At 45.4% G+C, this 57,671-nt stretch carries 49 protein-coding genes and 1 other annotated feature (1 of these 50 only partly in view); of the genes, 37 read left to right on the forward strand and 12 right to left on the reverse strand.

From position 1 onward, the window contains the following. Positions 1–88: 88 nt before the first annotated feature. The 4 genes from alkA to asmA all read left to right on the forward strand — a co-directional run bounded on the left by alkA (position 89) and on the right by asmA (position 4,240). Entirely contained in the window at positions 89–937 is an 849-nt protein-coding gene (gene alkA, locus EGY08_RS25380; RefSeq protein WP_004122539.1) for a DNA-3-methyladenine glycosylase 2, read from the forward strand. A gap of 114 nt (positions 938–1,051) precedes the next feature. Continuing rightward, entirely contained in the window at positions 1,052–1,693 is a 642-nt protein-coding gene (gene udk / locus EGY08_RS25385) for a uridine kinase (protein ID WP_004122537.1), read from the forward strand. 90 nt (positions 1,694–1,783) lie between these two features. Then, a complete protein-coding gene (dcd, locus tag EGY08_RS25390; protein ID WP_004122535.1) occupies positions 1,784–2,365 on the forward strand; it encodes a dCTP deaminase in 582 nt (193 codons plus the stop codon). 27 nt (positions 2,366–2,392) lie between these two features. Continuing rightward, the gene (gene asmA / locus EGY08_RS25395; protein WP_064362738.1) at positions 2,393–4,240 is read left to right on the forward strand and encodes an outer membrane assembly protein AsmA; all 1,848 of its coding nucleotides are present in this window, start codon (positions 2,393–2,395) and stop codon (positions 4,238–4,240) included. Between the two features lie 243 nt (positions 4,241–4,483). Here the strand turns inward: asmA and EGY08_RS25400 are convergent, their stop codons facing one another. Then, entirely contained in the window at positions 4,484–6,070 is a 1,587-nt protein-coding gene (locus tag EGY08_RS25400) for a TerC family protein (RefSeq protein ID WP_004122529.1), read from the reverse strand. Positions 6,071–7,028: 958 nt separating this feature from the next. Between EGY08_RS25400 and galF the strand changes: the two genes are divergently transcribed. The 22 genes from galF (at position 7,029) to EGY08_RS25520 (ending at position 34,551) form a co-directional block, all read left to right on the forward strand. Further along, entirely contained in the window at positions 7,029–7,925 is an 897-nt protein-coding gene (gene galF / locus EGY08_RS25415) for a UTP--glucose-1-phosphate uridylyltransferase GalF (protein WP_024360046.1), read from the forward strand. A gap of 460 nt (positions 7,926–8,385) precedes the next feature. Continuing rightward, the gene (locus EGY08_RS25420; protein ID WP_112167125.1) at positions 8,386–9,015 is read left to right on the forward strand and encodes a phosphatase PAP2 family protein; all 630 of its coding nucleotides are present in this window, start codon (positions 8,386–8,388) and stop codon (positions 9,013–9,015) included. A gap of 997 nt (positions 9,016–10,012) precedes the next feature. Further along, complete coding sequence (locus EGY08_RS25425; RefSeq protein ID WP_123829112.1) at positions 10,013–11,446, forward strand: capsule assembly Wzi family protein; 1,434 nt, start codon at positions 10,013–10,015, stop codon at positions 11,444–11,446. A 129-nt stretch (positions 11,447–11,575) separates the two neighbouring features. Next, positions 11,576–12,715 (forward strand): polysaccharide export protein, encoded by a 1,140-nt coding sequence (locus EGY08_RS25430; RefSeq protein WP_123829113.1) that lies wholly within the window; start codon positions 11,576–11,578, stop codon positions 12,713–12,715. After that, the gene (locus tag EGY08_RS25435) at positions 12,715–13,149 is read left to right on the forward strand and encodes a protein-tyrosine-phosphatase (protein WP_049080040.1); all 435 of its coding nucleotides are present in this window, start codon (positions 12,715–12,717) and stop codon (positions 13,147–13,149) included. Before EGY08_RS25430 ends, EGY08_RS25435 begins: the two co-directional genes overlap by 1 nt. 15 nt (positions 13,150–13,164) lie before the next feature. Next, positions 13,165–15,330: a polysaccharide biosynthesis tyrosine autokinase gene (locus tag EGY08_RS25440; protein WP_112167131.1), complete on the forward strand. Its 2,166-nt coding sequence runs from the start codon at positions 13,165–13,167 to the stop codon at positions 15,328–15,330. Between the two features lie 111 nt (positions 15,331–15,441). Further along, positions 15,442–16,869, forward strand: a complete 1,428-nt coding sequence (gene wbaP, locus EGY08_RS25445) for an undecaprenyl-phosphate galactose phosphotransferase WbaP (RefSeq protein WP_112167133.1) — start codon at positions 15,442–15,444, stop codon at positions 16,867–16,869. 35 nt (positions 16,870–16,904) lie between these two features. Continuing rightward, on the forward strand, positions 16,905–17,816 hold the full coding sequence (locus EGY08_RS25450; protein WP_112167135.1) for a glycosyltransferase family 2 protein: 912 nt from the start codon (positions 16,905–16,907) through the stop codon (positions 17,814–17,816). A gap of 51 nt (positions 17,817–17,867) precedes the next feature. Next, positions 17,868–18,932 (forward strand): dTDP-glucose 4,6-dehydratase, encoded by a 1,065-nt coding sequence (rffG, locus tag EGY08_RS25455; RefSeq protein ID WP_112167198.1) that lies wholly within the window; start codon positions 17,868–17,870, stop codon positions 18,930–18,932. Positions 18,933–18,952: 20 nt separating this feature from the next. Then, entirely contained in the window at positions 18,953–19,822 is an 870-nt protein-coding gene (gene rfbA, locus EGY08_RS25460) for a glucose-1-phosphate thymidylyltransferase RfbA (protein WP_112167138.1), read from the forward strand. Between the two features lie 2 nt (positions 19,823–19,824). Continuing rightward, a complete protein-coding gene (gene rfbC / locus EGY08_RS25465; RefSeq protein WP_112167140.1) occupies positions 19,825–20,361 on the forward strand; it encodes a dTDP-4-dehydrorhamnose 3,5-epimerase in 537 nt (178 codons plus the stop codon). Then, positions 20,358–21,221: a dTDP-4-dehydrorhamnose reductase gene (gene rfbD, locus EGY08_RS25470; RefSeq protein WP_112167142.1), complete on the forward strand. Its 864-nt coding sequence runs from the start codon at positions 20,358–20,360 to the stop codon at positions 21,219–21,221. Before rfbC ends, rfbD begins: the two co-directional genes overlap by 4 nt. A 25-nt stretch (positions 21,222–21,246) precedes the next feature. After that, a complete protein-coding gene (locus EGY08_RS25475) occupies positions 21,247–22,122 on the forward strand; it encodes a glycosyltransferase (RefSeq protein WP_112167144.1) in 876 nt (291 codons plus the stop codon). Then, positions 22,064–22,978 (forward strand): glycosyltransferase, encoded by a 915-nt coding sequence (locus tag EGY08_RS25480; protein ID WP_227635292.1) that lies wholly within the window; start codon positions 22,064–22,066, stop codon positions 22,976–22,978. Before EGY08_RS25475 ends, EGY08_RS25480 begins: the two co-directional genes overlap by 59 nt. Positions 22,979–22,989: 11 nt before the next feature. Then, positions 22,990–24,150, forward strand: coding sequence for an EpsG family protein (locus EGY08_RS25485; protein ID WP_112167149.1), 1,161 nt, complete (start codon positions 22,990–22,992; stop codon positions 24,148–24,150). Positions 24,151–24,180: 30 nt separating this feature from the next. Beyond that, positions 24,181–25,422 (forward strand): hypothetical protein, encoded by a 1,242-nt coding sequence (locus EGY08_RS25490; RefSeq protein ID WP_112167151.1) that lies wholly within the window; start codon positions 24,181–24,183, stop codon positions 25,420–25,422. Between the two features lie 31 nt (positions 25,423–25,453). Further along, positions 25,454–26,725, forward strand: a complete 1,272-nt coding sequence (wcaK, locus tag EGY08_RS25495) for a colanic acid biosynthesis pyruvyl transferase WcaK (RefSeq protein WP_112167153.1) — start codon at positions 25,454–25,456, stop codon at positions 26,723–26,725. Continuing rightward, positions 26,722–27,948, forward strand: coding sequence for a glycosyltransferase (locus EGY08_RS25500; RefSeq protein WP_112167155.1), 1,227 nt, complete (start codon positions 26,722–26,724; stop codon positions 27,946–27,948). Before wcaK ends, EGY08_RS25500 begins: the two co-directional genes overlap by 4 nt. Next, positions 27,945–29,270, forward strand: a complete 1,326-nt coding sequence (locus EGY08_RS25505) for an oligosaccharide flippase family protein (protein ID WP_123829114.1) — start codon at positions 27,945–27,947, stop codon at positions 29,268–29,270. The genes EGY08_RS25500 and EGY08_RS25505 overlap by 4 nt, the downstream gene beginning before the upstream one ends. 164 nt (positions 29,271–29,434) lie before the next feature. Beyond that, complete coding sequence (gene gndA / locus EGY08_RS25510; RefSeq protein ID WP_112167159.1) at positions 29,435–30,841, forward strand: NADP-dependent phosphogluconate dehydrogenase; 1,407 nt, start codon at positions 29,435–29,437, stop codon at positions 30,839–30,841. 246 nt (positions 30,842–31,087) lie between these two features. Next, positions 31,088–32,254, forward strand: a complete 1,167-nt coding sequence (gene ugd, locus EGY08_RS25515; RefSeq protein WP_112167161.1) for a UDP-glucose 6-dehydrogenase — start codon at positions 31,088–31,090, stop codon at positions 32,252–32,254. A gap of 431 nt (positions 32,255–32,685) precedes the next feature. Continuing rightward, positions 32,686–34,551 (forward strand): acyltransferase family protein, encoded by a 1,866-nt coding sequence (locus tag EGY08_RS25520; protein WP_123829115.1) that lies wholly within the window; start codon positions 32,686–32,688, stop codon positions 34,549–34,551. A 1,299-nt stretch (positions 34,552–35,850) separates the two neighbouring features. Here the strand turns inward: EGY08_RS25520 and EGY08_RS30660 are convergent. Next, positions 35,851–35,973, reverse strand: a complete 123-nt coding sequence (locus EGY08_RS30660; RefSeq protein ID WP_004138729.1) for a small membrane protein — start codon at positions 35,971–35,973, stop codon at positions 35,851–35,853. A 478-nt stretch (positions 35,974–36,451) separates the two neighbouring features. Beyond that, entirely contained in the window at positions 36,452–37,456 is a 1,005-nt protein-coding gene (locus tag EGY08_RS25525) for an NAD-dependent epimerase (protein ID WP_004122469.1), read from the reverse strand. Between the two features lie 1,298 nt (positions 37,457–38,754). Here EGY08_RS25525 and EGY08_RS25530 point away from each other — a divergent pair. From EGY08_RS25530 to EGY08_RS25560, 7 genes are all read left to right on the forward strand, one after another. Then, entirely contained in the window at positions 38,755–39,522 is a 768-nt protein-coding gene (locus tag EGY08_RS25530; RefSeq protein WP_004122466.1) for an ABC transporter permease, read from the forward strand. Continuing rightward, positions 39,522–40,262, forward strand: a complete 741-nt coding sequence (locus EGY08_RS25535; RefSeq protein ID WP_004122464.1) for an ABC transporter ATP-binding protein — start codon at positions 39,522–39,524, stop codon at positions 40,260–40,262. Before EGY08_RS25530 ends, EGY08_RS25535 begins: the two co-directional genes overlap by 1 nt. Before the next feature lie 13 nt (positions 40,263–40,275). Continuing rightward, on the forward strand, positions 40,276–42,168 hold the full coding sequence (locus EGY08_RS25540; protein ID WP_123829116.1) for a DUF4422 domain-containing protein: 1,893 nt from the start codon (positions 40,276–40,278) through the stop codon (positions 42,166–42,168). 18 nt (positions 42,169–42,186) lie between these two features. Next, on the forward strand, positions 42,187–43,341 hold the full coding sequence (gene glf, locus EGY08_RS25545) for a UDP-galactopyranose mutase (RefSeq protein ID WP_004122458.1): 1,155 nt from the start codon (positions 42,187–42,189) through the stop codon (positions 43,339–43,341). Beyond that, on the forward strand, positions 43,338–44,231 hold the full coding sequence (locus tag EGY08_RS25550; RefSeq protein WP_123829117.1) for a glycosyltransferase: 894 nt from the start codon (positions 43,338–43,340) through the stop codon (positions 44,229–44,231). Before glf ends, EGY08_RS25550 begins: the two co-directional genes overlap by 4 nt. Then, positions 44,232–45,377 carry a glycosyltransferase family 4 protein gene (locus tag EGY08_RS25555; protein ID WP_177447643.1) on the forward strand — a complete coding sequence of 382 codons (1,146 nt, stop codon included), beginning with the start codon at positions 44,232–44,234 and terminating at the stop codon, positions 45,375–45,377. Positions 45,378–45,508: 131 nt separating this feature from the next. Then, positions 45,509–46,828: a glycosyltransferase family 2 protein gene (locus tag EGY08_RS25560; RefSeq protein WP_123829119.1), complete on the forward strand. Its 1,320-nt coding sequence runs from the start codon at positions 45,509–45,511 to the stop codon at positions 46,826–46,828. Positions 46,829–46,911: 83 nt separating this feature from the next. Here the strand turns inward: EGY08_RS25560 and hisIE are convergent, their stop codons facing one another. The 9 genes from hisIE to hisL form a co-directional block, all read right to left on the reverse strand. Further along, positions 46,912–47,511: a bifunctional phosphoribosyl-AMP cyclohydrolase/phosphoribosyl-ATP diphosphatase HisIE gene (hisIE, locus tag EGY08_RS25565; protein ID WP_004122447.1), complete on the reverse strand. Its 600-nt coding sequence runs from the start codon at positions 47,509–47,511 to the stop codon at positions 46,912–46,914. Further along, complete coding sequence (hisF, locus tag EGY08_RS25570) at positions 47,505–48,281, reverse strand: imidazole glycerol phosphate synthase subunit HisF (protein WP_004122444.1); 777 nt, start codon at positions 48,279–48,281, stop codon at positions 47,505–47,507. Before hisF ends, hisIE begins: the two co-directional genes overlap by 7 nt. Further along, a complete protein-coding gene (gene hisA / locus EGY08_RS25575; RefSeq protein WP_123829120.1) occupies positions 48,263–49,000 on the reverse strand; it encodes a 1-(5-phosphoribosyl)-5-[(5-phosphoribosylamino)methylideneamino]imidazole-4-carboxamide isomerase in 738 nt (245 codons plus the stop codon). The genes hisF and hisA overlap by 19 nt, the downstream gene beginning before the upstream one ends. Continuing rightward, positions 49,000–49,590: an imidazole glycerol phosphate synthase subunit HisH gene (gene hisH / locus EGY08_RS25580; RefSeq protein ID WP_004122439.1), complete on the reverse strand. Its 591-nt coding sequence runs from the start codon at positions 49,588–49,590 to the stop codon at positions 49,000–49,002. Before hisH ends, hisA begins: the two co-directional genes overlap by 1 nt. Next, positions 49,590–50,657: a bifunctional histidinol-phosphatase/imidazoleglycerol-phosphate dehydratase HisB gene (hisB, locus tag EGY08_RS25585; protein ID WP_004122437.1), complete on the reverse strand. Its 1,068-nt coding sequence runs from the start codon at positions 50,655–50,657 to the stop codon at positions 49,590–49,592. Before hisB ends, hisH begins: the two co-directional genes overlap by 1 nt. After that, a complete protein-coding gene (hisC, locus tag EGY08_RS25590) occupies positions 50,654–51,715 on the reverse strand; it encodes a histidinol-phosphate transaminase (RefSeq protein WP_004122434.1) in 1,062 nt (353 codons plus the stop codon). The genes hisB and hisC overlap by 4 nt, the downstream gene beginning before the upstream one ends. Continuing rightward, positions 51,712–53,016, reverse strand: coding sequence for a histidinol dehydrogenase (gene hisD / locus EGY08_RS25595; RefSeq protein ID WP_004122432.1), 1,305 nt, complete (start codon positions 53,014–53,016; stop codon positions 51,712–51,714). Before hisD ends, hisC begins: the two co-directional genes overlap by 4 nt. Before the next feature lie 39 nt (positions 53,017–53,055). Beyond that, positions 53,056–53,955, reverse strand: coding sequence for an ATP phosphoribosyltransferase (gene hisG, locus EGY08_RS25600; RefSeq protein WP_004122431.1), 900 nt, complete (start codon positions 53,953–53,955; stop codon positions 53,056–53,058). Positions 53,956–54,002: 47 nt separating this feature from the next. Beyond that, positions 54,003–54,125, reverse strand: a sequence feature (His leader region). After that, the gene (hisL, locus tag EGY08_RS25605) at positions 54,101–54,151 is read right to left on the reverse strand and encodes a his operon leader peptide (protein ID WP_009654477.1); all 51 of its coding nucleotides are present in this window, start codon (positions 54,149–54,151) and stop codon (positions 54,101–54,103) included. (Overlaps the previous feature by 25 nt.) Before the next feature lie 175 nt (positions 54,152–54,326). On the opposite strand from hisL, the gene EGY08_RS25610 reads away from it, so the two are divergent. The 4 genes from EGY08_RS25610 to EGY08_RS25625 form a co-directional block, all read left to right on the forward strand. After that, positions 54,327–55,151: an SDR family oxidoreductase gene (locus EGY08_RS25610; protein WP_004122430.1), complete on the forward strand. Its 825-nt coding sequence runs from the start codon at positions 54,327–54,329 to the stop codon at positions 55,149–55,151. A 37-nt stretch (positions 55,152–55,188) separates the two neighbouring features. Further along, entirely contained in the window at positions 55,189–56,079 is an 891-nt protein-coding gene (locus tag EGY08_RS25615) for a LysR family transcriptional regulator (protein ID WP_123829121.1), read from the forward strand. A gap of 235 nt (positions 56,080–56,314) precedes the next feature. After that, complete coding sequence (gene yoeI, locus EGY08_RS31455) at positions 56,315–56,377, forward strand: membrane protein YoeI (RefSeq protein ID WP_096335043.1); 63 nt, start codon at positions 56,315–56,317, stop codon at positions 56,375–56,377. After that, on the forward strand, positions 56,367–57,671 hold the 5' portion of the coding sequence (locus tag EGY08_RS25625) for an APC family permease (protein WP_004122426.1). Its footprint extends 54 nt past the window's final position; only the first 1,305 of its 1,359 coding nucleotides appear in the window; it begins with the start codon at positions 56,367–56,369; its stop codon lies beyond the right edge, outside the window. The genes yoeI and EGY08_RS25625 overlap by 11 nt, the downstream gene beginning before the upstream one ends.

The raw sequence follows: 57,671 nt of genomic DNA on the forward strand, positions 1-57,671 counted from the left end.
ATTGACGGGACTGCGACAACTGGAATTTAAAAACAAAGCGCCCGCGGCGCAGAGCCGCTATGATTGAAGCGCTAAAAAAGGAGAAAAGATGACGCTGCTACCCTGGCATCCCCCCTACGACTGGCAATGGATGTTTCATTTTCTTGAGGCGCGTACGGTGCAAGGGATTGAAACCTTTGTCGACAACAGCTACTGCCGCAGCTTTGCCCTCAATGGCCACGCCGGGCTGATCGCGGTGACGCCGGATGACGCCGCGCAGGGCATGCGGGTGACGCTTTCCGCCGGGCTACAGCCGGTCGCGGAAGAGTGCCTGGCGCGGGTTGCGCGCTTATTTGATTTGTCCTGCGACCCGCAGCAGATCGGCCTGACGCTGGGAAATCTCGCGCTGCCAAGGCCGGGGCTGCGCCTGCCGGGATCCCTGGATGCGTTTGAACAAGCGGTACGCGCGGTGCTCGGGCAACTGGTGAGCGTGGCCATGGCGGCAAAGCTCACCGGGAAAGTGGTGGCCGCCTTCGGGGAACCGTTGACCGACGCGCCGGGCTTTTATCTCTTCCCGAGCGCGCAGCGGCTGGCGCAGGCCGATCCGCTGGCGCTAAAGGCGCTGGGCATGCCCCTGCGGCGCGCGGAGGCGCTGATCCATCTGGCGCAGGCGGCTATCCGCGGCGATCTCCCCCTCTCCGCGCCGGAGAATATCGACGCCGGAATAAAGCAGCTGCAGACGCTGCCCGGCATAGGCCGCTGGACGGCGAACTATTTCGCGCTGCGCGGCTGGCAGGCGCCGGATATCTTTCTGGCGGATGATTATCTGATTAAACAGCGTTTTCCCGGCATGACGCCGGCGCGGATTGCGCGCTACGCCAGCCGCTGGCACCCCTGGCGCTCGTACGCTTTATTGCATATCTGGTATACGCAAGGCTGGTCGCCGGAGGAGGAATAGACCCGAGAGGCGCTTAGCACTGGTATCGACGCGCTGAAATCCCTATAATTGCGGCGTTTGGCGGTCAACCGCCACCCTTCCTACATTCCCAGGTTAATCAGGTCGCAAAAATTTATGACTGATACGTCTCATCAGTGCGTCATTATAGGCATCGCCGGCGCATCGGCTTCGGGCAAAAGCCTTATCGCCAGTACGCTATATCGTGAATTACGTGAACAGGTCGGCGATGAACATATCGGCGTTATTCCGGAAGACAGCTATTACAAGGATCAAGGTCATCTGTCGATGGAAGAGCGTGTAAAAACCAACTATGACCATCCGAGCTCCATGGATCATAGTCTGCTGTTTCAGCATCTGCAGATGCTGAGAAGCGGCCAGCCGATAGAGTTGCCGGTATATAGCTACGTTGAGCATACCCGTATGCCGGAAACTATCCATATCGAACCAAAGAAAGTCATCATTCTTGAAGGGATTCTGCTGCTGACCGACGCCCGCCTGCGCAATGAACTCAGCTTTTCCATTTTTGTCGACACCCCGCTGGATATCTGCCTGATGCGACGCATCAAGCGAGACGTTAACGAGCGCGGACGTTCAATGGATTCGGTGATGGCGCAGTACCAGAAAACGGTGCGCCCGATGTTCCTGCAGTTTATCGACCCTTCCAAACAGTATGCCGATATTATTGTGCCTCGCGGCGGTAAGAACCGTATCGCCATCGATATTCTGAAGGCCAAGATCAGTCAGTTCTTTGAATAACACGAACGAATTGTGTAACGTGCAAAGAGAAGCCAATTTGCCCTTATCCCCGGAAGGCGTAGGGGCGCAATGCCTTAAAGGAGAACGTTCATGCGTCTGTGCGACCGAGATATAGAAGCCTGGTTGGATGAGGGGCGTCTGGCCATTAATCCGCGCCCGCCCGTTGAGCGCATTAACGGCGCGACGGTCGATGTTCGGCTGGGGAATAAGTTTCGGACTTTCCGCGGGCACACGGCGGGCTTTATTGACCTGAGTGGGCCGAAGGCGGAAGTCAGCGCGGCGCTGGATCGCGTGATGAGCGAAGAGATTGTTCTGCCGGATGGTGAAGCGTTCTTCCTGCATCCGGGCGAGCTGGCGCTGGCGGTGACCTTTGAATCGGTTACCCTGCCGCCGGACCTCGTCGGCTGGCTTGATGGCCGTTCTTCGCTGGCGCGTCTGGGCCTGATGGTGCACGTCACCGCACACCGTATCGATCCGGGTTGGTCCGGCTGTATCGTACTGGAATTCTATAATTCGGGTAAGCTGCCGCTGGCGCTGCGTCCAGGGATGCTGATCGGCGCGTTAAGTTTTGAACCTTTATCCGGCCCGGCGGTGCGCCCTTATAACCGCCGCGAAGATGCGAAATATCGCGACCAGCAGGGCGCGGTAGCGAGTCGAATCGACAAGGATTGATAATTTTAGCGGTTTGCTGAGGATGCCATGAGACGAATTCTGACCACGCTGATGATCTTACTGGCGGTAGTTGTCGCCGGTCTTACCGCGCTGGTATTGCTGGTCAACCCCAACGATTTTCGCGCCTATATGGTTAAAGAGGTGGCGGATCGTAGCGGCTATCAGCTTGAACTCAATGGGCCGCTGCGCTGGCACGTCTGGCCGCAGCTCAGCATTCTCTCAGGCCGCATGACCCTGACCGCCCCGGGCGCTGAAGAACCTGTTATTCGTGCGGATAATATGCGCCTTGACGTCGGGCTGCTTCCACTGCTTTCCCATCAGCTGCAGGTTAAGCAGGTGATGTTGAAGGGGGCGGTGATTCAGCTGACCCCCAAAACCGAAGCCGTGCGAAGCAAGGGAGCTCCGGTCGTCCCGCATGATAACACGCTGCCTCAGGTCCCCGAGGATCGCGGCTGGTCGTACGATGTCCAGAAGCTGCAGATTGCCGATAGCGTGCTCTTTTTTCAGCATGAAGATGGCGAGCAGGTGACGGTGCGCGATATCCGCCTGCAGATGGAGCAGGACAGCAGCCATCGCGCAACGGTCGATTTCTCTGGCCGGGTGAACCGCGATCAGCGCGATCTGGCGCTTTCCTTTTCCGCCGAGGTGCAGGGCGGTGATTATCCTCATTCTCTGAAGGCGGATATTTCACAACTGAACTGGCAGCTTCGCGGCGCGGAGCTTCCCCCTGAAGGGATTAGCGGCCAGGCCAGCATGCAGGCCAGCTGGCTCGAGGATGCGAAAAAGCTCAGCTTTGATAAGCTGAACTTAACGGCTAACGGCAGTACCCTTGCCGGCAACGGCAGCGTGGTGCTGGGCCAACAGCCTGACTGGACGCTGAATCTTCAGGCGGGCACGCTCAACCTCGATAGCCTGCTGTCTCATACCTCTGCATCTGACAATAATGGCGTTAACCAGCAAGGGCAAAGCCAGGCCAGGCAGCTACGCCCGGTGATTGCGGATAACGGTATTCAGCAGGATTACAACTCGCTGCGCGGTTTTAACGCCCGGCTGAGCCTGACGGCTGAGCAACTGCAGTGGCGGGGCATGCATTTTACCCAAGTGAAAAGCGATATCAGCAACCTGCAAGGGCTGCTGACGATTCATCAGATGCAGGGGAACCTGGACGGTGGGCGACTCTCGCTTCCCGGCTCGCTGGACGCGCAAGGTGAAACGCCGCGAGCCTCCTTCGAGCCACAGCTCGACAACGTTGAGATCGGCTCGATTCTGAAAGCGTTCAATTATTCGATAAACCTGACCGGCAAGCTCTCGCTGACTGGTGAGTTCTCCGGCGGCAAGATTGATGCCGACGAGTTCCGCCGCAGCTGGCAGGGGCAGGCGCAAATTCAGATGACGGATACGCGCACTGAAGGTCTCAACTTCCAGCAGCTGGTCCAGCAGGCCGTCGAGCGCAGCACCAACGTTCAGGCGCAGGAAAACTATGACAATGCGACCCGGCTGGATTCCGTCAGCACCGAGTTTACGCTGGATAATGGACAGGTGACCTTAAAGGATATGCAGGGGAAATCTGAACTGATGGCGTTAACCGGTCAGGGAGAGCTTAACCTGCTGAAAGAGGACTGCGATATGCGCTTCAACGTCCGGGTTCTGGGTGGCTGGAAGGGCGAAAGTAAACTCATCGACAGGCTCAAGCAGACGGCGATCCCTTTGCGAATTTATGGTAACTGGCAGACGCTGAGCTATAGCCTGCAGGTTGACCAGATACTCCGTAAGCAGCTGCAGGATGAAGCGAAAAAACGGCTTAGCGAATGGGCTGAACGCAATAAAAACACCCAGGATGGCAAGGATGTGAAGAAGCTACTGGATAAGCTGTAAGTCTGGCGGTTGTTGTCGGCGGATGATAATCCAGGGTCGGCGTCTTTGCTGACAAAGTGCGACATGTGGCATTGCCCGGCGGCGCTTCGCTTGCGCGGCCTACGGGTAAGGCGTGATGTGTTGCGAGGGTGGGTTTGTAGGCCGGGTTAGGCGTTAGCCGCCACCCGGCAATAATGTCAGCGGCTCCTCAAAAATCGGTTTGCCATTGTTCGTGCGGCTTTAGAAAATTCATTGAAGAGATCATTACACTTCATAGTCCAGTTCATCTTCATCATGCGCCGGCGGCACTATTTGTACTTTTTGCACCCGATGGCTCTCCACCTGCAGCGTGCGCAGAACGTAGCCGTCAAGGTTCACTTCTTCACCTTCCTGGGGCACATGCTGTAGGTACTCCATCAGCAGACCGGCGACCGTATGGTATTCACGTTTCTCATCCAGCGGTAGGGGAACATACTGAACCAGGTCTTCCAGCGGCATATGCCCGTTAACCGTCCAGCTACCGTCGCCGTTTTTATGAATATCGTGGCGAGCGTCAATCTCTTCCACTTCATTAGGCAGATTACCGGCGATGGTTTCCATAACGTCACTGAGCGTAACAATGCCCTCAACGGATCCAAACTCATCGACCACAAAGGCAAAGTGGGTTCTGGCTTTGCGGAACTGCTCCAGCGCCGGAAGCAGCGGCAGCATCTCCGGGAACACCAGCGGCTGACGAATCAGGGCCTGCAGGTTGAGCGGTTCATGACGTAATGATTGCTGCAGCAGATCGATCACGTGCACGACGCCAAGCATATCTTCGTCATCATCGCCGCCGGTAACCACCAGGCGGGTATGCTGATTTTTGTCGAGTAAGGCGCGGATCTCCTCTTCCGGCGCGCTGAGATCAATATGTTCAATGTCATGACGCGAGGTCATGATGCTGCTGACGGTACGCTGATTGAGATTCAGTACCCGCTCAATCATCCGCCGCTCTTGCGGATTAAACAGCGGGTTATCGTCGCGATCGGCAACCAGCGAGGCGGTCTCGCTATCCAGCTCGCTACTGTCTTTGCGCCCGCTCAACAGATTCATCACCGCTTCAGTGGTTCGCTGGCGTAGCGTCAGGTTGGCCGACAGAAAGCGATGGCGGTTAAAAATCGCCAGCTGGTTGAAGGATTCAATCATGACCGAGAAGCCGATAGCCGCGTACAGGTAGCCTTTGGGTATGGGGAAGCCAAAGCCTTCGGCAATCAGGCTAAAGCCGATCATCAGCAGGAAGCTCAGACAGAGAATAACGATGGTCGGATGGCTGTTAACAAAGCGGGTGAGGGCCTTGCTGGCCATCAGCATCAGGCTAATAGCAATAATCACCGCGGCCATCATGACCGCCAGGTGGTCAACCATGCCGACCGCGGTTATCACCGAGTCGAGAGAGAAGATGGCATCAAGCACCACGATTTGCGCTACCACCCCCCAGAATCTGGCGCCTTTACGCTGGGTCGGGTTATCGCTATCTTTGCCTTCCAGCCGTTCGTTGAGCTCAACGGTGGCTTTAAAGAGGAGGAACAACCCGCCAAACAGCATAATCAGATCGCGGGCGCTAAAGCTTAGATCGTGCCACGTAATCAGCGGCCTGGTGAGAGTAACCAGCCATGAGATCGACGCCAGCAGCAGCAGGCGCATCACCATTGCGAGTAGCAGACCGGTCACGCGCGCCCGGTCACGCTGCGCGGGAGGGAGTTTTTCCGCGAGAATGGCGATAAAGACCAGATTATCAATACCGAGTACCAGCTCAATAACGACAAGCGTGATGAGCCCGGCCCAGATCGAGGGGTCGGCAATCCATTCCATATTCAGTTAAAACCTTTACAACCTAAGAGTGCCATGTACCGATCATGGATAAGCCATAGATAAAATGCAATATTTTCTGCTGCTAATTACCTCAGGTACAAAATCGGGCCTCGTAATACCCGTAAATAAAATAGCCACTTGCGCAGGATATAACCATATTCAACCATCAGAACATCGGTTGATTGTTATTTGTCATCGTGCGAATTTCCATCGATATAGACTGAGAGGGTCCACATGATTTTAAGCTGGATCCTACGGAGGCGGTGAGTTGCTATACCAGGAAGCGGCCCCGCAACGGTAAAGTTTATCAATAGATTTGATGTATATAACAACGATTTTCCGGAATTTAGATATTTATACTACTTAATGTTGTGGCTTGTCGGAGATCAATTTTTGCCGGAGGATGTGCTGCGCGTTACCGGGGAGGCAGAGCGACAAAACGGTGCTGGGTATAATTTGCAGCAAGGAGAATGCGCCCGATTTTAACGGAAGAGCCCTCGGTGCCGCTGAAGCCAATAGTGACGAGTAATTTGCTGTAGTTCAGACGGTTTTGTACGTTAAATAATTTTATTATCACTATAATCGATTATATGGTCTGGATTTTTATTTTTTTGCAGTCACTTGTTCTGTGTCAACTCTTGGTGGAAGATAACAAGGTATTAAAAGAGGAATGATGGAGAAACGATAAACTCCATTACTCTATCTTATGAATTGAATGGGGTAGGTTTTCTGCATAACCTATTGTAAATATTAGGTATTTTCGTCTAAAAAATGCGCATAAGAATTTTCTTAAAACTGTCTATTGGTATGTAGACTTTGCGTGTATTCTTAAATTCTGCGTGTAATTTCAGAATTTGACGGACAGTATGGCAGAGATCAACCGTGTATCATCACTGATAAATGCCAGTGATACATACAAACTGACAGGATCAAAAGGTTTATAACCATACGGGTGGATATGAAAATGGTGAGTTTGAAAGCAGTTATACCGGTAGCAGGATTAGGGATGCATATGTTGCCCGCCACCAAGGCCATTCCGAAAGAGATGTTGCCGATCGTCGACAAGCCTATGGTGCAGTATATTGTTGATGAAATTGTAGCTGCGGGAATCAAGGAAATCGTGCTGGTGACGCATTCATCCAAGAATGCGGTAGAAAACCATTTCGACACCTCCTACGAACTGGAAGCATTGCTCGAACAGCGCGTAAAACGTCAGCTTCTGGCGGAGGTACAGGCTATCTGTCCGCCTGGCGTAACGATCATGAACGTGCGTCAGGGCCAGCAGCTGGGGTTAGGCCACTCCATTCTTTGCGCCCGCCCGCTGATTGGCGATAACCCGTTTGTGGTGGTGCTCCCGGATATCATTCTGGACGACGCCAGCGCCGATCCTCTGCGCTATAACCTTGCCGCGATGGTAGCGCGTTTCAATGAAACGGGCCGTAGCCAGGTTCTGGCCAAACGGATGGAAGGCGACCTCTCCGAGTACTCTGTTATTCAGACTAAAGATCCGCTGGAATCGGCTGGGCAGGTGGCCCGAATCGTTGAATTCATCGAAAAACCTGATGAACCGCAAACCCTGGATTCCGACCTGATGGCGGTGGGGCGTTATGTGCTCTCTGCCGATGTATGGTCCGAGTTGGAGCGCACCGAACCGGGCGCCTGGGGACGTATCCAGTTAACCGATGCCATCGCCGAGCTGGCGAAAAAGCAGTCGGTTGATGCAATGTTAATGACTGGCGATAGCTATGACTGCGGTAAAAAAATGGGTTATATGCAGGCTTTTGTAAGCTACGGTCTGCGTAACCATAAAGAAGGGGCAAAATTCCGCGAGAGCATTAAGAAGCTGCTGGCGTAGTTTCAGCGCTATGGCTTTTTAGCGGATGAGAGTGAACGGCCCGAGCTTTTTGATGAAGAACAGACAATTCGTGGCCGTTCACAACGTTAAGTTCAGCAGATATCGCTGATTAATATCCATTTTAATACAATGGGTTAGCATTTTTCTTGTTATATTGTAGCATTTGCGAACATGAGGCAATGTTCGGAGACTTCTGGTAGTAGTAGAAGACGTAACATGCTGAAATGGTCGGACTAGCTAAATTTACTCTTTGCTGATAATTACTTACTAAGACTTTTCTTAAGTAAGTGGCCCTTAGTCAAGGCGTGAGACGAAAATAAAACTTGACTGAGATCATGTTTGCGCATTAAACAACGGTAACGCATGCATAATAATGTGAAGTTACTGATTGTGTATGCCCACACCAATGTCGCGGAAAAGACGTTACGGACTGGAGAGATCGTCAAAGGATGAAAAAGAAATGAACTGGCAAGTTGTCACTTTTTTTGGCGATAGCACCGTACTGTTACCCAGTGCGGCCGTACTGTTTATCGTTCTTTTTCTGCGAAAAGATTCAAAGCAGCTGGCCTGGCACTGGGCTCTGCTGTTCGGCATAACTGGCGCCATTGTCTGCGCATCAAAACTGGCATTTATGGGTTGGGGTATCGGGATTCGCGAGCTGGACTTCACTGGCTTTAGCGGGCACACCGCACTCTCTTCCGCTTTCTGGCCAATCCTCTTATGGCTACTGTGCGCGCGCGCCACACCAGCTCTTCGTTTTACTGCCGTCTTATTAGGGTATGCACTGGCCGGGCTGGTAGGGTATTCCCGTTTGATGGTTCATGCACATTCAACTTCGGAAGTGATTGCCGGCTTACTGCTGGGTGCCGCAGGGAGCGCAGCCTTTCTGCTACTCCAGTTGCGTGTTCGCGATACTCATACAGCGCAACTATCGTTTGGCGGCCTGGCGAGCATGATCATTATCCCGGCGCTTCTGCTGAATACCGGGGCGAAAGCGCCAACCCAATCGCTGCTGGGCGAGATAGCGGTAAAGCTTGGCCCACTGGAAAAACCTTTTACCCGAGTTGATCTGCACAAGGGGTTTTACTGACTCAGGGTAGCATGGAAGAGATGAAGGATTCAGAGCGACTCATGTTCTGTTCACAATGTATGCAATATGAAATTTAAAGTGAAATGGTCTGCAGTTGCGATATTTCATATCCATGAAATAAATCTGTGATGGGTCATTCTGCACAATAATTAGCATAATGATAATCAGCCAGGATGTTTCCTAAATAAGTTTTCTGGCTAAATATCGAATTTATTAATGATAACAGCATGCTGGCATAATTCTTTTCACTATTAATTTTTGTAGTTGACTAACTATAATTAATTTGAAACTAAGTCAATACACTTTCTGTGGTGAAAAAGTAATAAAATCATAAGGTTGAAATTATCTGGTTGTTCGATACTGTTGGCATTTGATAGTGATAGCCGGAAAACAATAACCTTATCGGCGGGTCGTTCATAGTGCTGCCAGCGTATCTGATAATTCAAGATTACGCTCCCAATTGAGGGCAGAATCTCGTAAACTTATGGCCGCGAAATTGTTGTTTTGATGGATTAATCGCCGATTTATCGAAATCAGCGATTGAATTTAAAGGGAAAGAAGTACAGTGCATTGGTAGCTGTTAAGCCAAGGGCGGTAGCGTACCTGCGGACGAACGTTTTCTCCATATCACATCTCATTTCATGCGACTGAAATTCCTAAAGTGAACGCTATACAGGTGATTATCTTTACAACCTGTATATACTTGCATGTTGTCGCCAGCTCAGAACGTGTTCGTTTGACGGCGGGCAGGAGAAGCTGCGGGTATGAAGCGTAAGGAATGGCCTTCAATAACAATTTCGCATACATTGTGTACTGCAGGTAGCCTGTGAACCGAAAGCGAGCATTGGCATGAGATTCCGATAACATGCTTTCGTTTTCTTTGATCAAACCTGTAGACCAAAAATAGCAAAGGTTGGCGTCAGAGGGCGCTGCATCTATCAGTGTTCCCCTTGTCGCGCCAGCTTGCGGAAACGGGGCTTTAAATGGATCTTGTACAATGATAAAAATTGCGCGAATCGCACTCGCATTAGGGCTGCTAACTTCTGCCAGCTCACTTGCCTATGCCTCCGGGTTAGTGATGAATGACAACGAACTGCGCAACGATCTGGCGTGGCTTTCCGATCGCGGCGTTATTCATCTCAGCCTGTCGACCTGGCCTCTGAGCCAGGAAGAGATTAATCGGGCACTTAAGAAAGCAAAACCCTCTTACTCTTCTGAACAGGTTGTTCTCGCTCGAATCAACCAACGCCTCGATTCCTTAAAAGCTGATTTCCGGGTGAGTGGCTATACCTCAACGGATAAACCCGGAACGCCGCAGGGGTTTGGGCAGAATCAGCCTGCGGATAGCTCTTTATCATTAGCCTTTAATAACAGCGGCGAATGGTGGGATGTGCACCTGCAGGGCAACGTTGAAGGTGACGAACGCATCAGCAACGGTTCACGTTTTAATGCTAACGGCGCCTACGGCGCGGTTAAATTCTGGAACCAATGGCTCTCCTTCGGCCAGATGCCGCAGTGGTGGGGACCGGGTTATGAAGGAAGTCTAATCCGCGGTGATGCGATGCGCCCGATGACCGGCGTTTTAATGCAGCGTGCTGAACAGGCTGCACCGGAAACCTGGTGGCTGCGCTGGATTGGACCTTGGCAGTATCAGATTTCCGCCAGCCAGATGAATCAATATACCGCCGTACCGCATACCAAAATTATCGGTGGCCGTCTGACGTTTTCTCCTTTCCAGTCCCTTGAGCTTGGTGCATCGCGCATTATGCAGTGGGGCGGGGAGGGGAGACCGGAGTCGTTTAGCAGCTTCTGGGATGGTTTTACGGGTAAAGATAACACCGGTACAGCCAATGAACCGGGTAACCAGCTAGCCGGTTTTGATTTTAAATTTAAGCTAGAGCCTACGCTTGGTTGGCCGATAAGTTTCTATGGTCAACTTATTGGTGAAGACGAGGCCGGCTATCTTCCCTCTGCAAATATGTTCTTGGGAGGAGTTGAGGGACACCACGGTTGGGGCAAAGATGCCATCAACTGGTATGTGGAAGCGCATGATACTCGATCGAACATGGACCGCCTGAACTACAGCTACAACCACCATATTTATACCGACGGGTATTATCAACAAGGATACCCGCTGGGTGACGCAATGGGCGGCGATGGCCAATTATACGCCGGCAAGGTTGAATTGGTGACGGAAGATAATCAACGCTGGAGCGCACGCCTGGCCTATGCCAAGGTCAATCCTAGAAGTCAGTCGATAAATAAAGCCTTCCCGCAATCGGATACTCTGAAAGGAGTACAGTTGGGCTGGAGCGGTGATGTGTATAAATCAGTGCGTTTAAATACTTCTCTCTGGTACACCGATGCTGATAACAGTGATAGCGACGACGTTGGTGCCAGTGCCGGGATTGAAATACCATTTAATTTATAGCCCAGCTACAGCAACTTTAGGATGTCAGCAGGGTGTTATGTGACCGATGGTTTCAGCAGTCTGTGAAGAGCTAAAAACGCGCGGTAGTTTGGGAATTAGACACTTTTAGTTTACTGATGATGTGACATTATGAAGAAAAAAATTGTTAGATTTTCGGCATTGGCATTAGCTATAGGGTTTTTATCGGGTTGTACAATCATGCCGGGCCAGGGATTGAATAGCCTTCGTAAGAATGTTGTTGAGCTGCCTGATAGCGACTACGATCTGGATAAACTGGTTAATGTTTATCCCATGACGCCGGGTCTGATAGATAAACTCCGCCCCGAACCCGTCATTGCTCGTTCGAATCCTCAATTAGATAGCCTGTTAAAAAGCTATGAGTATCGTATTGGCGTTGGCGATGTGCTTATGGTTACTGTATGGGATCACCCTGAGTTGACAACCCCTGCGGGTCAATATCGTAGCGCAAGTGATACGGGCAACTGGGTAAACTCTGATGGGACTATTTTCTATCCATATATTGGCAAAGTTCAGGTTGCAGGTAAAACGTTAACGCAAGTGAGACAAGAGATTGCGAATCGCCTGACTACGTATATTGAAAGTCCGCAGGTTGATGTCAGTATTGCTGCGTTTCGATCGCAGAAAGTTTACGTAACTGGAGAAGTAACAAATTCCGGTAAGCAAGCCATTACAAACATTCCTCTGACTGTAATGGATGCAATTAACGCTGCGGGTGGTCTTGCGGCTGATGCCGACTGGAGAAATGTCGTCCTGACTCATAATGGTAAGGATACGAAGATTTCACTGTATGCACTTATGCAGAAAGGCGACCTTACACAGAATCACCTCTTATTCCCTGGTGACATACTTTTTGTTCCTAGGAACGATGACCTGAAAGTGTTTGTCATGGGCGAGGTCGGTAAGCAGAGCACGCTCAAGATGGATCGTAGTGGGATGACACTTGCAGAGGCCTTAGGGAATTCCGAAGGGATTGCTCAATCGATGAGCGATGCAACTGGTATCTTCGTGGTTCGTCAATTGAAAGGTGATAATCAAGGCAAAATCGCTAGTATCTATCAATTAAATGCTCAAGATGCTTCTGCAATGGTTCTAGGCACAGAATTTCAGCTACAGCCTTACGACATTGTGTATGTCACTACCGCTCCGCTGGTGCGTTGGAATAGGGTCATATCTCAGTTAGTCCCAACTATCACCGGAGTACATGATATGACTGAAACTGTACGCTACATTAAGAGATGGCCGAACTGATGTTTGATTCAATTCTAGTTGTGTGTACCGGAAATATTTGCCGCTCACCAATAGGTGAGCGCTATCTTCAGGTTGCTTTGCCTACTAAACGAATTAATTCAGCAGGTACTGGGGCATTAGTAAATCATGCTGCTGATGCCAGTGCGGTGAAGGTAGCTGAACAGCATGGTCTTTCACTAGAAGGTCATTCAGGACGCCAGTTTACATCTGCTTTAGCGCGCCAATATGATTTGATTTTAGTGATGGAACGCTCTCATATAGAACAGATAGGGAATATTGCACCTGAAGCAAGGGGGAAGATAATGCTGTTTGGACACTGGTTAAATCAAAGGGAAATCCCTGACCCGTATCGCAAGAGTGATGAAGCCTTCCTATCTGTATATAAGCTTATTGAACAGGCTGGTAAACTTTGGGCCGAAAAATTAGGTGCATAATTCAGGAATAATCGCATGTCATCAGTAATAAATAAATCTACATCTAAAGATGATGAAGGAATTGACTTAGGTCGCCTTGTTGGGGAAGTTATCGATCATAGGAAACTAATCGTTTCAGTAACATCCTTATTTACATTAATTGCACTATTATACGCAATTTTTGCTACACCCATTTATCAAGCAAATGCCCTTGTACAAGTTGAACAAAAACAGGCTAATGCTATATTAAATAATCTTAGCCAGATGCTTCCTAATAGCCAGCCACAATCTGCACCGGAAATAACATTACTTGGCTCGCGTATGATTCTTGGCAAAACTGTAGATGATTTAAATCTGCAAATACGAGTAAAGCAAGAATATTTTCCAATATTTGGGCGAGGTATGGCAAGGTTAATGGGAGATAAACCAGGGACGCTGTCAGTATCACGGTTATATATACCTGAATCAAATGGGGAAGATGTCCCTGAAATTCAATTAATAGTAATCGATAATAACAATTTTAAACTTGATATTGGTGATGAATCTTACGATGGTAAAGTGGGGGAGCTGTTAGACAAAGGTGGTATAACAATAAAAGTAGATGAAATTAAGGCGACACCAGGTGCTAAATTCTCAATTAAATACGTTAGTAGATTAAAGGCAATAACAGATTTACAAGAGGGCTTGGAAGTCGCCGATCAAGGTAAGGACACTGGAATGTTGGGTATTTCCTTGACTGGAGATAACTCACAACTTATTGAAAGAATAGTTGATAGCGTTAGCAATAATTACCTTGCCCAAAATATTGCAAGGCAGGCTGCTCAGGATGCGAAAAGTTTAGATTTTTTAAATGAACAATTGCCTAAAGTTCGAAGTGAACTAGATTTAGCTGAGGATAAATTAAATAAATACCGTCAGCAAAATGATTCCGTTGATTTGTCATTAGAAGCAAAATCAGTTCTTGATCAGATAGTTAATGTTGATAACCAGTTGAATGAATTAACATTTCGCGAGTCCGAGATATCTCAGTTGTATACGAAAGAACATCCAACGTATAAAGCTTTGATGGAAAAAAGAAAAACATTACAAGATGAAAAAACAAAGTTAAATAAACGTGTGGCAACAATGCCAGAAACTCAACAAGAAATACTAAGATTTAGTCGTGATGTTGAATCGGGGCGAGCTGTGTATATGCAGTTACTTAATCGCCAGCAAGAATTAAGTATATCTAAGTCAAGTGCTATTGGTAACGTCAGAATAATTGACAATGCGGTAACTGAATTAAAGCCAGTCAAACCAAAGAAAGTATTAGTTGTACTTATCGGTATTGTATTGGGTGGAATGGTCTCAATTGGTATCGTATTACTACGTGTCTACCTTAGGAGAGGTATAGAAAGCCCTGAGCAATTAGAGGAAGTGGGTTGTAATGTTTATGCAAGTATACCTGTTGCTGAATCCTACACTAACACCGTTTCACAAGCTAAAAAATGGGGTAAAAAGAGTAGTGATGAAAATCAAGGTTTTCTCGCGGTAGATAACCCCGCTGATCTTGCTATCGAGGCAATTCGTGGCTTACGTACAAGCTTACATTTTGCCATGATGGAAGCAAGAAATAACGTTCTGATGATTTCAGGTGCTAGTCCAAACGCAGGGAAAACATTTGTAAGCTCTAATTTAGCCGCAGTAATCTCGCAAACAGGTAAAAAAGTATTATTCATTGATACTGATATGAGGAAAGGTTATACGCACAAGCTCTTTCATGAGAACAACGAAAATGGGCTTTCCGATATATTAGTCGGAAAAATTGAACCTTATGCAGCCATCAAAAAAGTTACATCAGCAGGTTTTGATTATATCTCAAGAGGAATGGTTCCACCTAATCCTGCTGAGTTGCTAATGCATCGTCGCTTTGGCGAGTTAATAAATTGGGCAAGTGAAAACTACGACATTGTAGTATTAGACACTCCTCCTATTTTAGCAGTAACAGACCCTGCCGTGATTGGGCATTATGCGGGTACTACACTATTAGTTGCGCGCTTTGAACTAAATACTGTAAAAGAGATAGAAGTAAGTGTTAAGAGATTTGAGAATACTGGAATTGTAGTTAAAGGTTGTATTTTGAATGGTGTAGTGAAAAAAGCCAGTAGTTACTATGGTTATGGGTATAGTCATTACGGTTATACCTACAAGGATAAAAATTAAAAAAAAAAGTATATGTGGGACTAAGAAGGGTTCTGCATATACTTTATTCTAAACCTAAATATAATTATGAAAATTGATTTAATGGGTTAAGCGAATCGAAGAGAGGGCATTATGACGCTTATCGTCAGAAATATTATTGTCAGTATTGCTTTGGCAGTATCTGATTTTTTTTCGTTTGTAATTTCTTTGTATTTGGCTATAGGTGTTTTATCGCTCACAATGAGCGATTACGAAAAAATTGTGCCTAGTAATCAAATAGAAGGCTGGATTGCGCTTCATTGGCTTCTTGCTTTCTGTTGTGTCGGTTGGTATACCATAAGATTACGTCATTATTTTTACCGAAAAACATTTTGGTTCGAATTAAAAGAAATACTTCGTACATTAGTCATTTTCGCAGTAATAGAAATCGCCGTCATGGCATTTACTACCTGGTCTTTTTCACGTTTTTTATGGGTATTAACCTGGATATTCGTATTATTTCTAGTTCCTACACTAAGGATGATAACGAAAAGAGTGTTAGATGTTTTTGGTTTATGGCGTAGGGATACATGGATTATTGGTAGTAGTACAAATGCGATAGAGGCTTACAAAGCAATAAATAGTGAACGTAATCTGGGGTTAGTAATTGTAGGTTTTATTGCATGTGAAGGCGACACTAAAAGAGTTAGTGACATTGATGGCATACCGGTTTTAATGAACGATCTAAATTGGCTGTCAACGATTGATAAAAAAACTCAATTTATAGTCGCGGTTGAGTCATACCAAGGTGAAATACGCAATGCTTGGCTGCGAAACTTTATGATAAGAGGATATCGCTACGTATCGGTAATTCCGACTTTGCGCGGTATGCCGCTCGACAGCACTGATGTATCCTTCATTTTTAGTCATGAAGTGATGATATTTCGTGTGCAACAAAATTTAGCTAAAATGTCATCGCGGATTCTTAAACGTGTGTTTGATATATTTGGATCTTTATTTATTATTCTCATACTTTCTCCTGTTTTGCTATATATAAGTAGGAAAGTTAAGATAGATGGAGGACCTGCTATTTATGGACATGAACGTATTGGTAAAGGCGGTAAACCATTTAAGTGTTTAAAATTTCGCTCAATGGTAATTAACTCTAAGGAAGTCCTAGATGAATTATTGGCAACTGACAAAGAAGCAAAACAAGAATGGGACGCAACTTTTAAATTAAAAAATGATCCCCGTATTACAAAAATAGGCGGGTTTCTACGTAGAACAAGTTTAGATGAATTACCACAGTTATTTAATGTTCTGAAAGGTGAAATGAGTTTAGTTGGACCTAGGCCAATAATAACTGCGGAATTGGAAAGATATAACGATGAAGTTGATTATTATCTTCTCAGTAAACCTGGAATGACTGGTTTATGGCAGGTTAGTGGGCGTAGTGATGTCGATTATGAAACAAGGGTATATCTAGACGCATGGTATGTTAAAAACTGGTCAATGTGGAATGATATTGCCATTCTCTTTAAGACTATTGGTGTGGTATTGAAAAAGGATGGTGCATATTAAACCGCACTTAAAATTAGTTAATAAAGAGTTTTAATATGAAATACTATATTGCAATACCAACATATAATGGTGGGGAAATATGGAGATCAGCAGTCGCTAATATACAAAAATATGCGCCTGCTAATTTGCTGGTACACGTTATTGACTCCACAAGCAAAGATGATACCGTTGCCATCGCGGAAAAAGCGGGTTTCGATGTGCTCACTATAGCAGGCAGTGATTTCAATCATGGCGGTACAAGAAATCAAGCTGTTGAAAAGTATATTGAAAATTATGATGTAGTTATTTTTCTGACACAAGATGCTATCCCCCATCAGAATTTTATTGAGGAAATAATATCAGTATTTGCTGATGAGAGTATTGCATGTGCTTACGGACGGCAGTTACCTCATAAAGATGCTAATCCGCTTGCACGACACGCTAGAGGATTTAGTTATCCGGAAAAAGGATATATTTGTGGGAAAGAAAACATTCCAGAAATGGGATTGAAAACAGTATTTATGTCAAATTCCTTCTCAGCTTATAGGCTATCAGTCTTCAAAAAACTAGGGGGGTTCCCGTCAAACACTATTCTGTGTGAGGACATGTTTTACACAGCAAAAGCCGTTCTTTCTGGCTATAAGGTGGCTTATGCTGCAAAGGCCGAGGTACAACATTCTCATAACTACACACCATTAGAAGAGTTCAGACGTTATTTTGATATTGGTGTGTTCCATAAAGATGAACCATGGATTCGTCAAAGTATCGGAGGCGCTGGAGGAGAGGGGAAGAGATATTTGCTCTCGGAAATTAAGTTCCTGCTAAAAAATGCTCCTCATTGGATCCCTTTGGCATGCATAAATAATGTTATGAAAATATTAGGGTACAAGTTAGGACAAAAATATGAAAAGTTACCTAGAAAACTGATTAAATTATTTAGTATGCACAAGCGTTATTGGGATTTTTGAATTCTTAGGTAGTATCTTTCACATTGAGCTATTTTGATATTAGAGGGCAACATGAAAATAATTGTTACCGGTGGTGCGGGATTTATTGGTTCGGCCGTAGTGCGTCATATAATTAACGATACTCCAGACGAAGTAGTCGTTGTTGATAGTCTTACCTATGCAGGTAATCTAGAGTCATTGACAGATGTTGCTGACAGCCCACGTTTTAAATTTGAACAGGTGAGTATCTGTGACAGAGCAGAACTTGATCGGATTTTTAACGAGCAGCAACCAGATGCTGTAATGCATTTGGCTGCTGAAAGTCATGTTGATCGCTCAATCGATGGTCCAGCCGAGTTTATTGAAACCAATATTATCGGAACCTATACGATGCTCGAGGCCGCTCGTTCTCACTGGAATCAGTTAGACGAGGAAGGAAAACAAAATTTCCGTTTTCATCATATCTCGACTGATGAAGTTTATGGAGATCTTCATGGAACTGATGATCTATTCACTGAGACGACTCCTTACGCTCCTAGCAGTCCCTATTCTGCATCTAAAGCGTCAAGTGATCATTTAGTACGAGCGTGGCTTAGAACCTATGGTCTTCCAACAATTGTGACTAATTGTTCTAATAACTACGGGCCATATCATTTCCCGGAAAAATTGATACCTTTGATCATCCTGAATGCATTAGACGGTAAACCACTGCCAGTGTATGGGGATGGTGGTCAGATCCGTGATTGGCTATATGTTGAAGATCATGCTCGTGCGTTATATAAGGTGGTTACCGAAGGTATTGTAGGTGAAACATACAATATTGGCGGGCATAACGAACGTAAAAATATCGATGTTGTAAAGACTATATGTCATCTACTTGAAGAACTTGTACCGGTTAAGCCTGCTGGGGTTGCACAATATACCGATCTCATCACATATGTTACAGATCGTCCTGGCCATGATATGCGCTATGCAATTGATGCCGATAAAATCTATAAAGAGTTAGGATGGAAACCACAGGAAACCTTTGAAAGTGGAATTCGTAAAACTGTTGAATGGTACTTGGCTAACGAAGTATGGTGGAGTCGTGTAAAAGATGGTTCCTACGCGGGTGAGCGCTTAGGTTTGTCTCGTTAATTTTTTAGGAAAAGAAGAAAATGAAAGGTATTGTTCTTGCAGGTGGTTCTGGTACTCGTCTTTATCCTATTACTAAAGGGACTTCGAAGCAGCTTTTACCTATTTATGATAAACCAATGGTTTATTATCCAATCTCTGTTCTGATGCTTGCTGGTATTCGCGATATTTTAATCATTTCGACTCCTGATGATATGCCTGGATTCAAGCGTTTGCTCGGGGATGGCAGTCAGTTTGGTGTAAAATTTAGTTATGCTATTCAGCCAAGCCCTGATGGCCTTGCACAAGCATTCTTGATTGGTGAAGAGTTTATCGATGGGGACAGTTGTGCGCTGGTTCTGGGGGATAACATTTACTTTGGTGAAAGTTTTGGACGTAAGTTAGAAACTGTTGTGCAACGAACAGACGGCGCGACTGTATTTGGCTACCAGGTAATGGATCCGGAACGTTTCGGTGTTGTTGAATTTGATGAAAGAAATCGGGCAGTGTCTCTCGAAGAAAAACCATCCGAACCAAAATCTAATTGGGCGGTTACGGGACTTTATTTCTACGATAAAAATGTTGTTGAAATGGCAAAGAAAGTTAAACCATCTGCCCGCGGTGAGTTAGAGATTACTACGCTAAATGAAATGTATCTTGAACTAGGCAATTTGCATGTTGAAAAATTAGGTCGAGGATTTGCGTGGTTAGATACCGGTACTCATGAGAGTTTACTTGAGGCCTCTCAATTCATCCATACAATTGAACAGCGACAGGGATTTAAAGTGGCGTGCCTTGAAGAGATTGCATACCGCAAAGGCTGGTTAAGCTCTGACGATGTATTAGCTCAGGCCAAGGTCCTAGGGAAAACTCAATATGGACAGTATCTCAAGATGCTGGTAGAGGAAAAATAATAATGCAAGTTCTTGATACGAAGATTAAAGATGTGAAAATTATTCAGCCAAAAGTCTTTGGTGATGCTCGCGGTTTCTTTCTCGAAACGTTTGAAAAAAATCGTTATAGAGACATGCTTAATTTAGATTTGGATTTTGTGCAAGATAATCATTCACGCTCATCTAAGGGAGTATTACGTGGTTTACATTTTCAGAAGCATAATCCGCAAGGGAAACTTGTACGAGTCGTACGCGGCACTGTATTTGATGTAGCGGTTGATATACGTAAAGATTCTCCTACGTTTGGCGAATGGCAGGGGGTAATTTTATCAGAGGATAATAAAACCCAATTTTGGATTCCGCCCGGGCTAGCGCACGGATTTGTTGTTATATCAGATATAGCGGATTTCGAGTATAAATGTACTGATTATTACACTCCTGAAAATGAGAGATGTTTGATCTGGAATGATCCAGATATAGGAATTGATTGGCCTATTGATAAACCTTTATTATCAGAAAAAGATAAAGCTGGTAAGCGACTGACGGAGCTTTTTGAATGAGAATACTATTAACTGGTTCAAATGGCCAATTAGGTCATTGTTTCATGGATAGGATCCCTGAAGATTGGCAAGTGATAGCAACTGATACTAAAGAGCTTGATATTACAAATTTTTCGAACGTTTCAAAATTTGTTGATGAGGTAAGACCAGATGTCATAGTAAATGCTGCAGCATATACAGCAGTAGATAAAGCTGAGACAGAAAAAGAGATCGCTAAACTTGTTAACGTTGATGGGCCTAAAAATTTAGCTGCGGCTGCTAAAAAAAACGGAGCAGTTTTAATTCATGTATCTACTGATTATGTTTTTGATGGCCAGCAAAAAGAACCTTATATAGAAAATGATTTAACAAATCCACTAAGTGTTTACGGCAGAACGAAACTTGAGGGAGAGAAAGTTGTTTTCGAACAAAACGAAAACTCTATTATAGTACGTACTGCATGGGTTTATAGTGAGTATGGCAACAACTTCGTTAAAACAATGGTCCGTTTAGCATCAGAGCGCGATGAAATTAAAGTTGTTGATGATCAGTATGGCAGTCCTACATATGCAGGTGATATTGCGTTTGCGATCATTTCATTAATAAGAGCAAAAGCTACGCCTGGAATTTATCATTATTGTGGTAATCAGGACATGAGCTGGAAGGACTTTGCTTCCCTGATAATTATGGAGGCAAAGAATATTAATATAATATGTAAAAATGTCAAGGTTCATTCCATTACAACTGATGAATATCCAACACAAGCGACGCGGCCGAAATTTTCGACTTTAAACTGTGATAAAATAAAACATTACGGTATAGAACTATCTAGTATTGAAAAAAACCTGCAAAAGGTTTTATATTTTATCAATAAGAAATAATATTTCGCATAATTAGGGTAAAATAATGGACTCTGAAATCGCTAAAAAAACAAAAGTGAGTGTTTATATATCAACGCATAATCGACTTGAACGATTAAAAAGAGCAATAAGATCAGTACTGTCGCAAGATTATGAGAATATTGAACTTTTAATATGTGATGATGCTTCAATTGATGGCACACAAGAATATATCATGTCACTTTGTCGTGAAGATAGCCGGGTCCGTTATTTTAGAAATGATGTAAATAAAGGTGCATGTGCCACAAGGAATTTAGGTATCTTTAATGCGTCAGGATATTTTATTACGGGCTTAGATGATGATGATGAATTTATGCCGAATCGACTAAGTACTTTTGTTAGTAATTGGGATGATAAATATTCATTTTTATCATGTGATTTTTATGATTGCTATAATAATATAAAAAGGAGATCACATTATAAGAGGAAAAACAAAGAGGTTTGTTATAATTACAAGGATTTACTTTTTGACAACATTGCATCTAATCAAGTATTCACATTGACAGAGCGTATGCGAGAAATAAACGGATTCGACGTCAGCGTGAAAAGATTACAAGATTGGGATACATGGTTAAGGTTGGCTCATCATTTCGGTATTTTCAAAGTTTTACCTGAGATTACTTATATTATGCATCATGATCATAGTCCGCATGAACAACGTGTTTCAAAAAATTATCCTTTTGCATTAGCGTTAAATGAACTCAGTCAGCGTAACTTAAACTTATATAATAATGATGAAAAGAAATTTGTTGATTATCTTGTGTCTTTAGAAAATAAAAAAGGGAAGTTATTAGATAGTGTGATATGGAGTATTAAAAGGAAACATGCAAAATACTCGATTAAATATTTACAACAGTTCTTCACAAAAAATAACCAAAGATGAGTTTGAGGTTTATATGTCAACGGAGTGTTTAGTAATAATTGTAACGCACAATAGCCAGAAACATATACAATGGTGTTTGGATGGGTTAGCTACATCTGAGTCAGACTTAAGTATAAAAATTGTGGATTCCGGATCGAATGATACTTCATATTTAGATAACCTATCGTGCAAACATAAGTTAGAAGTAATAAAAAAAGATAATATTGGATTTGTTAAAGGTAATAATCTGGTTTTACAAATGGGATTCCAATGTAAATGGACTTTATTATTGAATCCAGATGCTGCAATTGATGGTTCAAAATTAGATAAGTTATTAACTTTGGCCAATGAAACTGATAATGACGATATCGGAATTTTTTCGGTCCCTTTAATTCGTTATTCAATTGATCAAATGAAGGAGATGGATGTCTATGATTCTTTAGGTATAGCCGCAACATCTTATGGTAGATGGTATGATATTGGTTCAAGCGAGCCGCTAAAAAAATTAGATAGTAACCCATCTGAAGTTTTAGCTGTTTGTGGTGCGTTTATGCTTATACGTAATGATGCTCTTAAAGTATGTCTCGATAAATCTAATTCAATAGGATTTGAAAGTAGTTATCATATGTATAAAGAGGATATAGAATTGTGTCTCAGGTTTAGGAAATATAATTGGAAAGTAATGATGATCAATCACTTAAATGCATATCATTGCAGAGGGTGGAATAAACCTAGAGGAAAGATTCCTTTTTGGGCAAAGTATCATTCCGCAATTAATGATTTAGATCTTGCATTTAGATATAAAAAAATGCACATGCCATATGCAATTAGTAAGTATTTATGGGTAAATTTCGTAGAACGCTTTAAATTAATATAGATGGATAATTTATGCCTCACTTTTTTGATAATGAGTTGATATTGTTATATTTGCTTATCTCAATAATTTTATTGTTTTTGGCATCGATTAGTATCATCTCGAATAATAATAAATTAGATAATTTTACGTTGTTACTGGTGTTTATTTTAATCACACTATTTTATGGTCTTCGTTTTCCCGGGACAACCGATACAAAAATGTATTTGAATGAGTTTGATAGTTTATCAAATCTCGATTCCTTTTCCTGGGGTTGGGGGTTCTATGGATTGATGAAGATAATCTCTTACTTTGGTAAGTCACATGATCTTTATATATTCGCTTCGTCTTTATTTTTAACACTAAGTCTCTTGATATTTGTGCTCTATGCCTTTAAAGGAAAAGCATATAAGGCATTTGTATTTATCGCTTTTTTTTATAGCTGGGATGTGCTTGAGTTATCAACGAATGCTTACAGGCAAGGTGTCGCGGCTATAATTGCAGGGATAGCGTGCGTATTGTTTTACCGCAAAAAATTTATATTATCAGCAGCTCTGTTTTATGTTGCACTATCATTCCACTGGGGTGCAATTGTTGTTATATTGGCTTGTGTGTGCTCCTATTTATTTACTAATGAAAAAATAATTACTTATACTGGTCGAATTGCACTACTGATGTTTCTTCTTTCAGTTTTTATTAAAATTGATATCATGGGGATTGTTTATGAAAACGTGTCCTCACTTGGTTTTCTATTTAGTGGTGTAAATATAGCATCTAAGGCCGACGCATACCTTGCTGGCGGTGTTGAAGGTGCCAATTTCTATGATTTTAACATTCCCCGGCGACTGTATAATATATTAACAACAATCATCCCTTTGCTTTTATTTGTGCTATATACTTTAAACAAAGATAACAGGAAAGCTTTTTTTTCCGAAGTGAACTCCACTTGTATTATATCTCTCTTTGCTATTATGAGTGTTTATGGCGTATTGTTAATTTCCATGACTTGGTTTATGCGTAACTTTTACTGGAATACCTTTTTTTCATGCGCAATTTATCCTTTGTTTCTTGATTCAGTAAGTAAAAGTAATCCAAAAAAATTAACTAAATATACGATAGTATTAGCATCGTTTTTGTTGTTTCTATCATTCATAACAATGTGGCGTACTCCTTCAATATTTATATCCTATCCATAAAAGTTATTTTTCAGGTAAATGGGAGTGTAAATGAAATTTAAAAGATGGTTTTTATTATTTTTATTTCTGGCTGAAGCTCCGCTGGTTGCGCACGGTCAGGATATAAAATTTAACTACCTGGGGAAGCCAATTACGACTTTTGACGGATATTCACCTATTTATCTTAAAGGAGTATATGCCGCTAAGGATACCTTTGGAATGAGGCAAAATGCTGTTGTTGCATCTTTTAAAGCGAATTCCGGTAATCCATTTAGTTTCCCAATCCTAGGACTAAATTCTCTATATGATCTGACTCGGTACATGGATCGTGATTCAGTAGCTTTATATGCAGATAATACGGCGCCTAACTTCAAGTCATGGGAAATAATATCTGACGCCAAAATAACAGCCACTTCGATTGTTTCTGATTACATCGACAATCAAAAAGTTCAGCCGGGAATGATTATCGAAACTCAAAGTAACCCTAAATGGACTACATATGTAGTGTCTGTAACCAAGGGAAAAATAATCACAAGTGGTTGGGTTAACATGAAAACCAAACACATGGGTACACCAGATACAAATGTAATAATATTAAATCCATTAACCAAAATTTGGGCTGCTAATTTCAATATTACTCTTCCGAGTGATTCTCGAGCTATCAAAGGCGTCGTACAGGAGAATGGTGTCGTTAATAATAAGATAAAGTCGGGTATTGTAAACGGTGTTGATACTGTAATTCTACCATATTCAAAATTTGGTGGGGCTTCAGCTTATGTTGCAAGATCAGCAAATACAGGATTTAATCAACAATGGAATGCGGGATATTTATCATTAGGGAATAAATACAATTTTGTTAGTAGAAATACGAGTGTAAATAATTCTCTTGTCAGTTATCTTGATGCCTCCAATTCTGACATAGGTTTGCAGTTTTCAGGTAATAATAAAAAACAATCAATTGAATGGTTAAATGGTGAAAAGGTAACTGCTGCTATATCCCCTACCGGCCAATTGCAAAAAATAAATTACAAAACATCTACTATTACTAAATCTGCAAAGCTTACAGATGATAATGCAAGATATATATTCTTAACACATGAGAATATAATAGTGACATTACCAGACACTGATGACTTGATTGATGGATATACGCTTAAATTATCTTCTTTTGGTGATGGAGCTTACAAAATAAAATTTGAATCCAAATTGGCTATTAAGGGTAACGTTGATTTGAAAAATGATAATTGGAGTAAAGAGTTAATATACTTCGATAAGCAATGGTTTCTTAGTTAATTTATTATTTTATCTATTATAGGGTTTTTGTATGAAACTATTATTAGTTGGCAATCACACTTGTGGGAATCGTGGTGATGCTGCAATTCTTAGAGGATTGTTAAATTGCATCAGGGAAATTGATAGTGAAATTGAGATAGATATTATAAGCCGATATTCCATAAGCTCTTCATATTTATTGGGTGAGAGCATCAAGCAAGATACTTTATATTCTGACGCAAAAAAAACAAAAGGGGGAATATACGCTAAGGTTAGGTCAAAAATAAAAAGCATATTTTTACCATGGGTCCTTATTGCACATTGCCGTGAAAAGGGGATTCTTAGGTATATTAGTCTGCCGAAGCATATTACTAGCTTTACTGAAAGCATAAAAGAATATGATGCCATTATTCAAGTAGGCGGCTCTTTTTTTGTTGATTTGTATGGCGCTGCACAATTTGAACATATCTTTTGTTCTTTATTAGCCAAAAAACCGATCTATCTAATTGGGCATAGCGTAGGTCCATTCGATAACAAAAATATTCAGAAAATTGCAAAATTTGCTTTTTCTAATGTAAATAATCTAATTTTGAGAGAAAGTATTAGTAAGGAGCTTATTGCTGATTATAAATTCGATATGGACAACGTGTCAGATGGTGTTGATACTGCTTTTTTAGTAGAAGGGACAAATTATTCTTCTTTCAACGATTACATCTGTCAGCATTGGTTAACCAAAATAAGAAACAGCAAATGTGTTGCCATGACTGTAAGAAAACTAGCTCCATTTGATAAACGACTCGGTGTAACTCAGGAACAATATGAATTTGCAATTGCTCGCGTAATTGACCATGTGATTAGTTTAGGATATCAAGTAATCATTTTTTCAACATGCACAGGAATTGAAAGTTATAATAATGATGATAGAATTGTGGCGCTTTCAGTTAAGGATAAAGTAAAAAACACTGAAAAAATTAGTGTTGTTATGGATGAGATTAATGATGCTCAGTTAGGTTTTCTTCTAAGTAAGTGCGAGTTTACAATTGGCACAAGACTTCACTCTGCTATTATATCAATGAATTTTGGGACGCCAGCAATAGCAATTAATTATGAGCATAAATCGAAAGGCATCATGCAATCACTATCTATGGATATTCTTTCTGTCAGTGTACAGGGACTATTCACTGATGAAGTGGTTAATAAAATTAATCACCTTCATAATAATTATGATGGCATCAATCATGATTTATCTCTTCAATTGAAAAGAGTCAAAAAAGAAGGGCGGGATATAATTTCCGAAGTTATTAAAGAAATTGGTGCGAAATGAAAATTTTATTTTTTTGTGTTAAATTCCCCTTGGCATCAGAAACCTTTATTTTAAATCAAATTATCTCTTTTATTAAGAAGGGATATGATGTCAAAGTGCTCTCAATTTATCCTGGCGATATGGATAAAATACATGATGACTATCTGGAATATGATTTAAAAAGTAAAGTGCATTATATTTTTGATGAAGATATAACATCAAAATCCAAATATTTTCAGTTTAGTAAAAGAGTACAATATAGCTTGAAGTCTTTTGCCTTGGGGAACATAAACTCGTTTAATTTTAATAAATATGGATTTTTGTCTTATACGCTTCTTCTTCCCGCTTTAATTGGTCGTGTCGCAAGTAGGATTGAAAGTGATTATATCATAGCACATTTTGGGCCGTGTGGAGTTTTAGCAAATTGTTTGCGGAGTTGTGGTGTTTTACATGGGAAAATAGTTACTGTTTTTCATGGTTACGATCTTTCAGCCACCAATTTGCTAAACAGATATAAAGGATTCTATAAGAGACTCTTTAATGATGGTGATTTGTTCCTTCCTGTGAGTCATGTGTGGGAAAGTAAATTAATCGAAATGGGATGTGATAAAGGTAAAATTTCTGTTATTAGAATGGGTATCCAGATTGAAAATTTTAGCTTTTATCCGCGCCCCTTTAGAAATGAACCATTGAAAATTATATCAGTATGTAGATTGACAGAGAAAAAAGGCCTGCGCTATGCAATTCAGGCGTGTGATATCTTGAATAAGAGTGGTTATAGATTTCAGTATGATATTGTTGGTTATGGAGAGTTAAATGCAGAACTTCAACAGCTCATCAGCAAATACGGGCTTGAAGATAAAGTAAATATTATCGGTTTTCAACCTCAGTCTGTGGTTAAAAAATTGTTGATGAAGAGTGATGTTTTTCTCCTACCCTCTGTTACTGCAAATAATGGTGATATGGAAGGTATTCCCGTTGCTTTAATGGAAGCAATGGCAATTGGTTTACCAGTTATTTCTACTTTTCACAGTGGAATTCCTGAACTAATTGAAAACGATGTTAGTGGTTGGCTATGTGATGAACGAGATTTTCAGGCTATTGCCAATATCCTAATTTCATTGTTAAAGGATCAAAAAGATCTGAAATATATTCAAGATAATGCTAGACGCAAAATCGAATTATCATTCAATCAGGAAAAAGAATACTCTCAAATGGCTAATCTCTTGGAGAGGCTTTCATGAGTGGATTGAGGAAGCAAGCTTCTTGGCTTTTGTTTTCCAACATATTTGCAGCAATACTTCAGATTATCCAAATTAGTGTGTTAGCCCGACATTTGGAACTACATGAGTTGGGTATGCTTGCGATCGTTAATTCAATTTTAATGATAGCAATGATTTTGCAAGATATGGGTATGAGTAGTTATATTATTCATAGACAAGATCTTAGTCGAGATGAACAAAGCACAATATATTGGGTTAATTTTATTTTAAGTATTTTGGCAGGGGGGATTGTTTTATTAGTTGCTTGGCCTTTAGCTAGATTTTATATGATGGATAAGCTTACTCCATTGGTCATGCTTTCAAGTATAAACTTTCTGTTTTTAGGTTCGCTTTCACAATATCAAGCTCATTATATCAAAGCAAAGAGGATGGTGTCTCTTTCCCAAATAGAAATGTCCGCAAAGACTCTCTCTTTTTTATTTGTTATATATGCAATATTGTATACAGAGTTAAGAACTTCGGCTGTTATTATCGGTCTCATTGTAAATGCCTGTCTCAGGTTAGCTTTTATGAGCTATTTTGGAGATAAAGATTGGAGGCCTAAATTTGTTTTCGAAAAAAACATTTGTAAAGGTGTCTTCAGTTATGGGATATACCAGCTCGGTTCTCAGATAATCAATCAGCTTAGAACTCAATTAGACGTAATTATTATTGGCAAAGTCCTTGGTGGTGATTCTTTAGGTTTATATTCTCTTGCAAAAGATTTGATTATGCAACCTTTGAAACTGATTACACCAGTTATAAATAGATTAGCACTACCTCGTTTTGCTGAAGCACAGCGTGATACTAATCTTCTAGAGACAGTATACTTAAAAGGGACTCTGTTAATAGTATCAGCCAGTGCAATATCGTTTGTCGGAATTTTTATCTTTTCTCCTATAATTATTTTTATTTTGTATGGAGAGCAGCGTATGACAATAATGACTTTATTACCTTATATGTTGCTTTTTGGAATGTTGAGACCAATGGGGGGATTAACTGGCGCGATAGCTCAAGCCAACGGAAGAACCAATGTTGAATTCAAGTGGAATATAATAGCAGGTATTGTAGCATTATGTTTGTCAAGCTCAATATTTTTATATTCCTCTCTATGGTATGTCTCTCTGGTGCTATCGATTACTCAAATAATAATAACTTTTCTTGTATATCCATTTTTTGTTAAGCCAATAGTAAATTCAAATTTCTCTTCTTACCTTCTAAATTGGATGCCGGTTTGTTTGTTGTTTATTGTTATTGTAATATTGATTCAGAATTTTAATTTCTTTGTTTATCCTTTTTGGTAATTTTTTTAAAGATAAATATCTTATTAATTTATTTCATAGTGTTATTGTATCGTTTTTACATTAAAAATAATTTTGCCCTATCCATATTACTAGCTTTGCGCTAACATAATCATCACATTAAGCTGCGAATTTGTCGCAGTGACCACACCTGACAGGAGTATGTAATGTCCAAGCAACAGATCGGGGTTGTCGGTATGGCAGTGATGGGGCGTAATCTTGCGCTCAACATCGAAAGCCGCGGTTATACCGTCTCCGTTTTCAACCGCTCCCGTGAAAAGACCGAAGAAGTGATTGCCGAGAATCCAGGCAAGAAACTGGTCCCACATTATACAGTGCAGGAGTTTGTTGAATCACTCGAGACTCCACGCCGTATCCTGTTAATGGTGAAGGCGGGCGCAGGTACTGATAGTGCCATCGCCTCTCTGAAGCCCTACCTGGATAAGGGTGACATTATCATCGATGGTGGTAATACCTTTTTCCAGGATACGATTCGCCGTAATCGTGAGCTTTCTGCTGAAGGTTTTAACTTCATTGGCACCGGCGTATCCGGTGGTGAAGAAGGGGCTCTTAAAGGTCCTTCGATCATGCCTGGTGGTCAGAAAGAAGCTTATGAACTGGTTGCTCCAATTCTCAAGCAGATTGCTGCAATCGCCGAAGACGGTGAGCCATGCGTAACCTATATCGGTGCGGATGGTGCTGGTCATTATGTAAAAATGGTTCACAACGGTATTGAATACGGTGATATGCAGCTTATTGCAGAAGCCTACGCTTTACTGAAAGGGGGTCTGGCGCTTTCTAATGAAGAGCTGGCGCGAATCTTTACTGAATGGAATGAAGGTGAGCTTAGCAGCTATCTCATTGATATAACTAAAGACATCTTCACCAAAAAAGATGAAGAGGGTAAATACCTGGTCGACGTGATCCTCGATGAGGCAGCAAACAAAGGTACCGGTAAATGGACCAGCCAGAGCTCTCTTGATCTCGGTGAACCGCTGTCACTTATCACTGAATCTGTATTCGCTCGCTACATCTCTTCACTGAAAGATCAGCGTGTAGCTGCTTCGAAAGTCCTTACCGGGCCGCAGGCGAAAAGTGCAGGCGATAAAGCGGAGTTCGTTGAGAAAGTTCGTCGCGCTCTGTATCTGGGCAAAATCGTCTCTTACGCTCAAGGCTTCTCCCAGTTGCGCGCGGCTTCTGATGAATACAACTGGGATCTGAACTACGGTGAGATCGCGAAAATCTTCCGTGCCGGCTGTATTATTCGTGCTCAGTTCTTGCAAAAGATTACTGATGCCTATGAGCAGAACGTTGGCATTGCCAACCTGCTGCTGGCTCCATACTTCAAGCAGATCGCCGATGATTATCAACAAGCGTTGCGCGATGTAGTTGCATACGCAGTGCAGAATGGTATTCCGGTTCCAACTTTCTCTGCGGCCATCGCTTACTACGATAGCTATCGTTCCGCAGTCTTGCCTGCTAACCTGATTCAGGCGCAGCGTGATTATTTTGGCGCGCATACCTATAAGCGTACCGATAAAGAAGGTGTGTTCCACACTGAGTGGATGGATTAATTTCCATTCGGTAATTCAATGCAAAATCCCGGTTGGTTTTTAGCCGGGATTTTTTGTACATTTTCTCCAGACACTCGCAATTCTGTAACAAATTTGTACTTCCTCTTTAGAGTTTAGGCTGTTACCCCGCCACTGGTAAGGTCTCTCCTTGACATACATCCAGCCACGGAGTAAAACCGCCGCAAGTGTTGATTACCAGGGTGGCTAATATGCCGCCGTCCAGTTAACTTATTAAAGTGTGATCGAATGAAAATTACTATTTCCGGTACCGGTTATGTTGGTTTATCGAATGGCATCTTGATTGCGCAAAACCACGAAGTGGTGGCGCTGGATATCATTCAATCCAAAGTTGATATGATTAACCAAAAGATTTCTCCGATTGTCGATAAGGAGATCCAGGAATATCTGGCGGAAAAACCGTTGAATTTTCGCGCGACAACGGACAAGCATGATGCCTACCGTAATGCAGATTATGTCATTATCGCTACGCCGACTGACTACGATCCTAAAACGAACTACTTCAATACTTCGACTGTTGAAGCCGTTATTCGTGATGTCACCGAGATTAACCCAGACGCGGTAATGATTATTAAATCCACCATTCCCGTTGGCTTTACGCGTGATATTAAAGAGCGCCTGGGCATTGATAACGTCATTTTCTCTCCTGAGTTTCTGCGTGAAGGCCGCGCCCTTTACGACAACCTGCACCCGTCTCGTATCGTCATTGGCGAACGTTCAGAACGCGCGGAGCGTTTCGCTAATCTGCTGAAAGAAGGCGCGATTAAGCAGGATATCCCGACGCTGTTTACTGACTCCACCGAAGCTGAGGCGATTAAGTTATTCGCCAATACCTACCTGGCGCTGCGCGTAGCCTACTTTAATGAACTGGATAGCTATGCTGAAAGCCAGGGTCTGAACAGTAAACAGATCATCGAAGGCGTGTGCCTCGATCCGCGAATCGGTAATCACTATAACAACCCCTCCTTTGGCTACGGCGGCTACTGCCTGCCGAAAGATACCAAGCAGCTGCTGGCAAACTACGAATCTGTACCGAATAACATCATCGGTGCCATCGTAGATGCTAACCGCACGCGCAAAGATTTTATCGCTGACTCAATCCTGGCGCGCAAACCTAAAGTCGTTGGTATCTATCGCCTGATCATGAAGAGTGGCTCCGATAACTTCCGCGCTTCTTCTATTCAGGGCATCATGAAGCGTATCAAGGCCAAAGGTATCCCGGTCATTATCTACGAACCGGTTATGCAGGAAGATGAGTTCTTCAATTCCCGCGTGGTTCGCGATTTCGACACATTCAAACAAGAAGCTGACGTGATTGTCTCAAACCGAATGGCTGAAGAGCTGTCGGATGTCGCTGACAAAGTGTATACCCGTGATTTGTTCGGTAGTGACTAAATCGATCTCAGAGATAAGCTGGAGGGGGAAGATTCCCCCTAAATAGTTATTGCTAAGAAACGGTTGAATCATATTTATATATTGCCTTGCTATATATGAAACCAATGTTCTAATATTTGTTATTGCAATATCATTATTTATTAATATCTATAGTATAAAATTATTTGCATATTTAAAATGGTATAAGTACTCGTAAGGATGTTGCATTTTTGCTTATTTTTATTAAATGCGTTCTATATTTTGGAAGCATACAATTTGGCTGAGATTGCGGAGGCTTTCAGTGACCCTTGAAAAATTATCTCATGCTGGTTTTTCGATTCATATTAATCTTTTTTAAAATAAGTTAGGCATTAATATATTTTTTGTAAACACTTAAATATTTATATTTCACGAAAATATATTTCATCTATACATTATCCTAAGGTATTTAAATGTTTCGTCTTGACATCAACGGCTTGCGTTTCATTGCTGTAGCAATGGTGGTACTTTTTCATTTCAAAATAGGATATTTTTATGGCGGTTATGCTGGAGTAGATGTTTTCTTTGTAATATCTGGATTTCTGATGAATGAAATCTGTAAAGAAAAAGTAGGTACTAAAGGCTGGGTTAGTAATTTTTATAAAAAGAGGTTTAAAAGGATCTACCCTGCATTAGTAGCGTGTGTTTTGTTTTCGTTTATATTGGCAATTACATCCACACCACCATCAATGCTTAGAAGTCTTTTTTTGCAAGTAATATCATCATTGAGTTTTACTTCTAATCTATATTATCTAAAAGCAACTTCTGGATATTTTACAGATGCGGCTGATAGTTTTATTTTCTTACATACCTGGTCATTGTCTGTTGAATGGCAGTTTTACTTGATTTTCCCTTTAATTTTAATTGTTTCTAATGCGTTATCTAAAAAAGCCCCACAATATGTTATCTATTTCAGTCTCATTTTGACTTCTTTTATATTTTGTGTTTTATTAATGAAATACAGCCAAATGTATTCTTTTTATTTGTTGCCTAGTCGTGCATGGGAGTTAATAATTGGTGCGATGGCTTCATCAATCACGTTCAAGAATAGGTACCCTAGAATTACAGAAGTTATATCGTTGGTTACTTTAATGCTATTTACTGGTATAGTTAAAGAAAGCTATAGTTGGCCTGGTTTTACGACATTAATCCCCACGATTGCAACGGCGTTGCTACTACATGCGAACATTGGGAATAATAAAACTTTGTTAAAGGCAAAACCATTCCAACTGATTGGGTCAGCATCATATTCAATTTATTTATTTCACTGGCCAGTAGTGTCGTTATTTTATTTGAATAATATTGAATTCAGTCTCTTCAATCAGTTCGCTGGGATATTAATATCTCTAGTTCTTGGCTTTTTATCCTATTTCTTCATTGAAAAAAGAGCGCAACTAGCGATTCTTAAACTTGCTTTTTGCGCAATATTTATTTCATTTGTGGCTTTTTTATGTAATAAATTGAATGCTTCTAAGTTGTGGTTACCTAATTCCGTATTGGCAATGGATGAATTTCATTCTTATGCGGGATCTAAAGAAGGTATTGAACAGTTTGGTAACCAAGGACGAATATGCTTCCTGACGAGTGGATATAATAGCGCTAGTCAATTTACCGAGAACTCATGTTTGGCGAAAAAGGCTGATTCTAGTGTACAAAGATTGCTTCTGGTGGGTGACAGTCATGCTGCAGAGTATTACAAGGCATCAACAGAATTATACAAAGATTTTTTGGTAATGCAAGTAACCTCATCAGGCTGTATGCCTTTCGTAAATAATACTTATGGGGAGAAGAGATGTACTGATTTAATGGAAAGGCTATATAAGCAATACATTAAAGAATATAAGATTGATACCGTGATTATATCTGCTAACTGGATTGATGGTGAGAAGTATTTTTCCCATTCGCAAATTGCAAATAACATAGAAAATACAGTTGCTTTTTTCAAGCAATATGCTAGGGATGTAGTTGTGTTGGGGCAAACAAAAAATTACGACACAGCATTCTATCGTATCGCACAAAGTAATGATTTTAATGAAATTGATAAACATGCATTGAAACCCCCTAAAAATCTGAATAATTATCTCGTGGCATTTATGGAAAGGAAAAAAATTAATTATATAAATCTTTATGATTTAGATTGTGACGATAAGAAAAATTGTTCTTATATCTCACCAGAAGGATATCCCATGATGTTTGATAACAATCATTTTACATATCCATGGACGAAAATTATGTTATCCAAGGTTCGATATCAAAATAATCAATCAACGCATGAATGATTTAAGACGAGACAATGACAGGCTATATTAGTTAGGATGATTTTTTTATTATCGACATTTTAAATGTAGTAGTTGTTGGTGGAAGCATTGCTGTTGTTGAAATGTAATATTTTCCTAGGAAGAAAGACCTATTTAAATTTAAGCCACAGGTCTTTCATTCATATATATAAGGCGCATTGTTCTGAGAATGTTCTGTGATGCTGTGTTAGCATTGAAATCGGCCCAAACAGTTAAACACAACCAGGTGTTCTCCAGTGAGATAGGAATCCCAAAGCTACCTTTTCCTATTTGAAGACGTGATTGGCTGCCCTACCTAATAGGGAGGTTTACGATGTCTTCTGCCGCCGTAGAATGAAACGCAGAAATTGAGTCGGCGTATACAATTTTTAAGGACTATACATATCATTAAGATAGCAAGAATCAGTATACACTACTCCTGTCGAAGCATTTATTTACTTTTATTTCGGTAATTCCCTATATTTAACGTTAAGTAAAACTTCAGGATTTATTGGTCTGGAAGATATGAAAAGGATTTTTGCATAACTTACTTGGCTGGAGATTTAAAATGTATGGAATTAATATGGAGATATTTATGAATTTGTCCGACCATTTATATCATTTATTAAGAAATTGTAATGAGGTATAAAAATAACAGATTATCCGACACAATATCATAAGACTTTAGAAACGTAAATTTATGAATTCATATTCCTTCGGCTATGTCAAGGCTTTATTACAGTGATGTTTAAAAGATCATAAGAGGCTTTTTATTCTTAGGCGACTAGAATCTAAATGATTCAGTTATTCGCCTGACAAATCGTCTTACTTCTCATACCCGACCAACCCCCCTAAAAAACGTGACCTCGCTTAGATTCTTCAATCGATCATCTTGTCCCAACCATTGAGGTCGGATATGTTAAATTCACCTTGTGAAGAGCTACCGTCACTGTGATGTAGACGCTGGAGATAAGCGCCGGAAGGTAAAACAAAGCCTGCTTGCAGGCTTTTGTTGTTTCTGGAATCCGGGTTCTCAGGCGAGCTTCGTTACGACGAGCTAAGGCTCTGATTAAAATTTACACGGGTGATGGTACGGGATCTTTCAAGGGAAGGGCGCAGGCATAGAAAACACAAATCATTTACTGCCATTAGAATAGTAAAGGCGAAGTACCAGTTTGATATAACTTTTTTAAATGGTATCCATTGCCAGCTGAAAGGCTATATGTATCCCCACCGCTGGCAGTGTTTATTCTTATATTATTATTTCCTATGCCTGTATTATAATTATATTAAGTTTTCTTTTCACCACTTTCGTTTGTTAAAAGTCAGCTTGGTCTTTTTCTGATCTTTGATATAAGAAATCAGAAAATAGACTGAAACAATCAACAGGATGGCAGCAACTGCTAAGAAAATTATGTTTGCCATAATGCGTACCAGAATGAAAGGAATGTTATAAATCCATTTGCCTGCGAACTAATATCTCTGCAAAAGCATGCCTTTGCCTGCTTAACATATCCTGAATTTAAGAAAAATCCTATATGGCGTTTGTGGTTTTTTTACGGAAAGTGGAAAACCCTTTTCCGCGCCAGTAGTTTGAACAATAGCGCTGTAACCGACTTTTGCACCAGCTTGATTCGCTGGTCACAGTTTCCTTTGTACGCGAATGCTCTTCAGTGATTGTATTGAAAGTGGCTTATATCAGAGTTTGTTAATGAATTTGTTTGTTTTGTGTTAACTTAGTGTTTCGTTATTGTGTGGGCCGCGGGCTTTGCGCTGAGATAGTTATAAACAGCGTGTTTTTACGAGCATCTGAATGGATAAGATTGCCGAATGACAATTCTCGATATAAAAAAGCCGCAGTAGTACCTCACTGCGGCTAAATACCTGCGCCATGCCGGGTTGATTAGACCTTGTAGTAGGCCTTATACCAGTCAACGAAGTTCTTCACTCCCTGCCTGACCGTCGTCTGCGGTCTGAATCCCACCGCATCATACAGCGGCTTGGTATCTGCGCTAGTTTCCAGTACATCGCCCGGCTGTATTGGCATCATATTTTTCTCCGCAACCATCCCCATAGCTTCCTCAAGCGCCGTGATGTAATCCATCAGCTCAACCGGTGAACTATTACCGATGTTATACACCCGGTATGGCGCCGAGCTATCTGCCGGTGAACCCGTCTCAACGGTCCATTCCGGATTGGGCTGCGGGATAATATCCTGCATCCGAACAATCGCCTCAACGATATCGTCAATGTAGGTGAAATCGCGCTTCATCTTGCCATAGTTGTAGACATCGATGGGCTTTCCTTCCAGCATGGCTTTTGTAAATTTAAACAGCGCCATATCCGGACGTCCCCAAGGACCATAGACGGTAAAGAATCTGAGTCCAGTGGTCGGAATACCATAAAGGTGAGAGTAGGTATGCGCCATCAGTTCGTTTGCCTTCTTGGTGGCGGCATACAGCGAAACCGGATGATCAACCGAATCATCGGTAGAGAACGGCATTTTACGGTTAAGGCCATAGACCGAACTGGATGAGGCATAGAGCAAATGCTCAACATTATTGTGTCTGCAGCCTTCAAGAATGTTCAGATAACCAATCAGGTTAGCGTCGGCATAAGCGAACGGGTTTTCCAGGGAGTAGCGAACTCCAGCCTGAGCGGCAAGATGGATCACCCGGTTAAATTTCTCATTAGCAAAAAGTCGGGCAATACCCTCGCGATCCGCCAGATCGATTTTGTGAAAACTAAACAGGGGAGACTGCAGTAAATCCAGACGGGCCTGCTTAAGATTGACGTCATAATAGTCGTTCATGTTGTCGAGGCCGACAACTTCATGACCCGCCTCCAGAAGGCGCTTGCAGGTATGAAAGCCGATAAATCCCGCGGCTCCAGTTACTAAAAATTTCATATTCATCCTCTGGGGTGACTGTATCCCGCTATATATTCCTCGATTTTACACTGGCTTGCTGCGTGGATCACCTGCTTTACCGTTGCTGTTTATGTTCATGCCTTCGATGGCCAGATGATGTCGTCCATAGCAAGGCATTTTGTGATGGAGATGAGATTCATTATCGATGCTGGATGATTAGCAGGGTAACAATTGCATGAGGTCTTGTCATAATCTCGCGATTTCAACTCGCTGTACGGCGCTTTAAACCTTCGAAAGTTAACGTTGATAAAAATTGGTTTTATGTATGAATTTACAATTCTTTCACATCGATATGGCTTATTTATTTTTTATCCTTTAAAATCAGCTAGTTAGTTTTTGGATTCTATTTGTTTTACATTATGTTTACTACATGAATCATTTGCAATATGAATTGATTGGCAACGTATTTTCATTTTTATTCCTATAGACCAGCGCTATAATGCGGCAACTCATTTGCATGACCATTGTGTTGTCAGTTTAATCAGCTATCCTGTGCGCAGTATTAAATATGGCACCAGACTGATTGTTGGCGTCATTTCGATCAATAGTGCGCACAGTTTGCGCTGATTCTCAGAAGATGGATGGGAAGATAACGGGAAGAACCCTGTCATGAGTTCAAAAAACAGGCTTGCTAAACGAGCTAATTGAGAAATTCCTGATGGATGGGTCTTAAGCAAACAGCGAGAGTGTGGGCCTGCTAGAATCTTTTAAATTCTCTAGCGAGCAGCACCCAGCGTCACGGGCGATAATCTTGGCCGACAGCCGCTGCGAGAGCGTTTGATGTAAGAAGAGGGTGTGTCGGTTTAGTGCTGCCGTCAAAGGCAGCCGCAGGAGATGTTTACAGATAGGGTTGTTGAATCATTACGCCGTTTGGTTGCGACAGCCAAGGGCGGTAGCGTGGTTGAAAGCGACCTCGTAAGACTATGGGGGGGGAGTATCTGACTGAAAAATAGCAGTTTTTACTGTACATTCAGAAACAGCACGTTAACTGGCCATCTCTACGCCAGCTTCTCGCTTGTCCCTGCTTAGTATGGAAGAGCTACCATGGTCGGCTGCTGCCAATGAATTAGAGCGTACAGAAAATTTGGGAAAGTCTTGCTTTAACCTATGTGCTTAAGATTTCAGGTTGTATGTCCAAAGACATGGTGTCTATCGGCAGTGTATCTGTCAGGGCGTTAGCGCTCTCGCAGTGGATTTCGTTAGTCAGCGACAACTCGCAAATCTAAAGTGCATAACCCAATGCTTAAAATTTCGTAGAATAATTTATGAGTATAAAAATGAAGTATAATCTAGGGTATTTATTTGACCTGCTTGTTGTTATCACCAATAAAGATCTAAAAGTACGCTACAAGAGCAGTGTATTTGGTTATTTATGGTCGATTGCCAACCCCTTACTGTTTGCGATGATCTACTATTTTATTTTTAAATTGATCATGCGAGTCCAGATACCTAATTATACCCTTTTCTTAATAACGGGTCTCTTCCCCTGGCAGTGGTTTGCAAGCTCAGCGACGAATTCGCTTTTCTCATTTATTGCTAATGCGCAAATTATCAAAAAAACCGTATTTCCGCGTTCGGTTATTCCTCTTAGTAATGTGATGATGGAAGGCTTGCACTTCTTATGCACTATTCCTGTCATTGTCGCTTTTCTTTTTGTGTACGGTATGCGTCCTTCGCTTTCATGGCTTTGGGGAATACCGCTCATTGCTATCGGACAGGTGATTTTTACCTTTGGTGTATCAATTATCTTTTCGACTTTGAATCTATTTTTCAGAGACTTAGAACGATTTGTTACTCTCGGTATTATGCTGATGTTTTACTGCACACCCATTTTATACGCATCGGATATGATTCCAGCAAAATATAGCTGGGTTATTGACTATAACCCTCTGGCTAGTATGATTTTAAGCTGGCGTAACTTATTTATGGATGGTGTTTTAAACTATGAGCATATTTCAGTGCTATATTTAACTGGTATTGTGCTGACAGTTATCGGATTAAGTATTTTTAATAAATTAAAATATCGATTTGCAGAGATCTTGTGATGGAACCAGTAATTGATTTTAATAATGTGACAAAAGAATATCCACTTTACCATCATATTGGCTCAGGTATTAAAGATTTAATATTTCATCCTAAAAGAGCATTTCAATTACTGAAGGGCCGTAAATATCTTGCTATTCAGGATGTCTCTTTTACGGTTGGCAAAGGAGAGGCTGTTGCGCTCATTGGCCGAAACGGCGCAGGCAAAAGCACCTCTTTAGGGTTGGTTGCTGGTGTTATCAAGCCAACGAAAGGGTCAGTCACAACTCGTGGGCGAGTGGCCTCAATGCTTGAGCTAGGTGGTGGTTTTCATCCAGAATTGACTGGCCGTGAAAACATTTTTCTTAATGCCACTCTTCTTGGATTACGTCGTAAAGAGGTTTTACAGCGAATGGATCGCATCATTGAATTTTCCGAATTAGGAGAATTTATTGATGAGCCGATCCGCGTCTACTCTAGCGGTATGCTAGCGAAGCTTGGCTTCTCGGTTATTAGTCAAGTTGAGCCTGATATTCTGATTATCGATGAAGTGCTTGCCGTCGGCGATATTTCATTTCAGGCCAAATGTATCAAGACGATTAAAGAGTTCAAAAATCGTGGTGTGACAATACTGTTCGTTAGTCACAACATGAGTGATGTGGAAAAAATATGCGATCGGGTTGTCTGGATCGAAAATCACCGCCTCCGGGAAATCGGTTCTGCTGAAAGAATCATCGAACTTTATAAACAAGCAATGGCCTAAATCTGGTAATTAAATGAATAGTATTAAGATCTATACCTGTCATCATAAGCCGAGCGCATTCCTTAATGCATCTATTATCAAACCATTGCATGTAGGTAAAGCCAACTCCTATAATGATATCGGCTGTATTGGCGATGATACGGGAGATAATATTTCGTTTAAAAACCCTTTCTACTGTGAGTTAACAGCACATTATTGGGTTTGGAAAAATGAGACTCTTTCTGATTATGTCGGTTTTATGCATTATCGCCGGCACCTCAATTTTTCCTCACAGCAGAGCTTTGCGGAAGATAACTGGGGCGTAGTGAATTCTCCGGTTATCGATACAGAGTATGAAAACCAGTTTGGTTTAACCGACACGGCAATACAAGATTGTCTTTCAGGTTTTGACCTGCTGTTACCGAAGAAGTGGTCAGTAAACTCTGCTGGCAGTAAAAACAACCTCGATCATTATGAGAAAGGTGAGTTTTTACACATCAAGGATTATCTGACTGCCCTGGACGTTGTCGAAGAGCTTTATCCGGATTATAAAGCGGCTATTCAGCAGTTTAACAATGCAACAGATGGCTATTATACGAACATGTTTGTGATGCACAAAGATATGTTCGTGGATTATTCTGAATGGCTGTTCGCGATTTTGACTCATCTTGAAAGTCGCATCTCGATGAATAATTATAACGCTCAGGAAAAGCGTGTTATCGGCCATATCGCAGAGCGTCTGTTTAATATTTACATTATTAAACAGCAGCAAGACCGTGCCCTGAAAGTTAAGGAGCTACAGCGCACTTTCGTGATGAATGAGACCTTCAACGGCAAGCTGATGCCGGTCTTTTCAGACGCTGCGCCAATAGTCATCAGTTTTGATGATAACTACGCCATCAGCGGCGGGGCTTTAATCAACTCTATCGTTCGCCATTCTGATAAAAATACCCATTACGATATCGTTGTGCTGGAAAACAAGGTTAGCAATCTTAACAAGCAGCGCTTAACCAAGCTGGTCTCAGCCCATGCAAACTTTTCACTTCGATTTTTTGATGTGAATGCCTTTACCGAATTGAATGGTGTACATACCCGAGCGCACTTTAGCGCATCAACCTATGCTCGCTTGTTCATTCCGCAGCTTTTCCGTGAATATGAGAAGGTTATTTTTATCGATTCCGATACTGTGGTGAAGGCCGATCTGGCGGCTTTGCTTAATGTCGAACTTGGCACTAACCTTGTTGCCGCCGTTAAAGATATCGTGATGGAAGGCTTCGTCAAGTTTGGCGCGATGTCGGAGTCTGCTGATGGCGTAATGCCGGCCGGCGAGTATCTGCAAAAAACGCTTAAAATGACCAATCCTGATGAGTATTTCCAGGCGGGGATTATCGTTTTCAACGTCGCGCAAATGGTGCAGGAAGATACCTTCTCCGAGCTGATTAAAACCCTTAAAGAGAAAAAGTACTGGTTCCTTGATCAGGACATCATGAACAAAGTTTTCTATGGCCGGGTTGAGTTTTTACCGCTGGAGTGGAATGTCTATCATGGTAATGGCAATACCGATGACTTTTTCCCCAATCTCCAGTTCGCAACATACATGCGCTTTTTAGAAGCCAGAATGAACCCGAATATGATTCACTATGCCGGGGAGAATAAACCGTGGAACACGGACAAGGTTGACTTTTATGACGATTTCCTGGAAAACGTCATCAATACGCCATGGGAAAAAGAAGCCTATTTCCGTCAGCTATCCCTGATTAATTCATCAAATCCTGCTCATACTGCAGGGCAAACGCCTGTTCTGCTTCAGACCAGGATAAAAAAAGCGTTGATGCCTTTCCTTAATAAATATGCTCCTGTCGGTTCACCGAGGCGAAATACGATAACAAAATACTACTATAAAGTTAGACGCTCAATTCTTGGTTAAGGCTGCTGGAATAATATTATGAACAGTAAAAATATTTTAATTGTCGGCGCTGGTTTTTCTGGTGCGGTTATCGCACGCCAGCTTGCTGAGCAAGGTCATCGTATCAGAATTATCGATCAGCGGGACCACATTGGCGGTAACTCCTACGACGCACGGGATCCGCAAACTGACGTTATGGTCCACGTCTATGGTCCGCATATCTTTCATACCGATAATGAAACAGTGTGGAACTATGTGACTCAGCACGCTGAAATGATGCCGTATGTGAACCGCGTCAAAGCAACCGTTAATGGGCAAGTGTTCTCTCTGCCGATCAACCTGCATACCATTAACCAGTTTTTTGCCAAAACCTGTTCGCCAGATGAGGCCCGGGCGCTTATTGCAGAAAAAGGGGACAGTTCGATCCAGGAACCGAAGACCTTTGAAGAACAGGCTCTGCGTTTTATCGGCAAAGAGCTCTATGAGGCGTTCTTCAAAGGCTACACCATCAAGCAGTGGGGGATGGAGCCATCACAGCTTCCTGCGTCGATTCTTAAGCGTCTGCCGGTTCGTTTTAACTACGATGATAATTACTTTAACCACAGATTTCAGGGCATGCCGAAACTGGGTTATACGAAAATGATTGAGTCAATTGCCAATCATGAAAATATCACTATCGAACTTCAGCAATCGTTTAACGCTGAAGAGAGAGAAAAGTACGATCATGTGTTCTATAGCGGGCCGCTGGATGCCTTCTATTCCTATCAATATGGCCGCCTGGGCTATCGTACTTTGGATTTTGAAAAATTCACCTGGCAGGGCGATTATCAGGGCTGCGCGGTGATGAACTACTGCTCACTGGATGTTCCTTACACCCGTATCACTGAACATAAGTACTTTTCGCCCTGGGAAACCCATGAAGGGTCGGTATGCTATAAGGAATACAGCCGCGAGTGTGGAGAAAAAGATATTCCTTATTATCCGATTCGTCAGATGGGGGAGATGGCTTTACTCGATAAGTATTTGTCCCTTGCGGAAAGTGAAAAGAACATTACTTTTGTTGGCCGTCTTGGAACCTATCGATACCTGGATATGGATGTGACTATCGCAGAAGCATTAAATACTGCCGAGAAGTACTTATCTTCCCTTGATAATCATGAAGCTATGCCAGTATTCACGGTTTCTGTGCGATGAATTGCTCTGCATTAATAGTCACTTATAATCGCTTAGAGAAGTTAAAAGTATCTATTGCCAACACTGTGAAATTAAATTTTACAGCGATAATGGTTGTCAATAACGGGTCCACGGATGGGACCCTGGAGTGGTTAGCCACCCTTAGCGACCCTCGGGTAATTGTCCTCAATCTGCCTTCTAATACCGGTGGAGCGGGGGGCTTTAAGGCCGGAAGTCAATATTTATGCGACAATGTCGATACCGACTGGGTTTTCTTTTACGATGATGACGCCTGGCCCGAGAGCGATGCGCTGGAAAAATTTACCCAGCTGGATAAAGCTAATTGTCGGGTGTTCACCGCTTTGGTAAAAGATCTTCGGGGGCAACCTTGTTCGATGAACATCCCTTTTGCTAAAGTACCGTCATCGTTTATCGACACATTACGCTACATCAAAAATCCGGCTGAGTTTCTACCGTCTCTTTCCCGTTCGACCGCGGTGCAAACGGTATCCTTTGTCGGGATGATTATTCAGCGAGATTTGCTGCGAAAGAATATACACAATATTCACGATGAGTTATTTTTATATTTTGACGATCTTTACTTTGGCTATCAGTTAACACTCGATGGCGAAGATATTCGTTATTCGCCTGAGGTTGTCTTCTCGCACGATGTGAGTATCCAGGGGAAGTCTATCTTTCCCGAATGGAAAGTTTATTACCTTTGTCGAAATCTTATTCTGGCGAAGAAAATTTTCCCGCGAGTTGCCATTTTTAGCCGTCTCTCAATCCTTTTGCGGTTGATTAAATATGTATCAATATTGCCATGGCAACGCAATAAATTGTTATATTTTAAATACTTGCGTCGTGGAATTATCCATGGTGTAAAAGGAATCAGCGGTAAGAACCATTAAGTGGATATAGCAATGAAAAAACTGTGTTATTTCATAAATTCGGATTGGTATTTTGATTTGCACTGGATAGATCGTGCAATCGCCGCCCGAGATGCTGGTTATGAGATTCACATCATCAGTCATTTTGTCGATAGTAAAGTGCTGAATAAATTTAAAACATTTGGTTTTAAGTGTCATAACGTTCCACTTGATGCTCAATCATTTAATGCATTAACTTTCTTTCGGGCCTTTTTTGCGTCCCGCAGGATCATCAAAGAGATTAATCCCGACCTTTTACACTGTATTACAATTAAGCCATGTCTGATCGGTGGGCTTCTTTCGAGGGCAAATAATCGCCCGGTCATCGTGAGTTTTGTCGGCCTCGGGCGTGTATTTTCTTGTGATACGGGCTTGCTTAAGCTATTGCGCAATATCACTATCATGGCATATAAGTATATTGCCAGTAATAAGCGCAGTATATTTATGTTCGAGCATGATAAAGATCGTAAAAAACTCGCGGGTTTTGTTGGCATTGACTACCAGCAGACTATTGTCATCGATGGCGCAGGTATCAACCCGGATATCTATAAATATTCACTGGAGCAGGAACGTGATGTTCCGGTCGTGCTGTTTGCCAGCAGAATGCTGTGGAGCAAGGGGCTCGGGGATTTAATCGAAGCCAAGAAAATTCTCGAATCCAGAAATATTCATTTTACGCTAAACGTTGCTGGAATACTTGTTGAAAACGATAAGGATGCCATTTCCCTTGCCGTCATTCAGCAATGGCATAAAGAAGGGCTGATTAACTGGTTAGGTCACAGTTCTAACGTCTGCGACTTGATCGAGGAATCGAACATCGTGGCCCTGCCTTCGATCTATTCCGAAGGCGTCCCGCGTATTTTGCTTGAGGCTTCCTCGGTTGGCCGGGCCTGCATTGCCTACGATGTTGGCGGCTGCGATAGCCTGATCATTAATAACGATAACGGCATTATCGTGAAAAGCAACTCTCCGCAGGAGCTGGCGGATAAGCTTGAATTCTTATTAGCCAACCCCAAAGCACGGGTTGAGATGGGTATCAAAGGACGGCAACGCGTTCAGGATAAGTTTTCTAGCGGTATGATCATTAGTAAGACTCTCAAGACTTATCATGATGTGGTTCAGGGATGATATAGCGCAAGAGATTACAGCTTCATGTAAATCAAACACCTCCGAAGCGTTACATTTATTCAATGTAACTGCTCTGCAAACGCATTATTTACGTTTAATGATTGCGTGCCTCTTATTTTGAAGGTGATTGAATGTCTGATGAATCAAGTAACGTTGTTGTTTCCGTTATCATCCCCGTTCATAATGCCGCGGAGTATATTTCCGAAACGCTTAATACGGTATTAGCCCAGTCTTTAAAAGACATTGAGATTATCATTGTTAACGATAACTCAACCGATAATACTCTGGGCATTGTCGCTACAATAGCCGATGAGGACTCACGAGTCCGGATTATAACCAACCCCAGCAACGTCGGCGGGGGTGAATCACGAAATATCGGCTTACGTATAGCGACCGGCGAATACATCATTTTCCTCGATGATGATGATTATGCCGATAAAGAGATGTTAAAGAGAATGTCCGACCGGGCTACGGCCCTGCAAACGGATGTTGTTATCTGCCGATGCCAGTCAATCGATCTGCAAACCAATACTCATTCTCCCATGCCTATGTCCGCGCGTGAGGATTTACTACCTGAAAAAGAGGTCTTCTCTTCACAGGAAATTGCTGACGATTTTTTCCGCGCCTTTATATGGTGGCCGTGGGATAAGCTCTTCAGACGCGAAGCTATTCTGGCATTGGGTCTGGAGTTTCAACCGCTGAGAACTACAAACGACCTGTACTTTGTGAGTAGTTTCATGCTGTTGGCAAACCGCATCTCGCTGGTGGATGAGATCTTAATCTCTCATACGATCAACCGCGCGAAGTCGCTTTCTTCCACCAGGGCAACCTCATGGCACTGCGCGCTGGAGGCATTGACTTCGCTACGTTCGTTTATGAAAGCGCATGATTTACTGGCGTCCAGAAGTCGGGATTTTAATAATTACGCCGTTGTTTTTCTGGAGTGGAACTTAAATACGATCTCGGGCCCTTCCTTTAACCTGCTCTTCAACGATGTGAAGTCGTTCATCTTATCTTTAGAAATCAATCGTGATGACTTTTATGATGACTTTATCAAAGCTGCGCATGGCCGGATCGTTAATCAGTCAGCGGAAGAGTATATTTTTTCTCTGAAAGACAGAGTGTTGCGCGAGCTTGAACATGCACATATGTTGAATTCAACGCTGCAGGAAGAAATCACTTCGCTTAAACAGTCGACTGTATCTCAGCGAAGTGAAATTGATGTCCTGAAGACGCAGGTTAACGATAAAACCACGATTATCCACGAGCTCGAACAGCGGAATACGCGTATAGAGGGCGAGTATCAAACTCAACAACAGAAATTGCTCAGCATCGAAAATGCGTACCAGGAGCTGACTCAGCGCTATACCGATTTGGTTTCATCTTTGTCATGGAAAATGACGAAACCATTTAGGATAGTCAAAGCGATAACCGCACGAAAAAAGTCATGACGACGATAAACAGGTGATATCAACCAGCGCGCTGGCGAGGGTTATATTGCAAGGGAGGCGTTATGCCGCCTCCCTTTGATGACTTACTTATGCCTGCTCCGCAGGTTTTCCACCACATCCGTCAAATTCAGCCCCTGATCCTGCAGCAGCACCAGCAGGTGATACATCAAATCCGACGCCTCATTCTTCAGCTCGAACTGGTCATGCACCGTTGCGGCCAGCGCGGTCTCCACGCCTTCTTCTCCCACCTTCTGCGCAATACGCTTGGTTCCGCTGGCGTAAAGCTTCGCGGTATACGAACTCTCCGGGTCGGCGTGCTTACGTTCCGCCAGCAGCTGCTCCAGCTGATATAAGAACAGCCACTGATGGCCGGTTTCGCCAAAACAGCTTGAGGTGCCTTTATGGCAGGTTGGGCCAATCGGATTGACCAGCGCCAGCAGGGTATCGTTATCGCAATCCGGGGTGATGCTCACCACGTTAAGGAAATTGCCTGACGTTTCCCCCTTGGTCCACAGACGCTGTTTGGTCCGCGAATAAAAGGTCACTTTGCCGGTTTCTTCGGTTTTCGCCAGCGCATCCTGATTCATATAGCCCAGCATCAGCACTTCACCAGAAACGGCGTGCTGCACGATGACCGGCATCAGACCGTCGGTTTTTTGCCAATCCAGCTGTTCACTTAACATACCCTAATCTCCACGCCCTGTGCTGCCAGGTACGTTTTCAGTTCACCAATGTTGATAATTTGCTTGTGGAACACCGAGGCGGCCAGCGCGCCGTCGACGTTAGCGTCGCGGAAGGCTTCCAGGAAGTGTTCCATGGTGCCCGCGCCGCCGGATGCAATCAGCGGCACGCGGCACACGGCGCGCACCTTGCTTAACTGCTCCAGATCGTAGCCGTTACGCACGCCATCCTGATTCATCATATTGAGGACGATCTCGCCGGCTCCGCGCTTTTGCACTTCCTGCACCCAGTCCAGGGTTTCCCACTGCGTCACCCGCGTCCGACTTTCATCGCCGGTATACTGGTTGACGTGATACTTGCCGCTCGCGGCGTCAAACCAGGTATCAATACCCACCACAATACACTGCACGCCGAACCGATCGGCCAGGCGGGTAATCAGCGTGGGATCCGCGAGGGCAGGGGAGTTGATGGAGATTTTATCCGCGCCGAAGGAGAGGATTTGCGCCGCATCGTCCAGCGACTTAATACCGCCGGCGACGCAGAATGGAATGTCGATCACTTCCGCGACCCGCGACACCCAGCTTTTATCCACCACGCGGCCGTCGCTGGAGGCGGTGATATCGTAGAACACCAGCTCATCCGCGCCTTCGTCGGCATAGCGTTTAGCCAGCGGGACGATATCGCCGATGATTTCGTGATTACGGAACTGCACGCCTTTCACTACCTGGCCGTCGCGAACGTCAAGACAGGGGATTATCCGTTTTGCCAGCATTGAATGGCCTCCGTTACGTTGAATTTACCTTCCAGCAGCGCCCGGCCGACAATTACCCCGCGCACTCCGGTTCCGCACAGCGCGGCGATATCATGCAGATCGCCAATGCCGCCGGAGGACTGAAACGCGACCTGCGGATAGCGGGCGCAGACTTCTTCATACAGTGAGACGTTAGACCCGGCCAGCGTCCCGTCGCGGGAAATATCGGTACACAGCACGTGCTGCAGGCCGACGGACTGATAGCTCTCCACCAGTTCTTCCAGGGTTACGCCGGAGTTCTCCTGCCAGCCGCTGACCGCCACCTGCTTGCGGCCTTCCGCGTCGATCCGTACGTCAAGCGCCAGCACCAGATGCTGCGGGCCAAAACGTGTAAACCAGCCTTTCACCACTTCCGGCGACTTCACCGCCGTCGAACCCACCACCACGCGCGCCACGCCCGCTTCAAGCAGGGCGGCCACGTCTTCTTCCGTCCGCACGCCGCCGCCAACCTGTACCGGCACATTGACGCCGGCAACCAGGGTTTTTAGCAGCGGGATTTGACGCTTAGCCGGATCTTTCGCCCCGGTCAGGTCGACCAGGTGCAGCACTTCGGCCCCTTGGGCGGCATAGGATTGCAGGCGCGGCAGCGGGTCGTTGCCGTAGTCGCGCTGCTGGCCGTAATCGCCCTGATGGAGACGGACGACCGTACCGTCAATTAAATCTAAAGCAGGAATGATCATCACATCTCCAGGAAGTTTTTCAGCAGCTGCGCCCCGGCGCTGCCGGAGCGTTCAGGGTGGAACTGGACGCCAAAAAAGTTATCTTTCTGCACCGCCGCGGTGAAGGCCTCGCCGTAGCTGCACTGGGCGATGGTATTGACGTTGACCGGCATCGCGTAGCTGTGGACGAAGTAAAAATACGCCCCGTCTTCAATGCCGCGAAACAGACGATCGCCCGCTTTGGCATACACCTGGTTCCAGCCCATATGCGGCAGCGGCAGGCCGTGGTCGGTCATTTTCGGCACGTCCTGCTCGATAATGCCCAGCAGGTCGACGCCGTTGTTCTCTTCGCTGCGTTTTCCCAACAGCTGCATGCCGAGGCAAATGCCCAGCACCGGCTGGGTACAGGCTTTAATCAGTTCGATTAACTCGCGCTCGCGCAGCTGGTCCATCGCCGCCTGCGCCGTCCCCACCCCCGGCAGAAACAGCTTATCGGCGCGCAGCACCACATCCGGGTCGCGGCTGACCTGCGGCTCATAGCCGTGGCGGCTCACTGCGGATTTCACCGAATTGAGGTTGGCGCAGCCGGTATCGAGGATCACCACGTTCATCAGAGTACCCCTTTCGAAGACGGCAGCGTGTCGCCCTGGACGCGAATCGCCTGGCGTAGCGTGCGGCCGAAGGCCTTAAACAGGCTCTCTACGCGGTGGTGGTCGTTTTTGCCCTTGGTTTTCAGGTGCAGAGTGACCGCCATGGTATAGGAGAGCGAGCGGAAGAAGTGTTCCACCATTTCGGTGCTCAGATCGCCAACGCGCTGATAGGTAAAGTCGGCTTTATATTCGAGGTGCGGGCGGCCGGAGATATCCAGCGCGCAGCGGGCCAAACATTCGTCCATCGGCAGCACAAAGCCGAAACGGCCAATGCCGCGCTTATCGCCGAGCGCCAGCTTCAGCGCTTCGCCGAGCGCCAGCCCGGTATCTTCCACGGTGTGGTGATCGTCGATATACAGATCGCCACCAACGTTAACCTCCAGGCGGAAGCCGCCGTGGGTAGCGATTTGGTCCAGCATATGATCGAAGAAGCCGACGCCGGTGGAGATTTTGCTGCCGCCTTCGCGGTCCAGCCACACTTTCACATCCACCTGGGTCTCTTTGGTGATGCGCTCAACGTGGGCGTAGCGGTCGCGGCGGGTTAGCTGTTCGCAAATGGTCGGCCAGTCCAGCTTTTCGCGGTCATAGCGCAGGCCGGTAATGCCCATGTTATCCGCCAGCTGAATGTCGGTCGCACGGTCGCCAATCACGTAGCTGTGGGCTGTGTCCATCACCCCTTGTTCCAGCCACGGCAGCACCAGTCTGGTTTTCGGCTTGCGGCAGTCGCAGTTATCCGCCGGGAGATGCGGGCAAATCAGCACTTCGTCAAAGTTGACGCCCTGGGAGGCGAATATTTGCATCATCAGGTTGTGCGGGCCGTCGAACTCGTCCTGCGGCAGGCTGGCGGTTCCCAACCCATCCTGGTTGGTGATCATCACCAGCTTGTACCCTTCCTGCTGCAGCTTGAGCAGGGCCGGGATCACCTGCGGCTCAAAGGCCAGCTTATCGAAGCGATCTACCTGAAAATCAACCGGTGGCTCGGAAATCAGCGTACCGTCACGGTCAATAAAGAGAAACTTCTGGGTCATACATTCTCCGCAGTCAAAGCGTCAATGACGCGCTGGCTCTCTGCACGGGTACCGATAGTGATACGCAAACAGCCGCTTAATGAAGGTTGTTTATTCTGGTCACGTAAGATAATGCCCTGATCCCACAAAGATTTAAACACCGCGCTGGAGGCGGTGATCCGCGCCAGAACGTAGTTGCTCTCGGAGTCGAACACCTCTTCAACGCAGGCGATGCCGCGCAGCTGGCTCACCAGATAATCGCGTTCGGCGAGGATCTGCGCCACGCGCGCCCGCATGGCGGCAAGGCCTTCCGCGCTGAGCGCCTGGGCGGCGATATCGGCCACCGGCGTGGAGAGCGGATAAGGCGCGATAACCTTCATCAGCACGTTAATCACCTCGGCGTTGGCGAGGGTAAAACCGCAGCGCAGTCCGGCCAGGGCGAAGGCCTTGGAGAGGGTACGCAGAATCACCAGGTGCGGATACTCGTTCAGCCAGGCCGCCAGCGTGGCCTGCGGGCAGAATTCGATATAGGCTTCATCCGCGACCACGATGGCTTTACCGCGCGTCATCTCCAGCAGGGTGCGAAAATCTTTCGGGTTGATAATCTGCCCGGTCGGGTTATTCGGGCTGCAGACGAAAACCACTTTCACGCCGTCGAGATTAGCCGCGATGCCCGGCAGATCTAACTGCCAGTCGGCGAGCGTCGGCACCGTACGGCAGGTCACGCCGATAGTTTCGGCGCTGACGCTGTACATGCCGTAGGTCGGTGGGCAATAGAGCACCGCGTCCTGGCCCGGCTCGCAGAACGCGCGGATCAGCAGTTCAATGCCTTCGTCGGCGCCGCGACTGACCAGCACCTGCTCCGGCTTGACGCCCGCATACTGTGCGTAGCGTTCAATGACCGCTTTCGGCTGCGGTTCCGGGTAACGGTTCATCGTCTGCTCGGTCAGTTGGAACTCTACCGCGGTAGGGAATTCGTTGGCGTTCAGCCAGACGTCGCCTTTACCCCCCAAACGGCGAGCTGATTGATACGGCGTCAGCGCGCGGACGTTGGCGCGGGCTAAATCTTCAATGCTCATGCTTGCTCCTTAAGGGCTGCAACGCGCAGCGTAACGGCGTTTTTGTGGGCGTCCAGGCGCTCGGCGGCGGCCAGAATTTCAATCGTTGATGCGAGGGCGGCAAACCCGTCACGCGACAGCTCCTGCACGGTCATACGTTTCTGGAAATCCGCCAGGCCGAGGCTGGAGCAGGTCGCGGTGTAGCCGTAGGTCGGCAGCACGTGGTTGGTGCCGGAGGCGTAATCGCCGGCGGATTCCGGCGACCAGTCGCCGAGGAATACCGAACCGGCGCTGGTGATACCGTCTACCAGCTCGCGGGCGTTACGGGTCTGAATAATCAGGTGCTCCGGGCCGTACTGGTTGGAAATCGCCACGCACTGGGCGATATCGCGCGCCACGATGATGCGGCTGGCGGAGAGCGCCCCGCGGGCGGTTTCCGCCCGGGACAGCGCGGCCAGCTGGCGCTCAACGGCTTGCGCGACGCGGGTGGCCATATCGCTATCCGGCGTCAGCAGGATCACCTGCGAATCCGGGCCGTGCTCGGCCTGGGAAAGCAGGTCGGACGCGACGAAATCCGGGGTGGCGCCGCTGTCGGCGATCACCAGCACTTCCGACGGTCCGGCGGGCATATCGATAGCCGCACCGTCAAGACGTTGGCTCACCTGGCGCTTGGCTTCGGTCACGAAGGCGTTGCCCGGGCCAAAGATTTTATCGACCTTCGCCACCGATTCGGTGCCGAACGCCAGGGCGGCAATCGCCTGCGCGCCGCCGACGTTAAAGATATTGCGCACGCCGCACAGCTGGGCGGCATAGAGGATTTCATCAGCAATCGGCGGCGGCGAGCACAGCACCACCTGCTGGCAGCCGGCGATGCGTGCTGGCGTTGCGAGCATCAGCACCGTTGAGAACAGCGGCGCCGAGCCGCCGGGAATATATAAGCCGACGGAGGCGATAGGGCGGGTCACCTGCTGGCAGCGCACGCCCGGCAGGGTTTCAACATCCACGGCCTGCAGCTGCTGCGCGTTGTGGAAGGTTTCGATATTTTTGACCGCTACGGCCATCGCCTGCTTGAGCTCGTCGCTCAGGCGCGCGCCGGCGGCGGCAATCTCTTCGTCGCTGACCTTCAACGCCTTGACGTCGGTTTTGTCGAACTTCGCGCTATATTCACGCAGAGCCGCATCGCCATTGTCTTTGACGTTATTGAGGATCTCCGAAACCGTCTTGCTGATGCTCTCGGAGGCGGAAATGGCCGGGCGCATTAAGAGTTGTTGCTGTTGTTCAGCGCTACAGCCGTTCCAGTCGATAATTGTGTTGAAGCTCATGGTTGATTCCCCTGTTTATCCCGTGACCGACCCGCCGGATTACTCCATCATCTTCTCAATCGGCAGGACCAGAATGGAGCTGGCGCCCAGCGCTTTCAGTTTTTCCATGGTTTCCCAGAACAGGGTTTCGCTGCTCACCATGTGCATTGCCACGCGCTGCTTGTCGCCGGCCAGCGGCAGAATGGTCGGGCGCTCGGCGCCGGGCAGCAGGGCGATCACTTCTTCCAGGCGTTCGGTCGGCGCGTGCATCATGATGTATTTTGATTCGCGGGCCTGAATCACCCCCTGAATACGGGTCAGCAGGCGGTCGATCAGCTGCTGTTTGCTATCGGCCATCTCGCCGTCGCGCTGGATCAGGCAGGCTTTGGAGCGGAACATTACTTCCACTTCGCGCAGGCCGTTCGCTTCCAGAGTCGCCCCGGTTGAGACCAGGTCGCAAATCGCGTCGGCCAGACCGGCGCGCGGGGCCACTTCAACCGAGCCGTTCAGCAGGCAGGATTTGAACGAGATGCCTTTCTGGTCAAGGTAGCGCTTCAGCAGATGCGGGTAGGAGGTGGCGATGCGTTTGCCGTCCAGTGCCGCCGGGCCGTCCCAGGGTTCATCCGCCGGGGTCGCCAGCGACAGGCGGCAGCCGCCGAAGTCGAGACGACGCAGGGTGAAGTAGCGCGGGTCTTCGCCCTGAGCGCGGCGGCTCAGCAGCTCTTCCTCCAGCACGTTTTCGCCGATAATCCCCAAATCGACCACGCCGTCCATGATAAGGCCCGGAATATCGTCATCACGCACGCGCAGAATATCGATGGGCATATTTTCCGCCAGCGCGATCAGGCGCTGGGTGTGGAGATTCACTTTGATGCCGCAGCGGCTGAGTAATTCGCGTGAATCTTCGCTTAAACGCCCTGATTTCTGAATAGCTATGCGTAAACGGCTGTTGTCTAACATTCTTATTTTCCTCTGTAACCCTGTCTGAATCTGTCCGAATTCGGTCCAAAAAAAAGCCCCCGGAAGCGAATCTTCCGGGGGCTCTCTTTGCGTTCATGCACCACTGGAAGATCCAAACGTCTTCCAGCACACATCGCCTGAAAGACTAGTCAGGATGATGGTGATGATGGTGGTTTTTAAATTGAACGCTGTTCATAAAATTCTCTGTGAATGACTATGCATTTGATGCCTTTTAACCTAAACCACTTTACTCGCATAAAGCAAGGGCTTTTTTCTATCATTAATTCATTTCATATTGACCGAAGAAATTGTCAGTTGCCGCCAGCTGGCGTAGCCTTAAGTCAGCACAGCGAAAAGTCAGGAGCAAGGGGATGAAAAAGGTCGCGATTGTAGGTTTAGGATGGCTGGGTATGCCGCTTGCGCTGTCGTTGATGTCGCGGGGATGGCAGGTGACCGGCAGTAAGACCACGCAGGATGGCGTGGAGGCGGCGCGGATGTGCGGCATCGACAGCTATCCGCTGCGACTGGAGCCGCAGCTGGTCTGCGACACCGAGGATCTGGATGCCTTAATGAACGTCGACGCGCTGGTGATTACTTTACCGGCGCGGCGGACCGGTCCCGGAGAGGAGTTTTACCTTCAGGCGGTACAGGAAATCGTTGATACCGCGCTGGCGCATCACGTGCCGCGCATCATATTCACCAGCTCAACGTCGGTTTACGGCAACGCCAGCGGCACGTTGAAAGAGAACTCCCCCCTTAATCCGCAAACCGCCAGCGGACGGGTGCTGAAAGAGCTGGAGGACTGGCTGCATAACCTTCCAGGCACCTCGGTGGACATTCTGCGCCTCGCCGGGCTGGTGGGGCCGTCCCGTCATCCGGGGCGCTTCTTTGCCGGGAAATCCGCGCCGGACGGCCAGCACGGCGTCAACCTGGTGCATCTCCAGGATGTGATCGCCGCGATCGAACTGTTATTGCAGGCTCCGAAAGGCGGGCGCATCTATAATATATGTGCGCCTAAGCATCCCGCGCGCGGCGTCTTTTATCCGCAGATGGCCCGCGAGCTTGGGCTTCCCGTCCCCGTATTCTCTGATAACCCGGAGAACGGTAGCGGCAAGATCGTGGATGGCAGCCGTATTTGCAACGAACTGGGGTTTGAGTATCAGTACCCCGATCCGCTGGTGATGCCGATGGAGTAATGCGCCAGCGGTGAATCGCGTACCGTAAGGGGGAGCGATGAAACCACTGCTGGATGTGCTCGTCATCCTTGATGCCCTCGATAAAGAGGGCAGCTTTGCCGCCGCCTCGGCGAAGCTCTATAAAACGCCCTCGGCGCTGAGCTATACCATTCATAAGCTGGAAAGCGATCTCAATATTCAACTTCTCGACCGCAGCGGCCACCGGGCGCGCTTTACCCGTACCGGGCAGATGCTGCTGGAAAAGGGGCGCGACGTGCTGCACACCGCCCGCGAACTGGAAAAGCAGGCCGTCAGGCTGCATCAGGGCTGGGAAAATACGCTGATACTCAACGTCGACGCCACCTTTCCGTTCCCGCTGCTGGCCCCGTCGATCGCGGCGTTTTATCGCCAGCATCACGCCACCCGCCTTGAATTCCGCCGCGATACCCCAGGCGCAAACTGGCAGATGCTGATGGAAGGGCGGGCGGATCTTCTGCTGGGCGTACTGGGCGACCCGCCGGCGCTCAGCGGCTGCGCCTCGATTCTGCTGGGAGAGGTGGCGCAGGCGTTTGTTGTTGCGCCCCAGCATCCGCTTGCGCAGATTGCCGGTCCGCTGGGATGGCGGACGCTGCGCCGCCATCGGGCGATTACCACTGACGGCGCGTGGCCGCAGGCCGAAGGCCAGGAGAGCCTGACGGTATTCGATCTTCCCGCCCAACTGATGCTGCTGTGCGCCGGACTGGGCTGGAGTTATTTACCGCTATTTCAGGTGCAGGCATTAATTGCCCGCGGCGAGCTACTCATAATAAAAACGACGGTCCCCGAACCGGTCAATCGCGCATGGATAGGCTGGAATGAAGACGTTTGCGGGCAGGCGGGAGAGTGGTGGCGAAAGGAGATATTAGCAAATAGTGCTATCCATCAGGTCTATAATACTAAAATCGTATGAATATTAATCTGTTAGAGAATCACCGGGATTATTAAGCCTTGTAACATCTTGTCATCGGGCCAGCAGTTGTTGCAAAATACGCGTCCTGAAAATCAGAAACTGGCCGACGCTTTTTTAAAGTGTCGGTTATTTTTTTGGTTGAAAGACACATCATTCAATACCAAGAGGCCGGGCTTCGTACCGGATAGATATTTACTAAAAACCGACAGTGGTTGTCGCTGAGGAATACAAAGAAATGGGGCAATTTTTTGCTTACGCGCTGGCGTTCACCGTAAAAGGGGATAACTATGTCGCATAACGCTACTCCAAAAACCTCTCGCGTGGAATTACGTAAAACGCTTACGTTAATTCCGGTTGTCATGATGGGCCTGGCCTATATGCAGCCGATGACGCTGTTCGATACGTTTGGTATCGTCTCTGGATTGACTGATGGTCACGTTGCGACGGCTTACGCCTTCGCACTGATCGCCATTCTTTTCACGGCGCTGAGCTACGGTAAACTGGTTCGCCGTTTCCCGTCGGCGGGTTCCGCTTATACCTACGCACAGAAATCCATTAGCCCGGCCGTTGGCTTTATGGTGGGCTGGTCATCGCTGCTGGACTACCTGTTCATGCCGATGATCAACATTCTGCTGGCCAAAATTTACTTTGAAGCGCTGGTGCCTTCTATTCCATCGTGGATCTTCGTTGTCGCGCTGGTGGCCTTTATGACCATCTCCAACCTGCGCAGCATCAAGACCGTGGCGAACTTCAATACCCTGATCGTTATCCTGCAGATGGGTATCGTGGCGGTGATTGTTGGCCTGATTATCTACGGCGTTATGCACGGCGAAGGCGCGGGCACGCTGACCAGCACCCGTCCGTTCTGGTCTGAAGGCGCGCACGTGGTGCCGATGATTACCGGCGCGACCATCCTGTGCTTCTCGTTCCTCGGCTTCGACGGCATCTCTTCGCTGTCTGAAGAGACCAAAGACGCGGAGCGCGTGATCCCGAAGGCTATCTTCCTGACCGCGCTGATTGGCGGCCTGATCTTTATCGGCGCTTCCTACTTCCTGCAGCTGTACTTCCCGGACATCTCGCGCTTTAAAGATCCGGACGCTTCGCAGCCTGAAATCATGCTGTACGTAGCGGGCAAAACCTTCCAGTGGGGCGTGCTGATTTTCTCCAGCGTTACCGTGCTGGCATCCGGCATGGCCGCGCATGCGGGCGTTTCCCGTCTGATGTACGTGATGGGCCGCGACGGCGTGTTCCCGACGCGTTTCTTCGGCTACGTGCATCCGAAATGGCGTACTCCGGCGTGGAACGTGCTGCTGGTTGGCGCGATTGCGCTGCTGGCGATTAAATTCGACCTCGTCACGGCGACAGCGTTGATTAACTTCGGCGCGCTGGTGGCGTTCACCTTCGTTAACCTGTCGGTGATCTCCCAGTTCTGGATCCGTGAAAAGCGCAACAAAACGCTGAAAGACCACTTCAACTATCTGATTCTGCCGGTGTGCGGCGCGCTGACCGTCGGCGCACTGTGGATCAACCTCGAAGAGAGCTCCATGGTTCTCGGCCTGATCTGGGGCGGTATTGGTCTGGTCTACCTGGCC

Source organism: Klebsiella sp. FDAARGOS_511, assembly GCF_003812845.1.
In the GTDB taxonomy this organism is placed as follows: Bacteria; Pseudomonadota; Gammaproteobacteria; order Enterobacterales; family Enterobacteriaceae; genus Klebsiella; species Klebsiella grimontii.

What these genes read in the sequence shown, in the direction of transcription:
- EGY08_RS25540 (WP_123829116.1), top strand. Translation starts at nt 40,276, where the DNA reads ATGAATAGTATTAAGATCTATACCTGTCATCATAAGCCGAGCGCATTC.
- EGY08_RS25550 (WP_123829117.1), top strand. Translation starts at nt 43,338, where the DNA reads ATGAATTGCTCTGCATTAATAGTCACTTATAATCGCTTAGAGAAGTTA.
- EGY08_RS25610 (WP_004122430.1), top strand. Translation starts at nt 54,327, where the DNA reads ATGAAAAAGGTCGCGATTGTAGGTTTAGGATGGCTGGGTATGCCGCTT.
- EGY08_RS25425 (WP_123829112.1), top strand. Translation starts at nt 10,013, where the DNA reads ATGATAAAAATTGCGCGAATCGCACTCGCATTAGGGCTGCTAACTTCT.
- hisC (WP_004122434.1), bottom strand. Translation starts at nt 51,715, where the DNA reads ATGAGCATTGAAGATTTAGCCCGCGCCAACGTCCGCGCGCTGACGCCG.
- hisG (WP_004122431.1), bottom strand. Translation starts at nt 53,955, where the DNA reads ATGTTAGACAACAGCCGTTTACGCATAGCTATTCAGAAATCAGGGCGT.
- EGY08_RS25535 (WP_004122464.1), top strand. Translation starts at nt 39,522, where the DNA reads ATGGAACCAGTAATTGATTTTAATAATGTGACAAAAGAATATCCACTT.
- hisH (WP_004122439.1), bottom strand. Translation starts at nt 49,590, where the DNA reads ATGAACGTGGTGATCCTCGATACCGGCTGCGCCAACCTCAATTCGGTG.
- galF (WP_024360046.1), top strand. Translation starts at nt 7,029, where the DNA reads ATGAAAATGGTGAGTTTGAAAGCAGTTATACCGGTAGCAGGATTAGGG.
- EGY08_RS25560 (WP_123829119.1), top strand. Translation starts at nt 45,509, where the DNA reads ATGTCTGATGAATCAAGTAACGTTGTTGTTTCCGTTATCATCCCCGTT.
- EGY08_RS25530 (WP_004122466.1), top strand. Translation starts at nt 38,755, where the DNA reads ATGAAGTATAATCTAGGGTATTTATTTGACCTGCTTGTTGTTATCACC.
- rfbD (WP_112167142.1), top strand. Translation starts at nt 20,358, where the DNA reads ATGAGAATACTATTAACTGGTTCAAATGGCCAATTAGGTCATTGTTTC.
- hisB (WP_004122437.1), bottom strand. Translation starts at nt 50,657, where the DNA reads ATGACCCAGAAGTTTCTCTTTATTGACCGTGACGGTACGCTGATTTCC.
- rfbA (WP_112167138.1), top strand. Translation starts at nt 18,953, where the DNA reads ATGAAAGGTATTGTTCTTGCAGGTGGTTCTGGTACTCGTCTTTATCCT.
- EGY08_RS25440 (WP_112167131.1), top strand. Translation starts at nt 13,165, where the DNA reads ATGTCATCAGTAATAAATAAATCTACATCTAAAGATGATGAAGGAATT.
- gndA (WP_112167159.1), top strand. Translation starts at nt 29,435, where the DNA reads ATGTCCAAGCAACAGATCGGGGTTGTCGGTATGGCAGTGATGGGGCGT.
- hisF (WP_004122444.1), bottom strand. Translation starts at nt 48,281, where the DNA reads ATGCTGGCAAAACGGATAATCCCCTGTCTTGACGTTCGCGACGGCCAG.
- EGY08_RS30660 (WP_004138729.1), bottom strand. Translation starts at nt 35,973, where the DNA reads ATGGCAAACATAATTTTCTTAGCAGTTGCTGCCATCCTGTTGATTGTT.
- EGY08_RS25520 (WP_123829115.1), top strand. Translation starts at nt 32,686, where the DNA reads ATGTTTCGTCTTGACATCAACGGCTTGCGTTTCATTGCTGTAGCAATG.
- asmA (WP_064362738.1), top strand. Translation starts at nt 2,393, where the DNA reads ATGAGACGAATTCTGACCACGCTGATGATCTTACTGGCGGTAGTTGTC.
- hisD (WP_004122432.1), bottom strand. Translation starts at nt 53,016, where the DNA reads ATGAGCTTCAACACAATTATCGACTGGAACGGCTGTAGCGCTGAACAA.
- alkA (WP_004122539.1), top strand. Translation starts at nt 89, where the DNA reads ATGACGCTGCTACCCTGGCATCCCCCCTACGACTGGCAATGGATGTTT.
- EGY08_RS25490 (WP_112167151.1), top strand. Translation starts at nt 24,181, where the DNA reads ATGAAATTTAAAAGATGGTTTTTATTATTTTTATTTCTGGCTGAAGCT.
- hisIE (WP_004122447.1), bottom strand. Translation starts at nt 47,511, where the DNA reads ATGTTAAGTGAACAGCTGGATTGGCAAAAAACCGACGGTCTGATGCCG.
- EGY08_RS25450 (WP_112167135.1), top strand. Translation starts at nt 16,905, where the DNA reads ATGAAATACTATATTGCAATACCAACATATAATGGTGGGGAAATATGG.
- glf (WP_004122458.1), top strand. Translation starts at nt 42,187, where the DNA reads ATGAACAGTAAAAATATTTTAATTGTCGGCGCTGGTTTTTCTGGTGCG.
- EGY08_RS25475 (WP_112167144.1), top strand. Translation starts at nt 21,247, where the DNA reads ATGGACTCTGAAATCGCTAAAAAAACAAAAGTGAGTGTTTATATATCA.
- EGY08_RS25615 (WP_123829121.1), top strand. Translation starts at nt 55,189, where the DNA reads ATGAAACCACTGCTGGATGTGCTCGTCATCCTTGATGCCCTCGATAAA.
- EGY08_RS25480 (WP_227635292.1), top strand. Translation starts at nt 22,064, where the DNA reads ATGCAAAATACTCGATTAAATATTTACAACAGTTCTTCACAAAAAATA.
- EGY08_RS25420 (WP_112167125.1), top strand. Translation starts at nt 8,386, where the DNA reads ATGAACTGGCAAGTTGTCACTTTTTTTGGCGATAGCACCGTACTGTTA.
- wbaP (WP_112167133.1), top strand. Translation starts at nt 15,442, where the DNA reads ATGACGCTTATCGTCAGAAATATTATTGTCAGTATTGCTTTGGCAGTA.
- EGY08_RS25400 (WP_004122529.1), bottom strand. Translation starts at nt 6,070, where the DNA reads ATGGAATGGATTGCCGACCCCTCGATCTGGGCCGGGCTCATCACGCTT.
- EGY08_RS25485 (WP_112167149.1), top strand. Translation starts at nt 22,990, where the DNA reads ATGCCTCACTTTTTTGATAATGAGTTGATATTGTTATATTTGCTTATC.
- EGY08_RS25525 (WP_004122469.1), bottom strand. Translation starts at nt 37,456, where the DNA reads ATGAAATTTTTAGTAACTGGAGCCGCGGGATTTATCGGCTTTCATACC.
- dcd (WP_004122535.1), top strand. Translation starts at nt 1,784, where the DNA reads ATGCGTCTGTGCGACCGAGATATAGAAGCCTGGTTGGATGAGGGGCGT.
- wcaK (WP_112167153.1), top strand. Translation starts at nt 25,454, where the DNA reads ATGAAACTATTATTAGTTGGCAATCACACTTGTGGGAATCGTGGTGAT.
- rfbC (WP_112167140.1), top strand. Translation starts at nt 19,825, where the DNA reads ATGCAAGTTCTTGATACGAAGATTAAAGATGTGAAAATTATTCAGCCA.
- ugd (WP_112167161.1), top strand. Translation starts at nt 31,088, where the DNA reads ATGAAAATTACTATTTCCGGTACCGGTTATGTTGGTTTATCGAATGGC.
- EGY08_RS25430 (WP_123829113.1), top strand. Translation starts at nt 11,576, where the DNA reads ATGAAGAAAAAAATTGTTAGATTTTCGGCATTGGCATTAGCTATAGGG.
- EGY08_RS25500 (WP_112167155.1), top strand. Translation starts at nt 26,722, where the DNA reads ATGAAAATTTTATTTTTTTGTGTTAAATTCCCCTTGGCATCAGAAACC.
- hisA (WP_123829120.1), bottom strand. Translation starts at nt 49,000, where the DNA reads ATGATCATTCCTGCTTTAGATTTAATTGACGGTACGGTCGTCCGTCTC.
- rffG (WP_112167198.1), top strand. Translation starts at nt 17,868, where the DNA reads ATGAAAATAATTGTTACCGGTGGTGCGGGATTTATTGGTTCGGCCGTA.
- EGY08_RS25435 (WP_049080040.1), top strand. Translation starts at nt 12,715, where the DNA reads ATGTTTGATTCAATTCTAGTTGTGTGTACCGGAAATATTTGCCGCTCA.
- udk (WP_004122537.1), top strand. Translation starts at nt 1,052, where the DNA reads ATGACTGATACGTCTCATCAGTGCGTCATTATAGGCATCGCCGGCGCA.
- EGY08_RS25505 (WP_123829114.1), top strand. Translation starts at nt 27,945, where the DNA reads ATGAGTGGATTGAGGAAGCAAGCTTCTTGGCTTTTGTTTTCCAACATA.